Raw genomic sequence first — 57,671 nt, 5'->3', positions numbered from 1 at the left:
TTCGGCACGATAACGGTAGAGAGCGATCTGATCGCTGGAAAGCTGCTGTTTTTGGCCGCTGACTTCGCGCTGCATAAAGCTCAGCTCGCCATGGTCGTCAAAACGCACTTTCACGTGTTCGGGGGTCTTGCTGTAGACGTTCAGTTCAATCAGCGACAGGTCATCTCCCTGCCAGCGATATTCCGCAGTCGACGTATTGCCGTTATGCCACGGGCTGAAGGCAGAAAGCAGATGCACTTCGCCGCCGGAATCTTTGCGCCAGATCCTCACAGCACCCTGGTTGTCCGCGTAGCCGCTGGCGGTAAACGGCGGCAGGGAGGTGTCGTGGCTGCAGGCTGACAGCAGCAGCATGCCTGCCAGCGCGAGCGTTCCACGCCAGAAAGACAAAAGGGGCGTTGCCGCCCCTTCGCTAAAACTGTTCACTGCCACGCGTCTTACTTAACAGCGTCTTTCAGTGCTTTACCAGAAACAAATGCCGGCACGTTAGCTGCGGCGATTTTGATTTCTTTACCGGTCTGCGGGTTGCGGCCAGTACGCTCAGCGCGGTGGTTCACTTTGAAGGTACCGAAACCAACCAGTTGCACAGCATCGCCTTCTTTCAGAGACTCAGTAATAGCAGCCAGGGTAGATTCCAGAGCAGCTTTAGCCTGCACTTTAGACAGATCAGCCTTGTCCGCAATTACATCAATCAGTTGAGTCTTGTTCATAAGTTATCCTTTCAATGTGTTTATCGCTTGCTAAGCATCGAGTGCGACGAAAATGCCAAAAAAGCACTCTCCTGCATACACGCACCGATAGCCACTTTTTTTCGCCCCCCAAATGTAGACCAGACAAGGGGCGAAAGGGAAGAGTCGAGGAGCGACAAAACGGGCGTTATCTCAAGATTTATTGTCTCATTGGTTAAAAATTATACCAATATTGCTCTCCGCAGCCTCTCGTAAGTCCGCGCGCAGCCCTTTTATCAGCTCAATATCGCGTTCTTCACACTCTGCCAGCAGGCGGAAAATTTCCCACTGAATGTCCCATTCTTGCTCAACCGCCGGGTTTGCACGCAGCTCTTCGTCGGTCATCTCGCGACCTTCCTGGGTCATTTCCAGCATCGCGACGGTCGTAATCGATGCCTTACTGACTTCAATTGCGTGCTCCAGCGTTTCACCGCTCAGACGGGAGTGAAGCAGTTCGCTTAACGCCACGCAGGCATCAATCGCCGGGTAGACACCGTACAGGTCAAAATCATCCGCAGCCGGAATAGCCTCTTCCAGCTTTTCCAGCTGGGAGTCGAAGTTCACCTTCGCGTCTTTTACCGTCAGCGTTTCCCAGATCAGATCCAGAATGCGGCGGTAGATATGGCCATCACCAAAGCCCGTCTCCTTACAGAACGCGGCATAGTTGGGATACATGCGCTCGCACAGGCAAGCCATAAACGTCACGTGCTGCCAGCTTTCAAGTTTCTCAAGGCGCAGGTGAATCGGGTTTTGTAGCATGATGATCTCTCGAATCGAAAATTAGGCGCAGTTTACCTGAATCATCGCTGAATTTCCTGCCAACGAACAAAAGCCGGACGCGAAGAGGCCACGGCATCTGCCCAGCGCGTCGGCTCCGGCAAGCGGTAGCCCTTCATGCAGCGCTGCACCCACGCCAGGGCGCTGTCCATGCTCACCCGGTGCCCCGTGGCGATAAAGAGCGGGTTACAGCGCGCCTTGCTGCGCCAGACCCACGCTAGCTGCTCACCTTTATGGATAAGCGGCGCCAGCGCGCCCGGCTCGGCAGAAAGAGGTTCAAATGCGCCGCACAGGCGTTTCTTGGCAACGCCAATGGTCGGCACATCCACCAGCAGACCAAAATGGCTGGCAACGCCTAAACGGCGCGGGTGTGAGATACCGTGTCCATCGACAAACAGCAGGTCAGGTTTTTGCGAGAGTTGCTCCCACGCTGCCAGCAGCGCGGGATATTCGCGGAAGGAGAGAAAGCCCGGAATGTACGGCATGGTGGTCGCGATACGCGCTACCTTGTACTCCACCAGCTCAAGCGAAGGATATTTCAGTACCACCATCGCCGCTCGCGTCACTTCCCCACCCTGCTCGAATCCGACGTCTGCTCCGCCAATGTACTGCGGAGGATCTTTATCCAGACGATCCTCGCGGATCACCGATGAGGCCAGTTCGATTTGTTGAGCGCGTAGCGACGCGAGATCCATAACCACTCCTTACTTGTGATACTGGGCAGAAAGCCGATGCACCGCCTCCACAAATACGCCTGCGTGTTCTGGCGGCACATCCTGATGAATGCCGTGGCCGAGGTTAAAGACGTGGCCTTCACCCTGGCCGAAACCAGACAGTATAGTCGACACTTCTTCTTCAATGCGCGCTGGCGGCGCATAGAGCATGGACGGGTCCATATTGCCCTGCAGCGCCACTTTGTCGCCCACGCGACGGCGCGCATCGGCGATATCGGTGGTCCAGTCGAGGCCCAGCGCGTCGCAGCCGGTTGCCGCCATCGCTTCCAGCCACTGACCGCCACCTTTGGTGAACAGCGTCACCGGCACGCGGCGGCCTTCGTTTTCACGCAGCAGGCCGTCGACGATTTTGTGCATGTAGTACAGGGAGAACTGCTGATAATCGCGCCCGGTCAGCACGCCGCCCCAGGTATCGAAAATCATCACCGACTGCGCACCCGCCTTAATCTGCGCGTTCAGGTAGAGGGTGACGCTCTTCGCCAGCTTATCGAGCAGCGCATGCAGGGCCAGCGGCTCGGCGTACATCATCTTTTTAATCATGGTGAAGGCTTTGCTGCTGCCTCCTTCAACCATATAGGTCGCCAGCGTCCACGGGCTGCCGGAGAAGCCAATCAGCGGCACTTCACCTTTCAGCTCGCGGCGAATGGTGCGCACGGCGTTCATCACGTAGCCCAGCTCGCCTTCCGGATCGGGGATCGGCAGCTTATCCACGTCGGCTTTGCTTTTGATTGGGGAGGTGAAACGCGGACCTTCACCGGTTTCGAAGTACAGGCCAAGGCCCATTGCATCCGGAATGGTCAGAATATCCGAGAAGAGGATCGCAGCATCCAGCGGGAAGCGGCGCAGCGGCTGGAGCGTCACTTCGCAGGCCAGCTCGGCGTTTTTGCACAGCGACATAAAATCGCCCGCCTGCGCGCGCGTGGCTTTGTACTCCGGGAGATAGCGTCCCGCCTGGCGCATCATCCACACCGGGGTGACATCAACGGGCTGGCGCAGCAGCGCACGCAGATAACGATCGTTCTTCAGTTCGGTCATTTTTGCAGTTCCTTAAGCGTCATGGCCTCAGTGTAACACTACTCATACTCGGCCCGACACATCGCCACGGTATCTTCTATCAGGCGACGTGCCACGGTGCCCGGCGGAGGTAACAGCGGTAGATCGTCGTAGCGATACCAGTTTGCTTCCAGCAGCTCTTTCTGGTCGATAACGATCTCGCCGCTGTCGTATTCGGCCATAAATGCCGTCATCAGAGACTGCGGGAACGGCCACGGCTGGGAGGTAACGTAGCGCAGGTTCTTCACTTTGATCCCGCTCTCCTCCATCACCTCGCGCGCTACCGCCTGCTCCAGCGTTTCGCCCACCTCGACGAAGCCGGCCAGCACGGTGTGAATGCCGTTGCGATGGCGGGTATGCTGCGCCAGCAGGATGGAATCCTCCCGGCGGATAGCGACGATAATGCACGGCGCTATCTGCGGATAGTAGCGTTCGCGGCAGTGGCTGCAGAGCATCGCCCACTCGGTTTTGCTCGGGCGCATGGTATGACCGCAATAGCCGCAGTATTTATGCGAGCGGTAAAATTCAGAAAGCTGCACGCCGCGCCCCGCCAGCTGGAACAGCCCCACGTCCAGATCCAGCACCTGGCGCACCGATCCCATATCCTGGCGGCGGGACTGTTGGATCAACCACACCGGCTCACCCTGCCACTCGCCGATCTTCAGCGCAGGCTGGCCGACGAGATCGAACGCCTCAGCTGCACCGTAGGGGATTTCCCCGGCAGGAAGCCATAATTTTTGTTCGTGACTGACGATCCACCAACCAAGATCTGATTTTTCAATAATACGATCCATATCTATTGCACTACCTTCGCTTCACTGACATGTTGTTAGCATTGTGGTTACATTCTGGATAAGCAGATTCAATCCTACATTTTGCGGAGTCGACCATGTTAAACCAGCTGCAAAGCCTGACTGAGCGCGTTAGAGGAAATAACAAACTGGTGGATCGCTGGCTACATGTACGCAAGCATCTACTCGTGGCTTATTACAATCTGGTCGGTATTAAGCCTGGCAAAGAATCGTTTATGCGACTGAATGAAAAAGCGCTGGATGATTTTTGTCAGGGCCTGGTCGACTATCTGTCCGACGGCCATTTCAATATTTATGAACGCATTATCCGCGAAATGGAAGGGACAACACCCTATTTAGCGGCCAGCAAGCTCTATCCCCTTCTGGAAGCCAACACCCAGCAGATCATGGATTACTATGATTCCGCGCTCGAGAACGCTATCGACCACGATAACTATCTTGAGTTTCAGCAGGCGCTATCCGACCTCGGCGAAGCGCTGGAAGAGCGATTCACGCTGGAAGATAAGCTGATCGCCCTCGTGCTGGACAATGATTTGAACATCAGTAACGAAGAGAACGTCGCGCGCCCTGCTTGAGTTCTTCACCGTTAACGAGTAATTTACAACCATTCGCCCCTCTCACGAGGGGGATTTTTCTTGTCGGAGTGCCCAGCGCCTGAAAGCGCGGGCTGAGACCGTTAATTCGGGATCCGCGGAACCTGATCAGGCTAATACCTGCGAAGGGAACAAGAGTCACACTGCTGTTGTATCGCCTGAGGGCGATCCTCTCTTGCTTCATCCGTCGTCTGACAAGCCATGTCCTTCACTTTTGGAATGAGCTATGTCTACTGCAAAACTGACCCGCCGCGAACAGCGCGCACAGGCCCAACACTTCATCGACACGCTGGAAGGCACCGCTTTCCCGAACTCGAAACGCATCTACATTTCCGGCTCGCAGGCCGATATCCGCGTCCCAATGCGCGAAATTCAGCTTAGCCCGACGCTTATCGGCGGCAGCAAAGATAACCCGCAGTATGAAGACAACGAAGCCGTGCCGGTATATGACACCTCCGGTCCGTACGGCGATCCTGATGTTGCCATCAACGTCCAGCAGGGTCTGGCTAAGCTGCGCCAGCCGTGGATTGACGCGCGTAACGACTGCGAAGAGCTGAGCGTCCTGAGTTCTGCGTATACCAAAGAGCGCCTGGCCGACGACGGTCTGGACGAGCTGCGCTTTACCGGCCTGCTGACGCCAAAACGCGCTAAAGCGGGCAAATGCGTGACCCAGCTGCACTACGCGCGCCGGGGCATCGTCACGCCGGAGATGGAGTTCATCGCCATTCGCGAAAACATGGGTCGCGAGCGCATCCGTAGCGAAGTGCTGCGCTATCAGCATCCGGGTGAAGGCTTTGGCGCTCGCCTGCCGGAGAACATCACGCCGGAATTTGTGCGTGACGAAGTGGCCGCAGGCCGCGCGATTATCCCTGCTAATATCAACCACCCGGAATCCGAGCCGATGATTATCGGCCGCAACTTCCTGGTGAAGGTCAACGCTAACATCGGTAACTCGGCCGTCACCTCCTCCATCGAAGAAGAGGTGGAGAAGCTGGTCTGGTCCACGCGCTGGGGCGCGGACACGGTAATGGATCTCTCCACTGGCCGCTATATTCACGAAACCCGCGAATGGATCCTGCGTAACAGCCCGGTACCGATTGGCACCGTCCCGATTTATCAGGCGCTGGAGAAGGTCAACGGCATCGCCGAAGACCTCACCTGGGAAGCGTTCCGCGACACGCTGCTGGAGCAGGCCGAACAGGGCGTGGACTACTTCACCATTCACGCGGGCGTGCTGCTGCGCTACGTGCCGATGACGGCAAAGCGTCTGACCGGCATCGTCTCGCGCGGCGGTTCCATCATGGCGAAGTGGTGCCTGTCACATCATCAGGAAAACTTCCTCTACGAACACTTCCGCGAGATCTGCGAAATCTGCGCCGCGTACGATGTCTCTCTGTCGCTGGGCGACGGCCTGCGTCCGGGCTCTATTCGCGACGCGAACGACGAAGCGCAGTTTGCCGAGCTGCACACGCTGGGCGAACTGACCAAAATCGCCTGGGAGTATGACGTGCAGGTGATGATTGAAGGCCCGGGCCACGTGCCGATGCAGATGATCCGCCGCAACATGACCGAGGAGCTGGAGCACTGCCACGAAGCGCCGTTCTACACCCTGGGGCCGTTGACCACCGATATTGCGCCGGGCTATGACCACTTCACGTCGGGCATTGGCGCGGCGATGATCGGCTGGTTCGGCTGCGCGATGCTCTGCTACGTGACGCCAAAAGAGCACCTCGGCCTGCCAAACAAAGAGGACGTGAAGCAGGGGCTGATTACCTACAAAATTGCCGCCCACGCCGCGGATCTGGCCAAAGGCCATCCGGGCGCGCAAATCCGCGATAACGCCATGTCGAAGGCACGCTTTGAATTCCGCTGGGAAGACCAGTTCAACCTGGCGCTGGACCCGTTCACCGCCCGCGCCTATCACGACGAGACACTCCCGCAGGAATCAGGCAAAGTCGCGCACTTCTGCTCTATGTGCGGGCCGAAGTTCTGCTCGATGAAAATCAGCCAGGAGGTGCGCGACTACGCCGCCGCGCAGACCATTGAAGTGGGTATGGCGGACATGTCTGAAACCTTCCGTGCCAAAGGCGGCGAAATCTACCTCAAAAAAGAGGAGGCGTAATGTATAAGCCCGATTTCCCGCCCGTCCCCTACCGTTTAGGGCTCTATCCGGTGGTGGACAGCGTGGAGTGGATAGAGCGCCTGCTGGAGACAGGCGTTCGAACGATCCAGCTGCGCATCAAGGATAAACGCGATGACGAGGTGGAAGCCGATGTGGCTGCCGCCATCGCGCTTGGCCGTCGGCATAACGCCCGTCTGTTTATCAACGATTACTGGCGGCTGGCCGTTAAGCACCAGGCGTACGGCGTGCACCTGGGTCAGGAGGACCTGGAAACAACGGATCTGAGCGCTATCCGCGAAGCCGGGTTGCGTCTTGGCGTTTCAACGCACGATGACATGGAGATCGACGTGGCGCTGGCGGCCCGTCCCTCTTACATCGCGCTGGGTCACGTCTTCCCGACGCAAACCAAGCAGATGCCCTCCGCACCGCAGGGTCTGACGCAGCTGGCGAGTCACGTTAAACGCCTTGCCGATTACCCTACCGTCGCCATTGGCGGAATCAGCCTTGAACGCGCCCCGGCGGTGCTGGAGACCGGCGTCGGCAGTATCGCCGTCGTCAGCGCCATCACCCAGGCCGCAGACTGGCGGTTCGCCACCGAACAGCTGTTACAGCTGGCAGGAGCGGGTGATGAACGATCGTGATTTTATGCGCTACAGCCGTCAGATCCTGCTGGAAGATATCGCCATCGACGGACAGCAAAAGCTGCTCGCCAGCCGGGTGCTGATTGTCGGTCTGGGCGGGTTAGGCGCGCCCGCCGCGCTTTATCTGGCTGGTGCAGGTATCGGTACGCTGGTGCTGGCCGACGACGACGAGGTTCACCTCAGCAACCTGCAGCGACAAATCCTCTTCACCACCGAGGATATCAACCAGCCAAAAGCGCAAATTACCCGGCAGCGCCTGAACCAGCTCAACCCGGATATCGCGCTGATTGCCCTGCAGGATCGGCTCAGCGGTGACAACCTCAGCCGTGAGGTCGCCCTTGCCGACGTGGTGCTGGACTGCACCGACAACATGGCGACGCGCCAGGCGATTAACGCCGCCTGCGTGGCAAATAATACGCCGCTTATCACCGCCAGCGCGGTGGGGTTCGGCGGGCAGATGATGGTCCTGACCCCGCCGTGGTCGCAGGGCTGCTATCGCTGTCTGTGGCCGGATGATGCAGAGCCGGCGCGCAACTGCCGTACGGCGGGCATTCTGGGTCCGGTGGTCGGCGTAATGGGCACAATGCAGGCGCTGGAGGCCATCAAGCTGCTCAGCGGCATGGAGACGGAACGCAATACGCTGCGGCTGTTTGATGCCCGCTCCAGCGGCTGGCGCCATCTGGCGTTACACCGCGCCAGCCGCTGCCCGGTATGCGGAGGCCGCGATGCGCATTCTGTTTAACGATGAGCCGATGAAATGCGACGACGGGCTCACCGTTGCGGCACTGCTCGACAAGCTGCGCCAGCTCAAGCCGGGAACGGCGCTGGCGCTCAATCAACAGATCCTGCCGCGCGAGCAGTGGGAACACCAGCAGGTCAATGACGGCGACCAGATCCTGCTGTTTCAGGTTATCGCAGGGGGCTGAGATGTTACGTATTGCCGATAAAGTCTTTGATTCACATCTGTTTACCGGAACCGGAAAATTCGCCTCACCGCAGCTGATGGTGGATGCCATTCGCGAAAGCGGCAGCCAGCTGGTGACGCTGGCGCTCAAGCGCGTGGATCTGCGTCATCACAGCGATGCTATTCTGGCGCCTTTACTGGAGGCTGGCGTCACGCTGCTGCCCAACACCTCCGGTGCCAAAACGGCCGAAGAGGCGATTTTCGCCGCGCAGCTGGCCCGCGAGGCGCTCGGCACCCGCTGGCTGAAGCTGGAAATTCATCCTGACGCCCGCTGGCTGCTCCCCGACCCCATCGAAACGCTGAAAGCGGCTGAAAAGCTGGTGCAGCAAGGGTTTACCGTCCTGCCTTACTGCGGCGCCGATCCTGTTCTGTGCAAACGGCTGGAAGAGGTCGGCTGCGCCGCCGTCATGCCGCTGGGCGCCCCCATTGGCTCCAACCAGGGGCTTGAAACCCGTGCGATGCTGGAAATCATTATTGAGCAGGCTACCGTGCCGGTGGTGGTTGATGCGGGCATTGGCGTGCCCAGCCATGCCGCGCAGGCGCTGGAGATGGGCGCCGACGCGGTGCTGGTCAACACGGCCATCGCGGTTGCCGACGATCCGGTCATGATGGCGCGTGCGTTCCGCATGGCCGTAGAGGCTGGCCTGCTGGCAAGGGAGTCCGGCCCCGGCTCGCGCAGTTTCCAGGCACAGGCCACCAGCCCGCTGACCGGTTTTCTGGAGGCGATCTCATGAGCACGTTTACCGAGCGCTGGCGGCAGCTTAGCTGGGACGACATTGCCCTGCGCATTAACAGCAAAACGGCGGCTGACGTGGAGCGCGCGCTGCATGCCCGCCATCTGACCCGCGAGGATCTGATGGCCCTGCTCTCCCCGGCGGCCAGCGCGTACCTCGAGCCGATGGCCCAGCGAGCGCAGCGGCTCACCCGCCAGCGTTTTGGCAACACGGTGAGCTTCTACGTGCCGCTCTATCTCTCAAACCTGTGCGCCAATGACTGCACCTACTGCGGTTTTTCCATGAGCAACCGCATCAAGCGTAAAACGCTCGATGAAGGTGAGATCGCCCGCGAGTGCGCGGCCATTCGTGAAATGGGCTTTGAACATCTTCTGCTGGTCACGGGCGAACATCAGGGAAAAGTGGGAATGGACTATTTCCGTCAGCACCTTCCCGCCATTCGTCGTCAGTTTGCGTCGCTGCAGATGGAAGTACAGCCCCTGGCGCAGGAGGAGTACGCGGAGCTCAAAACCCTTGGACTGGACGGGGTCATGGTCTACCAGGAAACCTATCACGAGGCGACGTACGCCCGGCATCACCTGAAGGGCAAGAAACAGGATTTCTTTTTCCGGCTGGAAACGCCGGACAGGCTGGGTCGCGCGGGGATCGACAAAATCGGTCTGGGAGCGCTGATCGGGCTCTCTGACAGCTGGCGGGTGGATTGTTACATGGTGGCGGAACATTTGCTGTGGCTTCAGCAGCACTACTGGCAGAGCCGTTATTCCATCTCCTTCCCGCGCCTGAGACCTTGCGCGGGCGGGATTGAACCGGCTTCGCTGATGGATGAACGCCAGCTGGTGCAGGCCATCTGTGCGTTTCGCCTGCTCGCCCCGGAAGTGGAATTATCGCTCTCAACGCGTGAATCCCCGGCGTTTCGCGATCGCGTTATCCCGCTTGCGATTAACAACGTCAGCGCGTTTTCCAAAACGCAGCCTGGCGGCTACGCCGACGATCGTCCGGAGCTGGAGCAATTTGTGCCTCATGACGGACGACGTCCGGAAGCGGTCGCCGCAGCCCTGACGGCTCAGGGTCTTCAGCCTGTCTGGAAAGACTGGGACAGTTGGCTGGGAAGAACCTCGCAATGACGCTGAAACGCGCTGCAACACCATAAAAAATTGTCGAGGCGCGACGAAAAGGCAAAACCGGGTGGTTGTCAGCGATCGTCCGGTTTTTTATTGTCACACGGTCAGCAACGGATGCTGACCAGGGCGAAAAGCTTCTTCCTCGTTTCGCCCTGCCTCTGGTTCATTGCGCACACGGCCGCCAGCAGGTTGAATAAGTATTTTCTTAATGGTTCTTAAGATAAATCATCCCGCCAGAAATCGTGTGTCGTATAATTCACCGCTAACCGCAGGACAGCGACTATGCTGAGAGGATATCGGCAGACGAAAAGTATTCACCATCAGGAACGATGTACAGCTCATGGCACTTCACAGCAAAAAGCTCTCTTTTACCCGACCAATCATGCTCAGCTTCGCGGGGATCCTATGCAGTTTTGCGGTGATCGCGATCGCGGTGACGCTTTCGCAACGAAAGGATTTTCTTGAGGATTATCATAAGATAAACAGCAATTTCACGCACAACCTGGCGGTGAACTACACCGAATCTATCCTGCGTGAAAACGACTATATCCTGGGCCGTTCCGCGATGTACTTTGCCCGCGACGACAGGCTAAACGAGACGCTCAACGTCAACCCGACGCAGGGGCTGCAGATGATGATGCATTTGCAAAACCTGATGCCGACCGTGTCCTCCATCTCGCTGGCGGACACGCAGGGGCATTATCTCCGCGCGCCGGAAGTGCTCCCCACGCAGAAGAGTAAAACCTTCGATCCCCGGACGCGGCCGTGGTTTATCGCTCAGGCCGAAGCCAGTATCTTCAGCCACTATACTCGCCCGTACATGGACTACTTCACCGGCCATCCGACGGTCACACTTTATAAGCCCTTGATTTCACCCGAAGGCAGACTGAAGGGAACGATCGCGTTTCATCTCGATTTGACGTCAATGGGCTTCACCCTGCGTCAGATGGTGGCGCCCGTCCAGGGAGAATTCTTCGTCGTTGAACGCGACGGCGCCGTTGTGCTTCACCCGGATACAGGCGCGCTCTTCAAACAATACGTGAGCGAAGCGCTAATGGACAAAATGACCAGCGGCGAAGGCCACCTTTACGATAAGAAAAGCAACGCCTGGTACTACTACTACTCGTTTACCAATCCGGACTGGTTTGTCATCTACCGGGTCTCTGGCGAGACGCTCACCGATATCACCCGCCACGAAACGACGATTGTTGGCTGGGGGTTTGCGCTGGCGGCAATCATCATCATCCTCTTCGGCTTATACCTCCGTCACGCCTCGCGTACCGTGCTGATGCACATTATCAATGCCATCAAAACCGGCGACGTCAGCGAAGCGCCGCGCCTGGAAGCGATGCTCAGCCACACTATCCAGTCCAATAAAGAGCGTGAGATGGCCTATGTGCGCCAGGCCACTCACGATGCGCTGACGGGCTGTAAAAACCGCCGCGCGTTCGATAGCGATATCGCGGAGCTGCTGAATGCCCAGCAGCCTTTCGCGCTGGCGCTGGTGGACATCGATAACTTCAAGTCGATTAACGACACGCTGGGCCACCTGACCGGTGATATCGTTCTGCGCAACGTGGCCCGCGAAGGGATCCAGATTATGCAGCCACATCACGTCTCGATTTACCGGTACGGTGGAGAAGAGTTCGCGGTAATCTTCCAGGCTGAGCAGATGACGTCTGCGCTCTCATTGCTGGAAGCCTGGCGTACCGCAGTTGAAAAACGCGTCTGGCGAGAAGAAAACCTGCGGGTTACGTTCAGCGGCGGTCTTGGGGAGTGGCATTTTGAACCGCTGGAGCAATTTGTCGGAAGCGTTGATAGCGCCCTCTACAGCGCCAAACAGCAGGGCAAAAACCACATCAATCGAACGTCCATCAGCTAATCCTCCCTCTTTCACCCTGCCCGTTTCAACGGGCCGGGTACCCGACAATGCAAAATTGTAACCGGTTTCAGAAAATCGCCGGTTTCTTTGTGATGCCTGACACACAATCGCGGTAAACCGGTTGTTGAAGCGCTCTGCACGGGATAATTATCAATAAACACATGTAGATCGAGGCTGATTATGAAGAACATCGTTTTATGCTGTGCAGCGGGAATGTCAACCAGCATGCTGGTTCAACGTATGAAAGACGCCGCGCAGAAAAAAGGGGTTGAAGTCACCATTAAAGCCGTTCCGGTTGCGGAGTTTAAAGACAACATCGCGACGGCCGACATCGTATTGCTGGGGCCACAGGTTAAATACGAGCAGGCTAAACTTCAGGCGCAGGCCGAGCCGCTGGGTAAAAAGGTCGCGGTGATCGACATGATGGATTACGGCATGATGAAAGGCGATGCCGTCCTGGAAAAAGCGCTCAAACTTCTGGAGTCATAATGGAAGACTTAGAAACCACGATTATGGAACTGCTGGTCAACGCAGGCGCGGCGCGCAGTGCGGCCCTGACGGCGCTACAGATGGCGCGTAAAGGTGAGTTTGACGAAGCAGAAAAAGCGATGGAAGAGTCGCGCGAATATGTGAAGCATGCGCACACGATCCAGACGCAGCTTATCGGGCTTGACGAAGGGACCGGGAAGCTTCCGGTTAACCTGATCACCGTCCACTCTCAGGATCACCTGATGAACGCGATGGTCATTCAGGATCTGGCGGGCGATATGATTGAGCTTTATCGTCGGATCCCGTTGGTGAACTGATAACCTACAGATGTAAAAAAACCCGCCGAGGCGGGTTTTTTATTGTCGGGTGGCACTGAGCTTACCCGACCTACGAGGCACATGCCCGGTAATGCTCATCACCGGGCATCAACGATTACTCGTTGTCGGAACCGCCCAGACCTGCGTTCAGCAGTTCTGCCAGGCTCGCGGATGCATCTTCAGCAGTTACCTGCGGTGCAGCTGGCAGTTCGCCCGCAGCACGACGACGCATACGATCCTGGTGGTACGCATAACCGGTACCCGCCGGGATCAGACGACCCACGATGACGTTCTCTTTCAGACCGCGCAGTTCATCACGTTTACCTGCAACAGCGGCTTCGGTCAGGACACGAGTCGTTTCCTGGAACGATGCTGCAGAGATGAAGGACTCGGTTGCCAGAGACGCTTTGGTGATACCCAGCAGATCGCGCGAGAAGGTCGCACCGATTTTGCCGTTCGCTTCCAGTTCGCGGTTAGCGATCTTGACGCGTGAGTATTCAACCTGCTCGCCTTCCAGGAACTCGGAGCTGCCTGCGTTTTCGATGGTTGCTTTACGCAGCATCTGACGAACGATAACTTCGATGTGCTTATCGTTAATCTTAACGCCCTGCAGACGGTAAACGTCCTGTACTTCGTTGGTGATGTAACGCGTTACCGCGTGGACGCCACGAAGACGCAGAATGTCGTGCGGAGCTTCTGGACCATCGGAAACCACGTCACCACGTTCTACACGTTCACCTTCGAACACGTTGAGCTGACGCCACTTAGGAATCATCTCTTCGTACGGTTCGCTGCCATCTACTGGAGTGATAACCAGACGGCGTTTCCCTTTGGTCTCTTTACCGAAGGAGATGATACCGCTGATTTCAGCCAGGATTGCAGGCTCTTTCGGACGACGTGCTTCGAACAGGTCCGCAACGCGTGGCAGACCACCGGTGATATCCTTGGTACCGCTGGATTCCTGTGGAATACGTGCCAGAGCATCACCCGCACCGATCTGAATGCCATCTTCCAGCTGAACGATCGCTTTACCCGGCAGGAAGTACTGCGCAGGCATGTCGGTACCCGGGATCAGAACGTCGTTACCCTGAGCATCAACGATTTTCAGTGCAGGACGCAGATCTTTACCACCGGTAGTACGTTCAGCAGAATCCAGAACCACCAGAGAAGACAGACCGGTCAGCTCGTCGGTCTGACGAGTAATGGTCTGGCCGTCGATCATGTCAGTGAAGCGGATGAAACCACTTACTTCGGTGATAACCGGCATGGTGTGTGGATCCCAGTTTGCAACGGTTTCACCGCCAGCAACCTGCTCGCCATCACCTTTCGCCATAACCGCACCGTAAGGCACTTTATAGCTCTCTTTGGTACGACCGAATTCGTCGATCAGCTTCAGCTCGGTGTTACGAGAGGTCACAACCAGCTTGCCTGCGGAGTTAACAACAGACTTCGCGTTGCTGAGCTTGATGCTACCTTTGTTTTTCACCTGGATGCTGGATTCAGCAGCCGCACGAGATGCCGCACCACCGATGTGGAACGTACGCATCGTCAGCTGTGTACCCGGCTCACCGATGGACTGTGCCGCGATAACGCCGATTGCTTCACCTTTGTTGATGATGTGGCCACGCGCCAGGTCACGACCGTAGCAGTGCGCACATACACCAAAGTCGGTGTCACAGGATACAACGGAACGTACTTTCACGGAGTCAACAGAGTTCGCTTCCAGCAGGTCACACCAGTGCTCGTGCAGCAGCGTGTTGCGTGGAACCAGAATGTCTGCAGTACCCGGCTTCAGAATGTCTTCCGCGGTTACACGACCCAGAACGCGATCGCGCAGTGGCTCTTTAACATCACCACCCTCGATAACCGGGGTCATGGTGATACCTTCGAGGGTGCCACAATCGTCTTCGGTCACAACCAGATCCTGAGCAACGTCAACCAGACGACGCGTCAGATAACCGGAGTTCGCTGTTTTCAGTGCGGTATCCGCCAGACCCTTACGAGCACCGTGGGTGGAGATGAAGTACTGGAGTACGTTCAGACCTTCACGGAAGTTCGCGGTGATTGGCGTTTCGATGATGGAGCCATCTGGCTTCGCCATCAGACCACGCATACCTGCCAGCTGACGAATCTGTGCTGCGGAACCACGCGCACCGGAGTCGGCCATCATGTAGATGCTGTTGAAGGAAACCTGCTGCTCTTCTACGCCGTCACGGTTAATCACGGTTTCGGTCTGCAGGTTATCCATCATCGCTTTGGATACACGATCGTTCGCCGCTGCCCAGATATCGATAACTTTGTTATAGCGTTCGCCCGCGGTAACCAGACCAGACTGGAACTGCTCCTGGATCTCAGCAACTTCGGCTTCCGCTTCAGAGATGATCTCGTGTTTCTTCTCTGGGATGACCATGTCATCGATACCAACAGATGCACCTGAACGCGCTGCATAAGCAAAGCCGGTATACATTGTCTGGTCAGCGAAGATAACGGTCGGCTTCAGACCCAGAATGCGGTAACAGGTGTTCAGCATTTTGGAGATCGCTTTCTTGCCCAGCGCCTGGTTGACGATGGAGAAAGGCAGACCTTTCGGTACGATCATCCACAGAATGGCACGGCCAACGGTCGTGTCTTTCAGGCTGGTTTTCGCAACGAATTCGCCGTTTTCATCTTTTTCATATTCGGTGATACGCACTTTAACGCGCGCATGCAGAGAGGCCAGGCCAGCGCGATAAATACGCTCAGCTTCTTTCGGGCCAGTCAGCACCATGCCTTCGCCTTTGGCGTTAACACAGTCACGGGTCATGTAGTACAGACCCAATACAACGTCCTGAGAAGGAACGATGATAGGTTCACCGTTCGCTGGGGACAGGATGTTGTTGGTAGACATCATCAGCGCACGAGCTTCGAGCTGGGCTTCCAGCGTCAGCGGTACGTGAACAGCCATCTGGTCACCATCGAAGTCGGCGTTATATGCCGCACAAACCAGCGGGTGCAGCTGGATAGCTTTACCTTCGATCAGGACTGGCTCAAATGCCTGGATACCCAAACGGTGCAGAGTTGGTGCACGGTTCAGCAGTACCGGGTGTTCGCGGATAACTTCGTCCAGGATATCCCAAACGACAGCTTCTTCACGCTCAACCATTTTCTTAGCGGCTTTGATGGTGGTGGCCAGGCCACGCAGTTCCAGCTTGCCGTAGATGAACGGTTTGAACAGCTCCAGTGCCATTTTCTTCGGCAGACCGCACTGATGCAGACGCAGGTATGGACCTACGGTGATTACAGAACGACCGGAGTAGTCAACACGCTTACCGAGCAGGTTCTGACGGAAACGACCCTGTTTACCTTTGATCATGTCGGCCAAAGATTTCAGAGGACGTTTGTTAGAACCGGTGATCGCACGACCGCGACGGCCGTTATCCAGCAGGGCGTCAACCGCTTCCTGCAGCATACGTTTTTCGTTGCGTACGATGATGTCCGGCGCAGCCAGATCCAGCAGACGTTTCAGACGGTTGTTACGGTTGATAACGCGACGATACAGATCGTTCAGATCGGACGTTGCGAAACGACCACCATCCAGCGGAACCAGTGGACGCAGATCTGGCGGCAGAACCGGCAGAACGGTCAGGATCATCCACTCTGGTTTGTTACCAGACTGAACGAACGCTTCCAGCAGTTTGATACGCTTGGTCAGCTTTTTACGTTTGGTTTCGGAGTTGGTTTCGTTCAGCTCTTCACGCAGCTGCTCGCACTCTTGCTCCAGATCCATGCTCTTCAGCAGGGCCTGAATAGCTTCCGCACCCATCTTCGCGTCGAATTCGTCACCGAACTCTTCCAGCGCGTCCAGATACTGCTCTTCAGTCAGGATCTGATGACGTTCCAGGTTCGTCATCCCGCCTTCGATAACCACATAAGATTCGAAGTACAGAACGCGTTCGATATCGCGCAGCGGCATATCCAGCAGCAGACCGATACGGGACGGCAGAGATTTCAGGAACCAGATGTGAGCGGTCGGAGACGCCAGCTCGATGTGGCCCATGCGCTCACGACGCACTTTGGTCTGGGTCACTTCAACGCCGCACTTCTCACAGATCACACCACGGTGTTTCAGGCGCTTGTACTTACCGCACAGGCACTCGTAATCTTTTACTGGCCCGAAAATACGCGCACAGAAAAGGCCGTCACGCTCAGGTTTGAACGTACGGTAGTTGATGGTTTCCGGCTTTTTAACTTCACCGAAAGACCATGAACGGATCATGTCTGGCGAAGCCAGAGCAATTTTGATCGCATCAAACTCTTCGGTTTTAGTCTGCGCTTTCAGAAACTTTAATAAATCTTTCACGGATTTGCTCCCGTCGGAGTTAGCACAATCTGGTGCCGGGGGTTAACCCGGCACCAGTGACCTGTTTGAGCGAGAATTACTCGTCTTCCAGTTCGATGTTGATACCCAGCGAACGAATCTCTTTCAACAGTACGTTGAAGGATTCTGGCATGCCCGGCTCCATCTGATGGTTGCCGTCCACGATGTTTTTATACATCTTGGTACGACCGTTCACGTCATCAGACTTAACGGTGAGCATTTCCTGCAGGGTGTATGCCGCGCCGTATGCTTCCAGCGCCCACACTTCCATCTCCCCGAAGCGCTGACCACCGAACTGTGCCTTACCACCCAGCGGCTGCTGAGTAACCAGGCTGTAAGAACCGGTAGAACGAGCGTGCATCTTGTCGTCGACCAGGTGGTTCAGTTTCAGCATGTACATGTAACCTACGGTTACCGGACGCTCGAACTGTTCACCGGTACGGCCGTCAAACAGCGTAATCTGACCAGACGTTGGCAGACCACCCAGTTGCAGCAGCTCTTTAATTTCAGCTTCTTTCGCACCATCGAAGACCGGCGTTGCGATTGGCATACCTTTTTTCAGGTTCTCAGCCAGGCGCAGCACTTCTTCATCGCTGAAGGTATTCAGGTCGACTTTCTGACGCACGTCGGTACCCAGATCGTAGGCACGCTGGATGAATTCGCGCAGTTTCGCGACTTCTTCCTGCTGCTTCAGCATGGCGTTAATCTTGTCGCCAATACCTTTCGCAGCCATACCCAGGTGAGTTTCCAGGATCTGACCGATGTTCATACGAGACGGTACGCCCAGCGGGTTCAGTACGATATCTACCGGCGTACCGTTAGCATCGTGCGGCATATCTTCGATCGGGTTGATCTTAGAGATAACACCCTTGTTACCGTGACGACCTGCCATCTTATCACCAGGCTGGATCTGACGTTTAACGGCCAGATACACCTTAACAATCTTCAGCACGCCTGGTGCCAGATCGTCGCCCTGAGTGATTTTGCGGCGTTTCGCTTCGAGTTTTTTCTCGAACTCGTGTTTCAGTTCGTCATACTGCTCAGCCAGCTGTTCCAGCTGATTTTGTTTCTCTTCGTCGGTCAGGCCCAGTTCCAGCCAGCGATCGCGTGGCAGTTTGTCGAGCTTCTCAGCTTCAACGCCACCGGCAACCAGCACAGCATAGATACGGCTGAACAGACCCGCTTCGAGGATCTGCAGTTCTTCAGACAGGTCTTTCTTAGCCTGTTTGAGCTGCATCTCTTCGATTTCCAGCGCACGCTTATCTTTCTCAACGCCGTCACGGGTGAAGACCTGAACGTCGATAACCGTACCGGAAACACCGTTTGGTACGCGCAGAGAAGAGTCTTTAACGTCAGACGCTTTCTCACCGAAGATTGCACGCAGCAGTTTCTCTTCTGGCGTCAGCTGGGTTTCACCTTTAGGCGTAACCTTACCAACCAGAATGTCGCCGCCGGTCACTTCCGCACCGATGTAAACGATACCGGATTCATCCAGTTTGGAGAGCGCAGCTTCACCCACGTTAGGGATGTCAGCGGTGATCTCTTCTGGCCCCAGCTTGGTGTCACGGGACACACATGCCAGTTCCTGAATGTGGATGGTGGTGAAACGATCTTCCTGAACCACACGCTCGGAGACGAGGATGGAGTCTTCGAAGTTGTAACCGTTCCACGGCATGAACGCTACGCGCATGTTCTGACCGAGCGCCAGTTCACCGAGGTCGGTGGACGGACCGTCTGCCAGCACGTCGCCGCGCTCAACTGGCTCACCCAGAGATACGCAAGGCATCTGGTTGATACAGGTGTTCTGGTTAGAACGGGTGTATTTGGTCAGGTTATAAATGTCGATACCAGCTTCGCCCGGATACATCTCGTCTTCGTTAACTTTGATAACGATACGGGATGCATCGACGTACTGAACAGTACCGCCACGTTTAGCAACTGCAGTAACACCGGAGTCAACGGCAACAGCACGTTCCATACCAGTACCAACCAGCGGCTTATCAGCGCGCAGAGTTGGAACGGCCTGACGTTGCATGTTCGCACCCATCAATGCACGGTTGGCGTCATCGTGTTCCAGGAACGGGATCAGGGACGCACCGACGGATACCACCTGCTGGGTGGATACGTCCATGTAGTCAACCTGGTCGCGGCTGAACAAGCTGGATTCGCCTTTGCTACGGCAGGTAACCAGATCTTCTACAAAGTGGCCTTCGTCATCCAGGTTGGAGTTCGCCTGAGCGATAACGTAGTTGCCTTCTTCGATAGCAGACAGGTAGTGAATTTCGTCGGTTACAACACCGTCGGTCACTTTACGGTACGGGGTCTCGAGGAAACCGTATTCGTTAGTCTGTGCGTACACGGACAGGGAGTTGATCAGACCGATGTTTGGACCTTCAGGCGTTTCGATTGGACATACGCGACCGTAGTGCGTCGGGTGTACGTCTCGAACTTCAAAGCCTGCGCGTTCACGGGTCAGACCGCCTGGGCCGAGTGCAGAGATACGACGTTTGTGCGTAATCTCAGACAGCGGGTTGTTCTGGTCCATGAACTGAGACAGCTGGCTGGAACCGAAGAACTCTTTCACTGCTGCAGAAATCGGCTTGGCGTTGATCATATCCTGAGGCATCAGGGTATCCAGATCGCCCAGAGACAGACGCTCTTTCACCGCACGCTCTACACGTACCAGGCCAACGCGGAATTGGTTTTCCGCCATTTCGCCTACGGAACGGATACGACGGTTGCCGAGGTGGTCGATATCGTCCACTTCGCCTTTACCGTTACGGATATCGATGAGCTTCTTCATCACTTCGATGATGTCGTCTTTGCTCAGGATACCGGAACCTTCGATTTCGTCGCGCAGCAGAGAACGGTTGAACTTCATACGACCAACCGCGGACAGATCGTAGCGGTCTTCGGAGAAGAACAGGTTCTCGAACAGGCTTTCCGCCGCTTCGCGAGTTGGTGGCTCACCAGGACGCATCATGCGGTAGATTTCTACCAGCGCGCTCAGACGATCGGTGGTTGGGTCGACGCGAATAGTTTCAGAAATATACGCGCCGTGGTCCAGATCGTTGGTGAACAGCGTTTCGATACGTTTGTGACCAGACTGGCTCAGCTTAGCCAGCAGATCCAGGCTCAGCTCCATGTTCGCTGGGCAGATCAGCTCACCCGTTGACTCATCAACGTAATCTTTCGCGGCTACTTTTCCTGCAATGTACTCAACCGGAACTTCGATGAGTTTGATATCATCTTTTTCCAGCTGGCGGATGTGGCGCGCGGTGATACGGCGACCTTTTTCCACATACACTTTGCCGTCGGCTTCGATGTCGAACGACGCGGTCTCGCCACGCAGACGTTCCGGCACCAGCTCCATCTGCAGCTTGTTGTCGCGGATTTCAAAGATCACTTTCTCAAAGAACAGGTCCAGGATCTGTTCAGTGGTGTATTGCAGCGCACGCAGAATGATGGTTGCAGGCAGCTTACGACGACGGTCGATACGGACAAACAGGTTGTCTTTCGGATCGAACTCGAAGTCCAGCCATGAACCACGGTAAGGAATGATGCGTGCGTTATACAGTACTTTACCGGAAGAGTGTGTTTTACCTTTATCGCTGTCGAAGAAGACGCCCGGGCTACGGTGCAGCTGGGAAACGATAACACGCTCAGTACCGTTGATAACGAAAGTACCGTTGTCTGTCATGAGTGGAATTTCACCCATGTAGACTTCTTGTTCTTTAATGTCTTTTACGGTGCCTTCCGGCGCTTCGCGCTCGTAGATCACCAGACGCAGTTTTACGCGCAGCGGTGCGGAATAGGTCACGCCACGGATCTGACATTCCTGAACGTCAAACACCGGTTCGCCAAGGCGGTAGCTGACGTACTGCAGCTCGGAGTTACCGCTGTAGCTCTGAATCGGGAACACGGAGCGGAAGGCTGCTTCCAGACCGTACTGCCCTTCAGGATCTTGCTCGATAAACTTCTGGAACGAGTCAAGCTGGATAGAAAGGAGATATGGAATGTCCAGAACTTGTGGACGTTTACCAAAATCCTTACGAATACGTTTTTTCTCGGTATAGGAGTAAACCATAGGGTTCCTCAGCTCGCTGACAAGTCGACCCATCTGTCCGACGAAGGGACAGTTTGTGCAACACCATTTTGTGGACCGGAAAATTGAATACTTTCCGCAATACCTGTTGCTATCACGCTTAAATCATTTCGTCGCGATTTACACAGAGCGAGCACCCTGTCGCAATATATTAAGTCGTCGATAGAAACATGCATTGTCAGGACAATCAGCAGTCAAACAGTGTGAAATGCTACTGATGCCTTACAGCGCAAAAAGGCTGGTGACTAAAAAGTCACCAGCCATCAGCCTAATTACTCAGGCTGCAACCAGAAAAGTTGGCTTATTTAACTTCAACTTCAGCGCCAGCTTCTTCCAGAGATTTTTTCAGTGCTTCTGCGTCGTCTTTGCTCACGCCTTCTTTCAGCGCAGCTGGAGCAGATTCTACCAGGTCTTTAGCTTCTTTCAGACCCAGGCCAGTTGCGCCACGTACTGCTTTGATAACAGCAACTTTGTTAGCGCCAGCAGCTTTCAGAATTACGTCGAATTCAGTTTTTTCTTCAGCAGCTTCAGCCGGGCCCGCAGCTACAGCTACAGCAGCAGCAGCAGAAACACCGAATTTTTCTTCCATTGCAGAAATCAGTTCTACAACGTCCATTACGGACATAGCTGCAACTGCTTCAATGATTTGATCTTTAGTGATAGACATTTAAATTGTTCCTGAAAATCAGAATAAGTTTATACGTAAGCAAATGCTTTATAAAGATAACTGCGATTAAGCAGCTTCTTTCGCATCGCGAACAGCAGCCAGAGTGCGAACCAGTTTGCCAGCCGAAGCTTCTTTCATGGTTGCCATCAGGCGTGCAATTGCTTCTTCGTAGGTCGGCAGGGTTGCCAGGCGATCGATTTGCGATGCCGGGATCAACTCACCTTCAAAGGCTGCAGCTTTGACCTCAAATTTTGCATTCGCTTTCGCGAACTCTTTGAACAGACGAGCAGCAGCGCCCGGGTGTTCCATAGAGTATGCAATCAGGGTCGGACCAACAAACGTGTCTTTCAGGCACTCGAACTGAGTACCTTCAACTACGCGACGCAGCAGGGTGTTACGAACAACACGCATGTATACGCCAGCTTCACGACCTGCTTTACGCAGTTCAGTCATTTTGTCTACAGTAACGCCACGGGAATCCGCAACTACTGCAGACAGCGCGCCTTTGGCTACTTCGCTGACTTCAGCAACAATCGCTTGTTTGTCTTGAAGATTTAAAGCCATTAGCTTTGCTCCTGGATGTTTGCCGGAACTCATGTTCCGGAACTCACTTCACTCTCCCAAACGGAAGAGCGTCTTAATACGGTGAGCAGAAACAAGCCAGAGTATCCAAAAATAATCTTAGCGTTCTGTCACCGTCTACGCAGGGGATTAAGTCTCTTGCGAAACACCTGCGGTCTTCGACGGAGGCCTGGATTAGGCCAGGCTCCAACGAACAAATCTTTTAGCCGCTAACTTTCGTTAGCAAACGTGGGGGTAAGATTGTAGACAAAATCACCGCCCACGTAAAGGCATTAGTTTGCAGCAGCGCTCAGGCCAGCCTGGTCAACTGCAACACCTGCACCCATGGTGGTGGAGATGCTAACTTTCTTGATGTACACGCCTTTCGCCTGAGTTGGTTTTGCTTTTTTCAGCGCAACCAGCAGAGCTTCCAGGTTTTCTTTCAGTTTGTCAGCGTCAAAGTCCACTTTACCGATGGTGGTGTGGATGATGCCGTTTTTGTCGTTACGATAACGAACCTGACCTGCTTTAGCGTTCTTAACCGCTTCAGCAACGTTAGGAGTTACAGTACCGACTTTCGGGTTAGGCATCAGGCCGCGTGGACCCAGAACCTGGCCCAGCTGGCCAACAACGCGCATTGCATCTGGAGAAGCAATAACAACGTCAAAGTTCATTTCGCCTTTCTTGATCTGATCAGCCAGATCTTCCATACCTACCAGTTCAGCGCCGGCAGCTTTAGCAGCTTCAGCGTTTGCACCCTGAGCAAATACAGCTACGCGAACGGAACGGCCAGTACCGTGTGGCAGTACAGTTGCGCCACGAACGTTCTGATCGGATTTACGCGCGTCGATGCCGAGGTTAACGGCAACGTCAACGCTTTCAACGAACTTAGCAGTTGCCAGTTCTTTCAGCAGAGCGATAGCTTCGTTGATGTCGTACTGTTTGGTCGCATCAACTTTGTCACGGATCACGGACATGCGCTTGGTCAGTTTAGCCATTTCTTAGTCCTCCACTACCAGGCCCATGGAACGTGCAGTACCTTCGATTGAGCGAGTCATCGCTTCAATGTCGGCACCAGTCATGTCGGCAGCTTTGGTCTGCGCGATTTCCTGCAGCTGAGCGCGGGAAATTTTACCCACTTTGTCTTTGTTCGGTTTACCGGAACCAGACTTGATACCAGCCGCTTTCTTCAGCAGAACTGCTGCTGGAGGGGTTTTGGTAACGAAAGTGAAAGAACGGTCAGCGTAAACAGTGATTACGACTGGGATTGGCAGACCTTTTTCCAGGGATTCGGTTTTGGCGTTGAACGCTTTACAGAATTCCATGATGTTCACACCCTGCTGACCCAGAGCTGGACCAACTGGTGGACTTGGGTTCGCCATACCAGCTGCAACCTGCAGCTTGACGTAGGCTTGTACTTTCTTAGCCATTCTAAAATCCTCTGATTGGGTGATAGCGCCTCAGGGAGGCTCCCCGTGAATAAAATTCGTTTTACGGGCCGGGCCCATAAAAACAAAAGGCGCGAAATTGTATTCCAATCTCGCGCCCTGTGCAACGATTAAATCGCCGCTTTTTTGATCGCTGCTTAGGCTTTTTCGACCTGCGCAAAGTCCAGTTCTACCGGGGTCGCACGACCGAAGATAGAAACAGAAACTTTCAGGCGGGACTTCTCGTAGTCCACTTCTTCAACCACACCGTTAAAGTCAGCAAACGGACCGTCGCTAACACGAACCATTTCACCCGGTTCAAACAGCGTTTTCGGACGCGGCTTATCACCCACCTGCTGCAGGCGGTTCATAATCGCATCAACTTCTTTGTCGCTGATTGGCGCCGGACGGTCAGACGTGCCGCCGATAAAGCCCATCACGCGCGGTACGCTGCGCACCAGGTGCCAGCTCGCGTCGTTCATCACCATCTGAACCAGCACGTAACCCGGGAAGAATTTACGCTCGCTTTTGCGACGTTGGCCGCCACGGATCTCAACCACTTCTTCGGTCGGAACCATAACTTCGCCAAATAACTCTTCCATGTTGTGTAATTTGATATGCTCACGCAGCGACGTTGCTACGCGGCCTTCAAAACCGGAAAACGCCTGAACGACGTACCAACGCTTTTTAGGGGCTTCAGACATCTTAGAACCTCAGGCCAGTAATAAAGGAAACCAGGCGAACCAGAATACCATCCAGTCCCCACAGGATCAGTGACATTACCGCAGTCACTGCAGCCACGATCAGCGTGGTGTGCAATGTTTCCTGGCGAGTCGGCCAAATGACCTTGCGGACTTCGGTACGTGCTTCGCGAGCGAAAGCAACGGTTGCTTTACCCTTAGTCGTCAACAGCGCGACACCGCCCGCTGCAGCAATCAGAATCACCACTGCCAGCGCGCGGAGCGGCAGCATCATGTCACGATAAAGATAGTTGCCAACGATTGCCACAATCAGCAGCACGGCAACAGCGACCCACTTCATCGCTTCCAGGCCGCGCCCGCTCCCTTGAGCTTCGGTATTCGCACTCATAAACCAACCTGTCAGAAGAATTCTACAAATAATTTCACCCCGCGATTGCGAGGCGAGCCAAATCGAAACGCTAATCCCTTTATGGATTATACGCTCTCTGCAGAGCCTGTCTCAGCAATGATTATGACAAAAATAATCACTGATGAGCCAGGTTCTGATGTGAAAGCGTGCAAAAAGGGCATCAAATGATGCCCTTTTCATGCGCATTGCGTCAAATGTTATCAGCGATTAGCCGAGAACTTTAGCAACCACGCCCGCGCCAACGGTACGGCCACCTTCACGGATTGCGAAACGCAGACCGTCGTCCATCGCGATTGGGTGGATCAGAGTCACAACCATCTTGATGTTGTCGCCTGGCATTACCATCTCAACGCCTTCTGGCAGTTCGATGGTACCGGTCACGTCAGTTGTACGGAAGTAGAACTGTGGACGGTAGCCTTTGAAGAACGGAGTATGACGGCCGCCTTCGTCTTTGGACAGGATGTACACTTCAGATTCGAACTTGGTGTGTGGCTTGATTGAGCCTGGCTTCGCCAGAACCTGACCACGTTCGATTTCTTCACGTTTGATACCACGCAGCAGAACACCAACGTTCTCACCAGCACGGCCTTCGTCCAGCAGTTTGCGGAACATTTCAACGCCAGTACAGGTAGACTTCGCAGTCTCTTTGATACCAACGATTTCAACTTCTTCACCAACTTTGATGATACCGCGCTCTACACGACCGGTAACAACGGTACCACGACCGGAGATGGAGAATACGTCTTCGATTGGCAACAGGAATGGCTTGTCAATCGCACGCTCTGGTTCTGGGATGTAAGAATCCAGGAAGCCAGCCAGTTCGATGATTTTCGCTTCCCACTCTGCGTCGCCTTCCAGCGCTTTCAGAGCAGAACCACGAACGATTGGGGTATCGTCGCCCGGGAAATCGTACTGAGACAGCAGTTCACGAACTTCCATCTCTACCAGTTCCAGCAGCTCTTCGTCATCAACCATGTCGCATTTGTTCAGGAACACGATGATGAAAGGAACGCCTACCTGACGACCCAGCAGGATGTGCTCACGAGTCTGAGGCATTGGGCCGTCAGTCGCAGCAACAACCAGGATCGCGCCGTCCATCTGCGCAGCACCGGTGATCATGTTTTTAACATAGTCGGCGTGGCCTGGGCAGTCTACGTGTGCGTAGTGGCGAGTCGGGGTGTCGTACTCAACGTGAGAGGTGTTGATGGTGATACCACGAGCTTTTTCTTCTGGTGCGTTATCGATCTGGTCGAATGCACGAGCAGAACCACCGTAGGTTTTTGCCAGAACGGTAGTGATTGCAGCGGTCAGCGTTGTTTTACCATGGTCAACGTGGCCGATAGTACCGACGTTAACGTGCGGTTTTGTACGTTCAAACTTTTCTTTAGACATCGATTGTCCCTCTAAGACACGGATAAATCGGTGATATCACCACATCAACCAGGCGAAATGCCTGAATTGTTGAATACAGTAAAATTGAAACAGAGAGAAACGGGAAGGAGAAGTGAAGTGGTGCTGATACCCAGAGTCGAACTGGGGACCTCACCCTTACCAAGGGTGCGCTCTACCAACTGAGCCATATCAGCACGTATTGGAGCGGGCAGCGGGAATCGAACCCGCATCATCAGCTTGGAAGGCTGAGGTAATAGCCATTATACGATGCCCGCATCCTGAAACTCGGCTACCCAGTTCTTTCTGTAACAAAAAAAGAGATTTCTCTCTTTTTCAGTTTGAGCTGGCTAATTTTTCCAACCAGCTCCGGCGGCATTTACGCTGCCAGAAAGTGGTGGTGGGGGAAGGATTCGAACCTTCGAAGTCTGTGACGGCAGATTTACAGTCTGCTCCCTTTGGCCGCTCGGGAACCCCACCGGACTTGATGGTGCCGACTACCGGAATCGAACTGGTGACCTACTGATTACAAGTCAGTTGCTCTACCTACTGAGCTAAGTCGGCATCAAGTAGCGCGCATTCTATGGATACCTGCGCGGTCATGCAACTAAAAATTTGCATAAAACGTTCTTTCGCTCACATTTTATGCGAACAGCGTATCGGACGCTGTAAAAGTAGTCATTTGAGGTCAAATATTCAACATATCATCGTGATTTGCACCGTATTCACCGTAGCGTGACGGCTTCCGCGTAACGCAGCGCTTTCCATCTTTTTTCTTATTATTCCCGTCATCTGGTGTTAACCTCCTGCCCATTGTCCAAAATTAACTGTGTGATGAGCCACGATCCGGCAGTGTGATGCTGGCTCACTGAAGCATGCTTATGAGCAAAAAAGAGCAAACGTTAATGACGCCTTATCTTCACTTTAACCGCAGCCAGTGGGCTGCCCTGCGTGATTCCGTCCCTATGACGCTGACGGAAGGTGAAATCGCACGGTTAAAAGGGATAAACGAAGATCTGTCCCTGGAAGAGGTGGCAGAAATTTATCTCCCCCTCTCTCGCTTGCTTAACTTCTATATCAGCTCGAACCTGCGTCGTCAGGCCGTGCTGGAGCAGTTTCTCGGGACGAACGGTCAACGCATTCCTTATATCATTAGTATCGCAGGCAGCGTGGCCGTGGGTAAAAGTACCACCGCGCGCGTCCTGCAGGCGCTGTTGAGCCGCTGGCCGGAACACCGCAGCGTGGAGCTGATCACGACAGACGGCTTCCTGCACCCGAACGAGGTGTTAAAAGAACGTGGGCTGATGAAGAAGAAAGGTTTCCCGCTTTCTTATGATATGCACCGTCTGGTGAAATTTGTCTCTGACCTGAAATCCGGCGTGCCGCACGTGACTGCGCCAGTCTATTCGCACCTGATCTACGATCGCATCCCGGGTGGGGATAAAACCGTGGTCCAGCCGGACATCCTGATTCTGGAAGGTCTGAACGTGCTGCAAAGCGGGATGGACTATCCTCACGACCCGCATCACGTATTCGTCTCGGATTTCGTCGATTTCTCTATTTATGTCGATGCGCCGGAAGACCTGCTGCAAAACTGGTACATCAACCGCTTCCTGAAGTTCCGCGAGGGGGCGTTCACTGACCCGGATTCCTATTTCCACCACTATGCTCAGCTTTCTGAAGAGGAAGCGATCGGCGTGGCGACGGGGCTGTGGAATGAGATCAACTACGTGAACCTCAAAGAGAACATCCTGCCGACGCGCGAGCGCGCGAGCCTGATCCTCACCAAGAGCGAAAAGCACGCCGTCGACCAGATTCGCCTGCGGAAATAATCAAGCAGACATAAAAAAACCGGCTTATCGCCGGTTTTTTTCGTTATGCCTGTGGCTTCTCGCCATTTTCATCCTGATCGACCGCGAAGCAGGCAACCAGCTGGCCGCCATAATCCTTCAGCTGCGGCTGGAGCTGGGTACATGGGCCAAAGCGGCGACTGCAGCGGGCGTTGAATGCACATCCCGGAGGCGGATTCAGCGGGCTTGGCAGTTCCCCCGTCAGCTTAATACGCTCACGACGATCGTCCGGGTTCAGACGCGGCGTCGCAGACAGCAGCGCCTGGGTATACGGGTGACGAGGGTTATTAAAGATCTGGTCTTTAGTCCCCTTCTCCACGCAGCGCCCCAGGTACATCACCATCACTTCATCGGCAATATGCTCCACCACCGACAGGTCGTGGGAGATGAACACGTAAGAGAGCCCCAGCTCCTGCTGGAGATCCATCATCAGGTTCAGCACCTGCGCACGCACGGATACGTCGAGCGCGGAGACCGGCTCATCGGCAATCACCACGTCCGGATCGAGCATCAGCCCGCGGGCGATCGCAATACGCTGACGCTGGCCGCCGGAGAACATGTGCGGATAGCGATCGTAATGCTCGGTTTTGAGACCGACCTTCGCCATCATCGCCAGCGCTTTTTCACGGCGCTGCTCTTTGCTCAGATTACTGTTGATGAGCAGCGGCTCTTCCAGAATCTGCCCGACTTTTTTACGCGGGTTCAAAGAACCATACGGGTTCTGGAACACAATCTGGATTTTCTGGCGACGCAGCTTCTGCGCCTGCGGATCGTGCTTGAGCAGATCCTGCCCCTGATAATAGAGCTCCCCGCCGGTCGGCACTTCAATCATCGTCAGCAGACGGCCCAGCGTGGATTTGCCGCAGCCTGACTCCCCCACCACCGCCAGCGTTTTACCGCGTTCGAGGTTAAAGGAGACGCCGTCCAGCGCTTTCACCAGGCGTTCAGGGGCAAACAGCCCCTTCTTCACCGGGTAGTATTTTTTCAGATCGATGGCCTGCAACAACGGTTGTTGCGTGGTGGCCTGTTGCGTACTCATAGTGTTGGCCTCCCGGCATCATCGAGTGGGTAGTGGCATTTCGACTGACGGCCGTCAGCAAGCTGGTTCAGCTCTGGCTCTTCTGCCCGGCATTTGTCCGTTGCATACGGGCAGCGCGGATTGAGCAGACAGCCCTGCGGACGGTCATATTTACCCGGTACCACACCCGGCAGCGATGCCAGACGCGCTTTGTCCTGAGCAAACTCCGGCAGCGCGCGTAAAAGCGCCTGGGTATACGGATGACGCGGCGCGCGGAAAATATCGTGTGAATTCCCGGTCTCGACCACCTGGCCGGCATACATCACGATGATTTTGTGCGCGGCTTCGGCCACCAACGCCAGATCGTGCGTAATCAGCACCAGCGCCATATTCTCTTTCTGCTGCAGCTCCAGCAGCAGTTCGATGATTTGCGCCTGAATGGTCACATCCAGCGCCGTCGTCGGTTCATCCGCAATCAGCAGTTTTGGTCGACAGGCAATCGCCATCGCGATCATCACGCGCTGGCTCATCCCACCGGAGAGCTGGTGCGGGTAAACGTCCAGACGTGATGCCGGGTCAGGAATCCCCACCTGGTTCAGCAGGTCGATCGCGCGCTGACGACGGGTTTTCTTATTCCCGCCCTGATGCACCTTAATCGCTTCCATAATCTGGAAACCAACGGTGTAGCAAGGGTTCAGGCTGGTCATGGGATCCTGGAAAATCATCGCCACTTCGGCGCCCACCAGCTGGCGGCGCTGTTTTTCAGAAATGCGCTTCAGATCCTGACCGTTGAACTGCAGGTTTTCCGCCATCACGCGGCCCGGGTAATCAATCAGCCCCATGATCGCCAGTGAGCTCACTGACTTACCGGAACCGGACTCCCCGACAATGCCAACCACTTCGCCCTGATTTACGCTGTAGCTGATGCGGTCCACGGCGCGAAACGGGGTGCCTTCGTCGCCGAAGTGCACCGATAATTTATCTACATTTAATAACGCCATCTCGTGCCTCTTACTGCTTCAGTTTGGGATCAAGCGCATCACGCAGGCCATCACCCATCAGGTTAAATGCCAGCACCGTCAGCAGAATTGCCAGACCCGGGAAGGTGACAACCCACCAGGCGCTTTGTGCGAACTGCAACACGTCGGAGAGCATGGTGCCCCACTCCGGTGTTGGCGGCTGCGCACCCATGCCCAGGAAGCCAAGAGCGGCCATATCAAGAATGGCGTTAGAGAAACCGAGCGACGCCTGAACAATCAGCGGCGCAAGGCAGTTTGGGAAGATATTCACGAACATCTGACGCATCGCACCGGCACCCGCCACGCGAGAGGCGGTGACGTAATCGCGGTTCACTTCCACCAGCACCGCCGCACGGGTTAAACGCACGTAGTGAGGGAGCGCCACGAAGGTCAACGCCAGCGCGGCATTGCCTATCGACGGGCCGAAGATCGCCACCAGCACCAGCGCCAGCAGCAGGCTTGGCAGCGCCAGCATGATGTCGACGATACGCATGATGATGTTATCAACGATGCCGCCGAAGTAACCGGCAACCAGGCCGAGTACAACGCCCATGATCAGCGACAGCACAACAACGAGACAGCCGACCAGCAGCGACAGGCGCGCGCCGTACATCAGACGCGACAGCACGTCGCGGCCCACGTCATCGGTACCCAGCAGGTGCGCCAGGCTGCCGCCGTCCTGCCACGCAGGCGGGGCGAGCAGCGCATCGCGGAACTGGTCCGCCGGGTTATACGGTGCGAGGAAGTTCGCAAACACCGCGATCAGGATCATGATTACGACATACACCAGCCCTACCACCGCGCCTTTATTGCGCTTGAAGTAGTGCCAGAACTCCTGCAGCGGCGTCATAGGAACCGGTGCAGCGACCACTTTATTTTGAGTGACTTGTGACATGATGGTCCCTTACTTCTTATGACGAATACGCGGGTTCACCACGCCGTACAGCAAATCGACCAGCAGGTTGACGAGGATAATCATCGTCGCGACCAGCAGTACACCGCCCTGCACAACCGGATAGTCACGGCGTTGCAGCGCGTCAATCAGCCAGCGTCCAAGGCCCGGCCAGGAGAAGATGGTTTCGGTCAGGATCGCCCCCGCCAGCAACGTCCCCACCTGAAGGCCGATAACGGTCACCACCGGCAGCATGGCATTACGCAGCGCATGGACGATGATGACGCGCATACGCGTCAGGCCCTTGGCGCGCGCGGTGCGGATATAATCCTCACCCAGCACTTCCAGCATCGATGAACGGGTCATTCGCACGATCACCGCCAGAGGAATGGTGCCCAGCACCATGGCAGGCAGGATCATGTGCGCCACGGCATCAATGAAGTTGCCCTCTTCGCCCCAGATAGCCGTATCGATCAGCATAAATCCGGTGAGCGGGTTGGAGTCATCAAGGAAGACCATATCACTGACGCGCCCGGAGACCGGTGTCAGGTTAAGCTGCACCGATACCAGCATGATCAGCATCATGCCCCACCAGAAGATAGGCATGGAGTAGCCGGTCAGCGCCAGGCCCACGGCGGTGTGGTCAAAAATAGAGCCACGCTTGACGGCAGCCAGTACCCCAACAGGAATACCCACCGCAGTGGCGAAAATCATGGCGCAGACGCCAAGCTCCAGCGTCGCTTTAAAACGCGGCACGAACTCGTCCCACACCGGAAGACGGCTTTTCAGCGAAATCCCTAAATCACCGTGCAATACGCCCCAGATATAGTGGAGGTACTGCTGCCACATCGGCTTATCGAGACCGAGTTCCGCCAGCAGCTGTGCATGGCGCTCAGGGGAAATACCACGCTCGCCCGCCATAATCATTACCGGGTCGCCGGGGATCATATGGACGAAGGCAAAAGTGAGAAGGGTGATACCGATAAACGTGGGGATAACAAGTCCCAGACGTCGGAGGATGAACTGCAACATAACCCGGATTCTCTCTGATGACGCACGACCAGTGGCGTGACGTCTGTATTGCTCACAAATGTAAATTCCCTCTCCTGGCGGGAGAGGGTTAGGGTGAAGGGCGTGCATGCATCCCCTCACCCCTGCCCTCTCCCAGAGGGAGAGGGAGAACACCCTACTTATTATTCAACAGATACGTTTTCGAAGTGGTGTTTGCCCAGTGGATCAACCACGTAGCCCTTCACTTCTTTACGCACTGGCTCGTACACGGTGGAGTGAGCAACAATCAGCGCCGGAGCCTGATCGTGCATAACAACCTGAGCCTGCTTGTACAGTTCAATACGTTTGTTGTGATCGTCGGTCGCACGCGCCGGCTGGATCAGGTCTTCAAACGGCTTGTAGCACCAGCGAGAGTAGTTAGAACCGTCTTTCGCTGCCGCGCAGCTGAACAGGGTGGCGAAGAAGTTGTCCGGATCCCCGTTATCACCGGTCCAGCCCATCATTACCGCCTGGTGCTCACCCGCTTTGGCGCGCTTCAGGTACTCGCCCCACTCGTAGGTCACAATCTTGGCCTGAACGCCAACCTTAGCCCAGTCAGCCTGAACCATTTCCGCCATACGGCGTGCGTTCGGGTTGTATGGACGCTGTACCGGCATCGCCCACAGCTCAACGGTAAAGCCTTTATCCTGGCCCGCTTCTTTCAGCAGCGCTTTCGCTTTCTCAGGATCGTAGGTGTAGTCTTTAACGTCGTCGTTATAACCCCACATGGTTGGTGGGATCAGGTTTTTGGCAGCAACGCCAGCGCCCTGGTAAACCGCCTTGATAATCGCTTCTTTGTTCACCGCGTAGGTCAGCGCCTGACGCACTTTCACGTCATCAAACGGTTTCTTCTCGGTGTTAAAGGAGAGATAGCCCACGTTCAGGCCAGCCTGCTCCAGCAGGTTGATGTTCTTGTCCTGCTTCATGCGGGCGATATCAGCCGGGTTCGGGTACGGCATTACCTGGCATTCGTTTTTCTGCAGTTTTGCATAACGCACTGACGCATCAGGCGTGATGGAGAAGACCAGACGGTCGATCTGCGGCTTGGTTCCCCAGAAGCCTTCGAACGCTTTGTACAGAATGCGGGAGTCTTTCTGGTACTGCAGCAGCTGGAATGGACCGGTGCCGATTGGGTTCAGGTCAACTTTCTCCGGCGTACCGGCTTTCAGCATGTTGTCCGCGTACTCTTTGGAAAGAATTGAAGCGAAGTCCATGGCCAGGTCAGCTAGGAATGGCGCTTCCGGACGCGTCAGCACGAACTGAACCGTTTTATCATCCACTTTTTTCACTTCAGCGATCAGGTCTGGCAGACCCATCCCTTCGAAGTATTCATAGCTGCCGCCAGACACTTTGTGGTACGGGTTCTGAGCGTTTTTCTGACGGTCGAAGGAGAACACAACGTCGTCGGCGTTAAAGTCGCGCGTTGGTTTGAATTCTTTGCTGTCCTGCCACTTCACGCCCTGGCGCAGGTGGAAGGTATAGGTTTTACCGTCTTCGCTGACGTCCCACTTCTCGGCCAGACCCGGAATCACTTCCGTGGTACCGGTTTTGAATTCAACCAGACGGTTATAGATCGGTACAGAGCTTGCGTCGTAAGTCGTACCAGAGGTAAAGAGCTGTGGGTTAAAGCCTTCCGGCGAGCCTTCAGAACAGTAAACCAGGGTTTTTGCCTGTACGCTTGCTGCCACGGTCATAGCCACCAGGCTCAGACCAAGCTTCAGCATCCCTGACTTCTTCAAGGAAATACTCATTATTCTGCTCCAATGTGATGTTTTGCTTTGTTGTGTTACGCCGCCAGACCTTTATTTATTTTTTACCCGGTCCGGTCGGTGATGCCCGAAGGCTTTAAAGGGATGGAGAATCCTTTCAGAAGAGCGTTTGAGTTGCAGCGCAGATCGTCCCTGAAATGCCCCTCATGCCCTACAATCTGTCAACAGAATGTGAAAACGTCAATACAGGTGACGGGGATTTACGCTGAGTGTGAGAAACCGCAAACAAAGATTAAAAAAACTATGTATGCCAGTTTTCAGCAGGGAAATTTATGCTACTCGCTATCTTGCAGCACAAGTCTCTTCATATTTCGCAACAATCAGTGATTAACTTTTATTCAGAATGGGTAAATTTTCTTGCAGAATGGTGATTATCTGAGCACTAAATACCGCGAACGTTAAAACGCACAGCGAAAAATGCTGAGGTTATCCATAAGCAACGCGAAAAAAGATCAATCTATATATAAAAAAATACAATGGATTATGTCACAAAATCGTTAACAGGCAGGGAGAAGCAGGCCTAAGGGGCGTTTTGGATACTCTGACGGGATAAGATCATAATGCAAAAAGGGCTAACCTTGCGGTTAGCCCTTTTCAGAATGTGGTCGGCGAGAGAGGATTCGAACCTCCGACCCACTGGTCCCAAACCAGTTGCGCTACCAAGCTGCGCTACTCGCCGAATGCGGAGCGCATCTTACTGCTGAGGTGCGCCCCCGTCAATCCCTTATTTTCAAAAAGCCATTCAACTGGCGATATTCTCGCCAGGGCAGCTACTGCGCGGCTTTTACGCTGTTATCAGGGAGTTTACACCAGTTGTTGTTTTCGTTAATCCCACCATTCGGTGAGGTATAACCGAGACAACCCATAATGGTGTCGTACAGCTCAACGTGACGACGCGGCACCTTCATCTCCGCCTCTTTTTTCAGCTGAGCAAACATCTTCGCCTTCTCCGGATTTTCAAGATACTTATCCGACATCCACATGATCATCGGCACGCGGAACTGCTCCGGCGGTGCCAGCTTGCGCGGCGTACCGTGCAGGTGCTCTTTCTCGTTGATGGATTCACCGTGGTCTGCCGCGTAAATCACAATCGCTTTTTTATCGCGCAGCTGGTCGATCACCCGACTCAGGAAGGTATCCACGTACAGCACCGAGTTGTCGTAGGCGTTGATCAGCTCCTGCTTGCTGCAGTCTTTATTAATGCCCACGCACTCGGGCTGCCACTTCGCAAAATCACGGGTGTAGCGCTGGTAGTAGCTGTAATGCGACCCTTTGGTATGCAGAATAACCAGATGCTTACCCTGCGGATGGTTCTTGAGGGATTGCGACATCTCTTCCAGCAACAGCATGTCGTCGACGTTTTTGCCGCGGTTACGCGGCTCTGCGCCAATCTGCTCGCGGTACGCAATGTTATCTGCCAGCGTGTTGGTGTAGAACCACATCTCACTTTGCATAGCGAACAGGTCTGAGCTAAACCCAAGCTGCTTCAGCACGGCAAACACGTTCTGCTCTTTCAGCGTGCGTTGCGGGTTATCGCTTGCACCGCCTTCACGCACAAACATGCAGCGCAGCGAGAGCTTGGTTGCGGTATCGCAGGAGTAGCCACGGTAAGCCACCAGGTTTTTCTCCTGCGCCAGCTTTGGCGTGGTGTCCCGGTTATAGCCGAGAATACCCATATGATCCCAGCGCGTCGTTTCGCCGATGACGAAGACGACGTACGTATCATCAATCCCGTCGGCTGGCGGCTGGTAGGTGAATTTTTTCGTTGGATTGATCAGCGATTTCACATCACTGGATTCGTCCGCCTGCGCCCAGGCATACAGACCTAACGCTGACAGCCAGTTAGACGGCAAATACGAGTTTGCCACCACGCCGCCATAGCTTGGCATATCCACGCCCGTCGCTTTTTCAACGCGTTTTTGCTGCGTTTCCATCAGGCGGATTGGCGCCCATACCAGCAGACCAGCCAGCAGGACAACGACGATATTGCGGATCCGCTGTCCACGGGTGCGCAGCTGGCGTAGCAGCGTATAGCGGCACGTATTGTTCCAGATAAAGAACAGCGGTATCAGACAGGTTAAAACTGTCCAGACGATAAAGCCTTTCCCTACCACCTCTTTCGAGAGATCGATATCCGTGGTCATCACCGAGGCAACGATACCGTACCCAATGACCACGTTCATAAAGGTCATGTAATAGCTTGCGGCGGCGGAAATAATCACCACCAGCGAGGCCAAAATTTGCCAGGTACGTCGGCCAAAAAGGGACAGCAGACGTAAGAGGAAGAAGGTAGCGAGGACGGAGCCGAACACTTCAATGGCGGCAAAAATACCATTACTCACGGTAAGGTGTTCAAAATAACCTTCCACTCTTCTGAACAGTACCGCGCCATTCAGAAATAATCCGATATAGACAGCCAGCATCAGACACAATCTTTGCTGGGTAAGAGACCTAATGTATTTCATGCAAACAACCCTGGGGGAAGGGGTATAAAAACCCGACGAATCTCAAAGAGAAAGCGGACAGAGTACGTAAATGCGTAAGGAAGCGTTATTAGAAACGTCTACAAGCGCGATAAGTAGACCACAGCGGGAGAGAAAAGTGGCAGCAGAGAGTGTGATCGGTATAAATTTTTACAAAATATCGAGACGGGAAGCGTCTCGCATAAAGAAAAAAGAGGCCACAGAGGCCTCTTTCATACTGCTTACGCGTGCGCTTCTTTGAATACTTCACGCTGCGGCTGGCGAATCGTGGTCGAGAGCGCCAGCGAGATAATCAGCAGGGCAAATATGACGCAGAAGGTCACGTAGAACCCGCCGAACAGAGAGGCTATCAGCGAGCCGCAGATGCTGCCGATCCCGAAGCCAAGATAGATAACGCCGTAGTTTTTCGCCAGATTGTTCAGGCCAAAGAACTCGCTTACCAGTGACGGGAAGACGGTAATCGTGCCGCCGAAGTTAAAGGCCACGCAGGCAATCGCCGCAAAGAAGGTGGCTTCATTCAGCGGAGCGAACAGCAGCGCCGCCATGCCGACCAGCGAAACCACCTGCCCAATCGTAATCACACGGATGCGGGCAATTTTGTCAGACAGAATACCGAGCACCAGACGACCGGAAAGGTTGGCAATGGAGATGACCGTCACCGCATTCGCCGCCGTAGCCGCATCCAGCTTCACCATCCCCTGCGCGATATCCTTCGCCACACCGATGACATAAAGTCCGCTCATGCAGGCCGTCAGGAACATCACCGCCAGCATCCAGTACTGCGGTTTACGCATGGACTGCGCGAGGGTGAAGTCGTTCTCCACCACGCCGTTAACGGATTTGACCTCCTGCTGCGGCGCATCGGTCATCAGCGTGGCGCCGAACAGAATCATCACCAGCACGATTGCGCCCCAGATCATAAAGGTGTTTTCGAGGCCAACGGACGCCAGCAGATGGGAGTCGATAAATTTGAATCCGAGGCTGCCCAGGCCATAGGAGCCGATGGCGAATGCGGAGATGAGGCCTTTACGCTCCGGGAACCACTTCACGCAGTTCGACAGGGTCAGCAGGTAACCTGCGCCATCGGCCAGACCCACCAGCACGCCGGCGCTCAGCCACAGCATCATCAGGTTGCTGGAATGCGCCGTCAGGAAAAAGCCCAAACCCAGCAGAATGCCGGACGCCATGGTCACACGCTTCACCCCAAAACGCTCCTGCAGCTTGCCCGCGACGGAAGACGAAATCGCCAGCCCCAGGCTCAGCAGACCAAAGGAGAACGCAACCTGGCTGACCGGCGCGCCGAGTTTGTCGGAAAGCGCGCTGTTAAACAGGCTCCAGGTATAGACCGACCCCAGCGCAAACTGGGTGACGATGGTGCCAAAGAGCGTGAGCCAGCGCGTGCGGTTATAAGTTGATGTGTTCATGGCAGTCGTCCTGCAAGAGAAATTAAGGAAGTTCGCTGAGGACAACGATAAACAAAACCTTAATACGCCTGGGGTAAAACGGCATGAAATGCAGGCGGAACGGAATGAAATGCCTGGAAACGGGAATGAATGGCCTGGCCCGGGAATAAAGCGACAGCGTGTTAGTATCCGCTATCGCTGTAAAGCCCGTGGTTGTTGTATTCGAGATGTTATCGTAACGTTTAAAAAAGTAACAACTCTAGAAATTTGCGCTAACGCCGAGGGTGTATAAAAACTCCTCACCGGTGGTGGTGTGCTCCCCCTGAGCCAGCGACGCATAGGCCGCGACGTGCGTATTAAAAGGAATATCCGTTCCCACGGTGACGTCCATCCAGCTACCGTTTTGGGCAGGGGCTGGCGTTTGCGGCATGCCAAACTGCGATTTCCACTGGTTTTCACCAAACTGCTGGTTATAGCTAATCTGCGCCCACGGACGAAGATCGCCGTACTGGGTATTCACGCGCCACCCCAGCGTGCTGACGCTGGCATGCCAGAGCGGGTCGGTGATTGCCTGCGTCGACGCGCTATCACCAAACTCGTTGATCATCATGGGAGCCGTGCCGTCGTATCGCCACGCCACCACCGGACCGGTGGTGATACGCGCTGAAACCGGAAAATTCCAGCCCACGCTCATCGCCCCCTCCGGCGTGCTGCCAGACGGTATATTCAGGGCAAGACCCGGCGCGTTTTGCGAAGACTGAATACGCTCAGCCAGAATATCCTCATAACGCGGTTGGTGATCCGCGTCCCATGTATAGCGTTCCGCCGTATTATTTTGGGCGTCTGAAACGATATATTCCTGTTGCCAGGCAGAAGCTGTATTACAAAAAAACAGGCAGGCTGAAATCCCCACCAGGCCAGAAGCAGCATGGCGACCACTGATTTTTTTTATCATCATCAACGCGACCCCAGAGAGAGCCGAATTCGGCGATATTTGTCGTTATTCAGGAAGAGCTTATAACCCTTGTATTAACTATTGTCTTTATAGTAAACACGTCAAGCCAGTCAGAATGAAAATTTTGCGAAATCAGTATCAATAAGGGAGATGACGGATGGAACGTTGCGGTTGGGTGAGCCAGGATCAGCTTTATATCGACTATCACGATCGGGAATGGGGCGTGCCGGAAACGGATGGCAAAAAACTCTTTGAGATGATCTGTCTGGAGGGCCAGCAGGCGGGGTTGTCATGGATTACGGTACTGAAGAAACGTGAAAACTACCGCAACGCCTTCCACCAGTTCGATCCTGTCGCCGTCGCCGCGATGACCGATGAAGACGTGGAACGCCTGGTGCAGGACGCCGGTATCATCCGTCATCGCGGTAAGATCCAGGCCATCATCGGTAACGCACGCGCTTACCTGGCAATGGAGCAAAACGGCGAATCATTTTCAGATTTTGTCTGGACGTTTGTGAACAACGATCCGCAGGTCACCCAAGCCGCCACGCTCGCGGAAATCCCGGCCTCTACCCCGGCCTCGGATGCGCTCTCGAAGGCCCTGAAAAAACGCGGCTTTAAGTTTGTCGGTTCCACCATCTGCTACGCCTTTATGCAGGCCTGTGGCCTGGTCAACGACCACGTTACCGGCTGCTTCTGTCATCCGGGAGGCCATCATGATCCGCAAATGGCAAAGTGAGAATACCGCGCCGCTTCTGAGCCTGTGGCTTGAAAGCACCACGGAAGCGCATCCGTTTATCGAGCCGGGTTACTGGAAAGAGAATGAAGCCATGGTGCGGGACGTTTACCTGCCGTCGGCGGAAACCTGGGTCTGGGAACAGGATGGCGAGCCATACGGATTTATCAGCGTGATGCAGTCTCAGTTTGTCGGCGCGCTGTTTGTCGCACCGTCATGCATCGGGAAAGGCATCGGGCGCGCGCTGCTGAACCATGTTCAGCAGCGCTTCCCGCACTTAACGCTGGAGGTATATCAGAAAAATGTGCGGGCGGTGAATTTCTACCATGCTCAGGGCTTTCGCATTGAAGACAGCGCCTGGCAGGATGACACTCAGCACCCGACGTGGATCATGAGCTGGCAGGCGGATCAAACGCCGTTAAGGTAAGCTCGGGTCCCTGATATTTTTCTACCCAGGCCAGCGCCGTGTTCCCTGCGCAGCCATTCCCCAGCTTCGAGCTGGGGAGATCTTTGGTCAGCACGTTAACCGCCCCGTTTTTACAGATCCCTCCCTCGGAAGGCTCAAGGTCGGGCCATGCGCCCTGATGAATGCAGATCACGCCCGGTTTAATCCCGTCGCTCACCACCGCCCCTGCCAGCACCTGCCCGCGCGAGTTCCAGACGCGCACCACGTCGCCGTCCGCAATCCCCCGGGCTTTCGCATCAAGGGAATTCAGCGTGACCGGCTCTCGCCCGGCGACCGCATACTGCTCGCGCAGAGACGTATAGTTAAGCTGGCTGTGCAGACGGTGCGCGGGATGCGCAGACAACACCTGCAGCTGTTCCGGCTGGGCGTTGCCGTGCCACTCGTCCGGCTCGAGCCACATAGGGTGTGGCGGGCAGTCGGCATAGCCAAAGCTGGCGATGCGCTCGCTGTGGATCACGATCTTTCCGCTCTCGGTTTTCAGCGGGTGGCTCTCGGGGTCGCGTCGGAAATCGACAAAACGGACAAACTTCGCGTTCTGTTCGCTCTCCGGCATCTCAACGATCTGGTTCGCCTCCCAGAATTCAGCAAATGGCGGAAGCGTCACGCCCTGCGCTGCGCCGCGCTGGCCGGCAATCTGGTAGAAGCTCTCCAGCCATTGCAGATCGCTTTTCCCTTCGGTAAAACGCTCGCGACCGCCCGCTTCCCACAGCTCGCTCAGTTCAGCAAACACGTCAAAATCATCACGCGCTTCGTCTCGCGGGGCCACTACGCGCTTCATCGGGACCATATGCTGGTTGCTGTAGTCGCCGGTCATAGTGAGATCGTTACGCTCAAACGAGGTGGTCGCTGGCAGGACAATATCTGCATGCTTAGCCGAGCCGGTCCAGAAGCACTCGGAAATCACCACCAGCTCCGGCTTTTGCCAGGCGCGGATCAGGCGGTTGGTATCCTGATGGTGCGTGAAGTTCGACCCGCCCGCCCACCATACAAATTTAATGTCCGGGAAGTGGCGGTCCAGACCGTTGTGCTGATAGAAACCGCCCGGGTTTTCCAGGGCTTCAACAATACGCGCCACCGGGATTTTATCCACGGCATCGACGCCGCCCTGCACCGAGCCTTGCAGAGACGCCAGCACCGCCGCTTTACGCGTCGGGTTACCGCCGTTTGCAAAGTGATAGGAGAGACCAAAACCCCCGCCCGGCGTGCCGATTTGCCCAAGCATTGCGGCAAGCGTTACCAGCATCCAGTGTTTTTGCTCGCCAAACTGCTGACGCTGCATTCCCCAGCCGGACATTAACATCGTGGTATTTTTATGGAACAACGCCGCCAGTTCGCGGATTTTCTCCGCAGGAACGCCGCAAATCTCTGCCGCCCACTCTGCCGTTTTCGCCACCCCATCGGATTGACCCGTCAGGTAGTCGGCAAATTTATCGAAGCCGGTGGTACAGCGCGTCAGGAATTCATCATCGTGCCAGCCGTTTTCTACCAGCGTATGGGCGATCCCCAGCATCATCGCCACGTCGGTGCCCATATGGGGAGCAATCCACTCGGCGGTGTCGCCGAAGAAATCCATGGTTTCAGAGCGCATCGGGTCAATGCAGATGATGCGCTTGCCGCTTTTGCGCAGCGCGTCGAAATACCCAATGCCCTGCTCGTCGCTGGCATTCCAGGCAATTTTCAGCGTGTTGAGGGGGTTAGCGCTCCAGAGCACCACCACGTCGGTATGCGCCAGCACCAGCGGCCAGCTGGTCTGCTGCTGGTACACTTCGTTCCCCCCAACGACGTACGGCATGATCGCCTGCGCCGCGCCGGTGGAGTAATCCCCGAGATGGCCGGTATAGCCTCCCGCCAGGCTCATGTAGCGCTGCAGCAGCGTCGAGGCCTTGTGCAGCACGCCGTTCGAACGCCAGCCGTAAGATCCGGCAAAAATGGACGACGGACCGTAAGTGTCGCGAATGCGCTTATGCTGGGCGTGGATCAGCGCCAGCGCGTCATCCCAGCTCACGCGAACAAACTCATCCTGACCGCGGATCCCCTGCGGTTTATCCGGCGAGGCCAGAAAACCTTTACGCACCATCGGCCAGCGCACGCGCGTTTTGCTGTGCACCTGATCTCGAACGACGGTCTGTAACGAGTTGGGATATTGGGTTGGCAGTGCCCCGCGGGACGACAGAACATTTTCGCCATCGGTTTCGACCAGCATCGGCCCCCAGTGGGCGGCGGTCAGAATGGTTTTCGTTGAGGTGCTCAAGCGTGCGCTCCTGGTTGCGTGCAGGTTTACGGCCTTCTTTCTGAGGCAGTTTATGGTTTGTCACAAATTTCAGAGTTATACCCGGAATTTTCTCCGTATCTGGACGTCATAATCAACTGCCACGCTCGCCGTGGCAAAGAATAAAAAGGATTAAGGAAAGAAGATGAAAAAACGCGTACTCGTTATTGCCGCTCTGGTGAGCGGTGCACTGGCTGTTTCTGGCTGCACAACTAACCCTTACACCGGTGAGCGTGAAGCGGGTAAATCCGGCATTGGCGCGGGTATCGGCTCGCTGGTCGGCGCAGGCGTGGGGGCGCTCTCCTCCTCCAAGAAAGACCGCGGTAAAGGCGCGCTGATTGGCGCAGCGGCGGGCGCGGCGCTGGGTGGCGGCGTCGGCTATTACATGGACGTGCAGGAAGCGAAGCTGCGCGACAAAATGAAGGGAACCGGCGTGAGCGTGACGCGCAGCGGCGATAACATCATCCTGAATATGCCGAACAACGTGACCTTCGACAGCAGCAGCGCAACGCTGAAACCCGCGGGCGCGAACACGCCCACCGGCGTGGCGATGGTGCTGAAAGAGTACAACAAGACCGCCGTGAACGTGATGGGCTACACCGACAGCACCGGCAGCCAGGATCTGAACATGCGTCTGTCCCAGCAGCGCGCCGATGCCGTAGCCAGCTCGCTGATTACCCAGGGCGTTGAAGCCAACCGCATCCGCACAAGCGGCATGGGCCCTGCCAACCCTATCGCCAGCAACAGCACGGCGGAAGGCAAAGCGCAGAACCGCCGCGTTGAGATTACGTTAAGCCCAATTCAGTAGGTAAAAGCAAAACGGCAACGCTCGTTGCCGTTTTTAGTGGTTGCACCCTCTCCCGTGGGAGAGGGTTGGGGTGAGGGCACCAGACCGCACCCTCCGGTAAGCGCAGCGCCACCGGGCAAATTACTTGATTCGTCTGATTTTCCCGTTAAGGTATTCTCACTAAATTCAGGGAAATCAGCGATGAGCAAACCAGCCCGGGCCACCATTAGCGACGTGGCGAAAGCCGCCAAAACCGGTAAAACCAGCATTTCGCGCTACCTTAACGGCGAGAAACACCTGCTGTCCGACGCATTGCTGGCGCGCATTGAGCAGGCCATTGCCGATCTCGACTACCGTCCCAGCCTCATGGCGCGCGGGCTCAAACGCGGCCGCACCCGCCTTATCGGGCTTATCATCGCCGATATCACCAACCCCTATTCCGTTAACGTCCTCAGCGGTATTGAAGCCGCCTGTCGCGAGAAGGGCTTCACGCCGCTGGTCTGTAATACCAACAACGAAGTCGACCAGGAGCTGCATTACCTCGATCTGCTGCGCAGCTATCAGGTCGAAGGGATTGTGGTTAACGCGGTGGGCATGCGGGAAGAGGGTTTAAATCGCCTGCAGCAATCCTCCCTGCCCATGGTCCTCATCGACCGTAAAATCCCGGAATTTGCCTGCGATGTGGTCGGGCTGGATAACACCCAGGCCGCCACGACCGCCACCGAACATCTGATCGAACAGGGCTTCGAGGCCATTCTGTTTCTGAGCGAACCGTTAGGGATGGTCAATACCCGTCGCGAGCGCCTGAGCGCATTTCGCACCACGCTGGAGCGATATCCCGGCGTGATCGCCGAAAATGCCGAAACGCCGCTTCACGAAGCCGACCAACTTGATAACACCCTGCGCCAGTTCCACACGCGCCATCGCGGGATGCGCAAAGCCGTTATCTCCGCAAACGGGGCGCTGACGCTTCAGGTCGCCCGCTCGCTCAAGCGCATTGGCCTGCACTGGGGCAGCGATATCGGTCTGCTGGGGTTTGATGAACTGGAGTGGGCGGAGCTGGCGGGCGTCGGCATTACGACCCTCAAACAGCCCACCTGGCAGATTGGCTATGCTGCTGTTCAACAAGTGGTTCGCCGCATTGAAGGCACCAGCGATGCCGTTCGCGAGCAGGTCTTCTCCGGCGAGCTGATCGTTCGCGGCTCCACGGCGCGTTAATTTTCCCTTGTGATACCGATCATAAATTCAACATCCTGACCTTTTCTTTGGAACCGGTTCCATCTAGCGTAATAGTATTGATATGTTGCGATGGAGTCCGAAGATGGGCAGGAAAATTATGGTGGTCACCGCCGCGTACGGTGCGGAACAGGTGCGACAGGCAGGCGGTCAGCGGGCGATGCTTCCCGTTATTGCAGGCGCAGGGGCAGACGGCGTGGAGATCCGCCGGGAACTGTTCAGCAGCGAAGAGCTGCTGACGCTGCCTGCGCTGGGAGAATCGATTGAGCTGCTCGGCCTGCTGGCGTGCTACTCCGCCCCCGCCGCCCTGTTTATGCCCGACGGCACCCTCAACCCGGACCTGACCCGCTATCTCTCTGAGGCTAGCACCCTGAACGCCCTGTGGCTGAAGGTTTCCCTGGGCCATTTCCGCGACGCGCAGCCTCTCGACGCCCTGCGTACCCTGCTGAACGCAAGCGGCATGGCGCTGGTCGTGGAGAACGATCAGACCGACTGCGGACAGCTCGCGCCGATGCAGCGCTTCCAGGCCGCCTGTCGGGAAATGGCCTTACCCGTCACGCTGACCTTCGACATGGGCAACTGGCTGTGGGTCGGTGATTCCCCCGAAGAGGCCGCGCGTAATCTGGCCCCTGCGGTGAGCTATATCCACGTGAAAGCCGCCGTGCCGCATAAAGATAACTTCCGCGCCGTGGCGCCGGACCACGCTGATGCGCGCTGGCTGGATCTGCTTGGCCAGCTGCCTGCCGATGCCCCGCGCGGTATCGAGTTCCCGCTGGAAGGGACGGATTTAACCGCCGTTACCCGCCATTACGTCAACCTGCTGCGCGAGGAGTAAGCCATGCACAAGACGCTGGATGTCATCACGATCGGCGAGGCCATGGCGATGTTTGTCGCCACCGAAACGGGCGAGCTGAGCGCGGTAGAGCACTTTATCAAACGCGTGGCGGGCGCAGAGCTGAACGTCGCAACCGGCCTGGCGCGTCTCGGCCTGAACGTGGGCTGGGTCAGCCGCGTGGGGGACGATAGCTTTGGCCATTTCGTTCTCGACTCGCTGAAAAAAGAGGGGATTGATGCCGCGGGCGTCACCCTTGATGCACGCTTCCCTACCGGCTTTCAGCTTAAATCAAAGGTCGAAAATGGAACCGATCCCATCGTTGAGTATTTCCGTAAGGGATCGGCCGCAAGCCACCTCTCAGTGGCGGATTACCACGCCGACTATTTCGCCTCCGCGCGCCATCTGCACCTCAGCGGCGTGGCGGCAGCGCTGTCTGCCAGCTCGTATGAACTGCTGGATCACGCGGCAGCCACTCTGAAAGCCCAGGGAAAAACGATCTCTTTCGATCCGAACCTGCGCCCGGTGCTGTGGAAAAGCGAAGCGGAAATGGTCGAGAAGCTCAACCGTCTGGCGTTCAGAGCGGACTGGGTTCTGCCGGGCCTGAAAGAAGGGATGATCCTGACCGGCGAAAGCACACCGGAGGGCATTGCCGATTTCTACCTGAATAAAGGAGTAAAAGCGGTGGTGCTGAAGACCGGCGCCGATGGCGCATGGTTTAAGACGGCCGACGGCGAACAGGGCGCGGTCGCGGCGGTCAAGGTTGAGAACGTGGTCGACACCGTCGGCGCGGGCGACGGTTTTGCCGTGGGCGTGATTAGCGCCCTGCTGGAAGGCAAAACGCTGCCGCAGTCCGTGGAGCGAGGCAACAAGATTGGCTCGCTGGCCATTCAGGTGCAGGGCGACAGCGAAGGATTACCCACGCGAGCAGAGCTTAACGAATAAACATCCCCCTCACCCTAACCCTCTCCCCAGAGGGGAGAGGGAATGACTTGCTCCCTCTCCCCTCTGGGGAGAGGGCCGGGGTGAGGGGCATAAATCGCACTCAGCAAAACAAGCCACCGTGTACCCTACAGACAACGGCGGTAACAACCTCAACAACAGAGGCAAGCCTATGAACAGTTCGACCAATGCAGTAAAACGCTGGTGGTACATCATGCCAATCGTGTTTATCACGTACAGCCTGGCGTACCTTGACCGTGCCAACTTCAGCTTCGCGTCCGCGGCGGGGATCACAGAGGACCTTGGCATCACCAAAGGTATCTCCTCCCTGCTGGGTGCCCTTTTCTTCCTGGGCTACTTCTTCTTCCAGATCCCCGGCGCGATTTACGCGGAACGCCGCAGCGTGCGTAAGCTGATCTTCGTCTGTCTGATCCTGTGGGGCGCCTGCGCGTCACTGACCGGCGTGGTGAACAATATTCCTGCCCTGGCCGCCATTCGCTTTATCCTCGGCGTCGTTGAGGCGGCGGTCATGCCGGCGATGCTGATCTACATCAGCAACTGGTTTACCAAATCTGAACGCTCGCGCGCGAATACCTTCCTGATCCTCGGTAACCCGGTGACGGTGCTGTGGATGTCGGTGGTGTCTGGCTACCTGATACAGTCCTTCGGCTGGCGCGAGATGTTTATTATCGAAGGGGTCCCGGCAGTGATCTGGGCATTCTGCTGGTGGGTGCTGGTAAAAGATAAACCTGCCCAGGCGAAATGGCTTTCCGAAGATGAAAAAGCGGCGCTGCAGGCGCAGCTGGATAAAGAACAGCAAGGCCTGAAGGCGGTACGCAACTACGGTGAAGCCTTCCGCTCGCGTAACGTGATCCTGCTCTGCGCGCAGTACTTTACCTGGAGCATTGGCGTGTACGGCTTTGTGCTGTGGCTGCCGTCGATTATCCGCAGCGGCGGCGAAAACCTCGGCATGGTAGAAGTGGGCTGGCTCTCTTCCGTACCGTATCTGGCCGCGACCATCGCCATGATCGTCGTCTCATGGGCGTCGGACAAGCTGCAGAACCGAAAAATGTTTGTCTGGCCGCTGCTGCTGATCGCTGCTTTTGCCTTCATCGGCTCGTGGGCCGTGGGTGCAAATCACTTCTGGGCCTCTTATACCCTGCTGGTGGTCGCCGGTGCCGCCATGTATGCCCCGTACGGTCCGTTCTTTGCCATCATCCCGGAAATGCTGCCGCGTAACGTCGCGGGTGGCGCGATGGCGCTGATTAACAGTATGGGTGCGCTGGGGTCGTTCTGCGGCTCCTGGTTCGTCGGCTACCTGAACGGTGCCACCGGCAGCCCGTCCGCATCGTACATCTTTATGGGGGTGGCGCTTTTCGCCTCCGTGTGGCTTACTCTGATTGTTAAGCCTGCTAATAATCAACAGCATCCTGTCGGCGCACGCCACGCCTGAATCCTTAAAAATCAACGGAGATTAGCATGAAGCCGTCCGTCATTTTGTACAAAGCACTGCCGGAAGATCTGCAGAAACGCCTTGAAGAACACTTCACCGTCACGCTGGTGAAGAACCTGAGCCCGGAAACCGTGGCGCAGCACGCCGAAGCGTTCGCCAGCGCCGAAGGCCTGCTGGGTTCAAGCGAGAAAGTGGATGTCGCCCTGCTGGAGAAAATGCCGAAGCTTCGTGCTACCTCTACCGTTTCCGTGGGTTACGACAATTTCGATGTGGATGCCCTGAACGCCCGCAAGATCCTGCTGATGCACACCCCCCATGCCCTGACGGAAACCGTGGCCGATACGCTGATGGCGCTGGTACTCACCACGGCCCGTCGCGTGGTGGAAGTGGCCGAGCGCGTGAAAGCGGGCGAATGGACAAAAAGCATTGGACCGGACTGGTTCGGCGTGGACGTTAACGGCAAAACGCTGGGCATTGTTGGCATGGGGCGCATTGGGCTGGCACTGGCGCAGCGCGCGCATTTTGGTTTTAACATGCCGATTCTGTATAACGCGCGTCGCCATCACGGTGAAGCCGAAGAACGCTTCAACGCCCGTTACTGCGAGCTGGATACTCTGCTGCAGGAAGCCGATTTTGTTTGTCTGGTTCTGCCGCTGACGGACGAAACGCGTCATCTGATTGGCAAATCCGCATTTGAAAAAATGAAGAAATCCGCCATTTTCATCAACGCGGGTCGTGGCCCGGTGGTAGATGAGAAGGCGCTGATTGAAGCCCTGCAGAACGGTGAGATCCATGCCGCAGGTCTGGACGTGTTTGAACAGGAGCCGCTGCCGGTGGACTCCCCGCTGCTGACAATGCCAAACGTCGTCGCCCTGCCCCACATCGGCTCAGCCACCCATGAGACGCGCTACAACATGGCGGCCACTGCGGTCGATAACCTTATCGCCGCCCTAAGCGGAAAGGTGGAGATAAACTGCGTGAACCCGCAGGTGCAACAATAGAAATGAAAAAACCCGCCAGAAGGCGGGTTTTTGAATTTTGTGCTACTGGGTTGGAAGCTTACAGGCTTACAACGTTACCAGCTGCTGGGCCTTTAGCGCCGCTTTCGATGGTGAAGGAAACTTTCTGACCTTCATCCAGAGATTTGTAGCCATCGTTCTGGATAGCAGAGAAGTGTACGAACACGTCTTTAGAGCCATCGTCAGGAGTGATGAAGCCGAAACCTTTATCAGCGTTGAACCATTTTACCAGACCAGTCATTTTAGCAGACATAGAAATTACCTTATTAACAAATATATTGAGCCTTCCGGCTTGATGGATTGCGTTACAGATTTTTAAGCGATGAAGGAAGGGTCACAACGAAGGGTATCTATGGATAACAATCTGGACTGCTTTACTAAACTGCTTTAGGTCTGTGTAACAAACCGACGGGGATAGTTATACCGATGTGGTAGAAGAATGACAAGCGTTATTTTCGATAAGCATAAAAAAACCCCGCCAGGCGCGGGGTTTTTTCGGTTTATTCTGTGGCCGTGACTGCGGCACTCCAGGCCTGGCTAAAGGCCTGATGCTGTGAGGCCAGCGGCCCAATCAGCGTATTGTACTGGCTTGCCTGCTGCGAGGTCGGGAACTGAATGCCGTTGGCAACAAAGCTCACCTGAGTATCCTGCTGGGCAATAAAGTCGCCCACCTGAACCAGCTGCTGCGTGAAGATTTGCGCGGCCGGAATCAGCGGTTGCAGCGCTTCAGACGGTTTCGTCACCACTTTCTCATACACTTTGTCGAAGACAGGTTTGAGATCGTCACCCTGCTTCAGCGCAGAACGTGACGCGTCAGCCTGCATTTTCGCATTCTGCAACTGCTGGCTCAGTACGCCAAGCGCACCGTTGGACTGGCGAAGCGGTTCACGCTGCGTCATATAATCCTGCGGAACGCGAATGGCGTTCACGCTATCCACTACCGGACGGATACCGGAATCCATCGCCTGGCTCACCTGCTGTGAATAACCATAAAGAATGGCGTAATCGGACACGAAGGGGCCAAACTGTTTTTTCTGATCCGCAGTCAGCGTCGGCAACCGCTCGCCGCTGCGCATCACTGTATTCTGCAGAAAATCGATAAACGCTTTGCGCTGATCGCCTTCTTTATCAAAACACCCACTCAGGCTAACAACCATCAACAACGCCGCAATAGGCGCAAACCAGCGAGAGCAGGACTTTCCTGTCGCCATTTTATTACTCCTTTCACCCAAAAAAGCGCACACCGGCACACGCGTGCCCGACGCTGACAAGGATAGTCCAGGTCAGCCTTGCAAGATACTCTTTTCATGCAAAACGGCTATTGCCGATTTATTTCTTACCATTTACAAAAAAATACCTGCCGAAGCCGACATATGACTAATCAGGTAATTAGCATAACTATCCATATCGCTGAATCGGGTAAAGCGATAGTTACCGCACGATTAATCACACCCGTGACGATCCTGAGTTCGTATTAGGGACTATTCTTAACTGGCTCTCTGATGTTCTTGATCACGATGTGAGATTTAAGAGGAGTCCTCAATGGAATATAAAGATCCTGAGTTTGAACTGCTGAGCAGTCTGGAACAGATCATTTTTAAAGACGTACCGCAGGCGATTACCCTGCAACAAAAATCCAATCCCTTTACAGAATATGAGCAATTGCGCAAAGGGACAGGACTGAAAACAGAAGAATTCGCCAGAGCGATGGGTGTCAGCGTGGCTATGGTGCAGGAGTGGGAGTCAAAACGTGAGAAACCCACCCCAACCGAGTTAAGGCTGATGCGCCTGATTCAGGCCAACCCTGCACTCAGCAAACAGATAGCGTAGTGAAGATTGAATGCCCCCGCCTTTGCGGGGGCTTGTGTTTTAAAGGCTCTCGCAACGCCAGCCCGCCTCTTCCCACACCCATTCATGCGTTAACGTTAAGCCTCTTAGAAAAGCCTCATCGTGTGATACCACCAGCAAAGCCCCAGGGAAACCGGCCAGCGCCGCTTCAATGGCCTGGACCGAGGCCAAATCCAGATGGTTGGTCGGTTCATCCAGCAGCAGAAGCTGCGTAGCCTCCGCGCGCCACAGCACGCAGGCCAGAGCGGCCTTAAGACGCTCGCCGCCGCTCAGCTCCGCAAGCGGGAGCGTCACTTTGTCGGCACCCAGTTGAAGCTGCGCCAGACGGGTTCGCAATACCCCCTCTTCCAGAGGCGTATGACTCAGGTTGAGATGCGTCATGACCGACTGCGAAAGATCGAGCCGGGAAAGATGCTGGTCGAGATAAGCGCAGCTGACGGAAACCTTACAGGTACCCGAACGGGGGGCTATCTCGCCGAGGAGGGTTTTTAACAGCGTCGATTTTCCGCAGCCGTTCGGTCCCTTTAACGCCACGCGCATCGGTCCGTCCATCCGCAAGTTGAGCGGAGGAACAGGCACATGCGGCAGCACCAGATCCTCCAGCACCAGTACCTGCTTCCCGTCCGGGATCTGACTCCCCGGCAGGGTGAACATTACCGGGTTATCTTCTTCAACGCGTTCACGCGCCTTTTTTACCGCGGCGTTGAGGGCTTCATTTTGCTCGCTGTGCTGTTTTTTCCAGGAGCCGATCCGCTCCTTTGCCGCGCCTTTATATTTGACCCGCTCGAACGACGCGATATTCAGGGTATCAACGGTGCGCAATGTCTTTGCCGAACGCCGCTGGCTGTCATCATGCTCTTTTTGCATGCGTGCCCGAGTGCGTTTGCGCTCGGTTGCAGCATGTTCCAGCGACGCGCGGGCCGCCTGCTGTTCGGCATCGCGCTGGGTTTGATAATCCGCATAATTCCCGCCGTAGCTGCGCAGGTCCGAGGCGCTCAGTTCAAGGATACGCGGCACCTGGGCCAGCAACTCACGGTCATGGGAAGCCACCAGCACGCCGCCCTGAAAACGGCTGAGCTGGTCGTAGAACCACGCCCGGCCCTGTCGGTCCAGATGGTTAGTGGGCTCGTCCAGCAGCATGAAATCGGCTTCAGCCGTAAACGCCCCGCACAGCAGGGCGCAAATGCGCTCGCCGCCGCTGAGCTCACCGGCGGGTTTATCCGGGTCAAACGGCGGGAGATTCGCATTGATAAACGCTTCGCTCAGACGCTCGGCGACATCCCAGCGGCCGTCGAGCGTGTCCAGATCGTCAGGCTGGTAATTGCCGCTGTCGATGCGCTTACGCGCCGCAAAAATAGCGTCATACCCGAGCAGTTCAGCAAGCGTCGTCTGCGGCGAAATGACGTGCTGCTGCGCCACCCAGGCATGCGAGCCAAAGCGTTCAATATGACCGGAAGCCGGTTCGTCCAGCCCCGCCAGCAGACGCAGCAGACGCGTTTTCCCGCTGCCGTTGCGGCCAACCAGCGCGCACAGGGCGGGTTCCAGCGTGAGATTCAGCGGACCAAAAAGGGTATCGCCAGTCGGAAACTGACAGGTGACCTGATGCAAAATAAAAGAAGGGGACTGCGCAAAATGAGCCATAAGCACTCCTGAATGAAATCAAAACATCCCCTGCCGACGCGGTGGCGTTTAGCAAGGATCGAAATTCATCAGTCGTGTTTGTTCATTTTTGGGGGGCGCTCCAGCGCGAGAAAGTTAACGCGTTAAGGATAGCGGTAATGTGTTGAAGGTTTCAAGGTTAAATTTTGATCGACTTATACTCCCTCCCCCTTTGGGCTGAGGGATCCCCACCAAATATTGCCTGCACAGACGGCCCCCTCTCCCTTGAGGGAGAGGGCTGGGGTGAGGGGGAACATACGGCTGTGGGGGTTGTTCCTTGCTACTCTGTAACGACATGGCCTGTGAACGTGCCAGGGCGGCTCAATCGCCACCGCCATGGCGTCGCTGTAAAACCTCTACCCGCAGTATGCTTCTCATTACGGTAATTTTGCGAGCCTCTTTCCAGAAATGGTAATATCCTCAGCGACATAGCTCAAAACTGTTGCCGCCTGTTTTGATGAGCAGTAAGTTCTCTTCGCACCTGCAAAATCAGGTGCCGGGATTGGAACCCTGAATCACTTCACTGGCGACACAGGCTCTGTGTCGTACGGCCTGTTGCATCTCAATGGCGGGCCGGACAGGGGCGCTGCAAAGCGCGCTGGTGTCAGTGAGGCCAGTCGTTCCAACCTTGTTCGGTTCCGCCACCAGCGAGCCTGGAACCTCCCGTGGCGGAAGATATACCACTCACTGAGGTTATTTTATGTCATTGATTAACTCTTTAATCACCCTGCCCTTCAACCACGCCACCGACTTCACCGAACTGGCGGATAACTGCGAACGTTTTACCGACGCACTGGTCGATTGCGAAGAACCCGCCCCAAAAATGGCCCTTTACGGCAGACTTTATGCCTGTCTGAATCTTCTGCAACCCACGCTTCTGGATCCTGTTCCGGACGCTTTAAAAGCCAGCCTGACCGTGAAGGAACTCCCGTCATGCGTTCCGGCTTTCGAACCCGAATGCGATCAGCTGGGGCGCTACTGTCAGGAGATAACGCAGATGCTGATGAACGGCTCACTGCCGCGACAATCTGAAATCGTGATGGAAGATTTGCTGTGCGAACTGGTCAGCTACTTTGCCGATAAGCTGAAGGCACCGCGCTGGCTGCAGACGGACGAAGGCACAATCGCGATCGGCTAAACCTGCCGGATGACGCTCCGCTTATCCTGCTCAGAAAAGCCCCATAAAAAAACCCGCCGAAGCGGGTTTTTAGCATGTGTAACAACGGCACATCACTGCAGCAGCGAAATATCCGCTACGCGCAGGAACAGCTCGCGAAGTTTCTCGAGCATGGAGAGACGGTTAATACGCAGTTCTTTATCTTCTACGTTCACCATCACTTTCTCGAAGAAGGCGTCGATCACGTCACGCAGCTCGGCCAGCTCCACCAGCGCTTCCTGGTAGCGACCTTCCGCGAAGTACGGCTCGAGCTTGTCGCGCAGCACCACAACCTGCATCGCCAGAGCGATCTCTTCCGGCTCTTTCAGGGTTGCGGCGTTCACGCGCTCGTTCAGCGTCTCGTCGGATTTCGCCAGAATGTTGGATACGCGCTTGTTGGCCGCGGCCAGGGCAGATGCCGCTTCCAGGGTACGGAAGTGGGAAACCGCCTTCATACGCGCATCGAAATCAGCCGGACGGGTCGGACGACGCGCCAGCACCGCCTGAATAGTGTCAACGGTGTAGCCTTCGTCCTGATACCACGCGCGGAAACGACCGAGCATAAAGTCGATCACATCATCCACAACGTTCGCGTTAGTCAGCTTGTCGCCGTACAGACGCACCGCTTCTTCGGTCAGGGTCTGCAGATCGAGGTTCAGGTTCTTCTCAACGATGATACGCAGCACGCCCAGCGCGGCACGACGCAGCGCAAACGGATCTTTGTCGCCTTTCGGATGCTGACCGATACCAAAGATACCCGCCAGGGTGTCCATCTTATCGGCAATTGCGACGGCACATGCAACCGGGTTGGACGGCAGTTCGTCACCCGCAAAGCGCGGCTGATACTGCTCGTTCAGGGCGACGGCCACGTCTTCCGCTTCGCCATCGTGACGCGCGTAGTGCATGCCCATCACGCCCTGGGTGTCGGTAAATTCGAACACCATGTTAGTCATCAGGTCGCACTTGGACAGCAGGCCTGCACGCGTCGCGTGGTTGACGTCTGCACCGATTTCACGGGCAATCCAGCCGGACAGCTCCGCAATGCGGTCGGTCTTGTCGCGCAGCGTACCCAGCTGCTGCTGGAACAGCACGGTCTGCAGGCGCGGGAGATGATCTTCCAGACGCTTTTTACGGTCGGTATTGAAGAAGAACTCCGCATCTGCCAGACGTGGACGCACCACTTTCTCGTTACCGGAGATAATCTGGATCGGATCTTTCGATTCGATGTTCGCCACGAAGATGAAGTTTGGCAGCAGCTTGCCGTCGTTGGCATAGACCGGGAAGTACTTCTGGTCACCCTTCATGGTGTATACCAGCGCTTCAGCCGGAACGGCCAGGAATTTCTCTTCGAACTTCGCCGTCAGCACAACTGGCCATTCAACCAGAGAGGTGACTTCTTCCAGCAGGCTGTCGCTCAGGTCTGCGTTACCGCCAATCTTGCGCGCCGCGTCTTCCGCGTCCGCTTTGATTTTGGCTTTACGCTGCTCGTAGTCGGCAATGACCTTACCGCGCTCCAGCAGGATCTGCGGATACTGGTCGGCATTGTCGATGGTGAACTCTGGCTCGCCCATAAAGCGATGGCCGCGGATCACGCGATCGGACGCCACGCCCAGAATGGTCGCCGGGATAACGGTATCGCCCAGCAGCAGGGTCACGGTGTGCACCGGACGCACGAAGTGCACGTCAGACGCGCCCCAGCGCATCAGCTTAGGAATCGGCAGCTTCGCCAGAGACGTGGCAATCATGTCCGGCAGCAGCGCTTCAGCACTTTCGCCTTTCACGTGCGCACGATACAGCAGCCACTCGCCTTTATCCGTGGTCAGACGCTCGGCCTGATCAACGGTGATGCCGCAACCGCGCGCCCAGCCTTCAGCCGCTTTGCTCGGCTTGCCTTCCGCGTCAAACGCCTGGGCAATCGCCGGGCCACGTTTTTCGACTTCGCGATCCGGCTGAGACGCCGCCAGATTTGCCACTTTCAGCGCCAGACGGCGCGGTGCAGCAAACCACTCAATTTTACCGTGTGCCAGGCCAGCGTTATCCAGCTCGGCGGTCACGTTCGCAGCGAAAGATTCAGCCAGGCTGCGCAGGGCTTTTGGTGGCAGCTCTTCGGTGCCGATTTCCACCAGGAAAGTTTTCTCAGACATGGCCGCCTCTTATTTGTTTCGGTTGCACATCGGGAAGCCAAGGGCTTCACGGGACGCATAGTAAGCTTCTGCAACGGCTTTGGTCAGGGTACGAATACGCAGAATGTAGCGCTGACGTTCAGTCACGGAGATGGCTTTGCGGGCGTCCAGCAGGTTGAAGCTGTGGGCGGCCTTCAGAATACGCTCGTAGGCAGGCAGCGGCAGCGGTGTTTCCAGCGCCAGCAGCTGCTGCGCTTCTTTCTCATACTGCTCGAAGCAGGTGAACAGGAAGTCCACGTCCGCGTATTCGAAGTTATAGGTGGATTGCTCCACTTCGTTCTGATGGAACACGTCGCCGTAGGTGGTTTTACCCAGCGGCCCGTCGCTCCAGACCAGGTCGTAAACGCTGTCTACGCCCTGAATGTACATCGCCAGACGTTCCAGACCGTAGGTGATTTCACCGGTGATCGGCTTACATTCCAGACCGCCAACCTGCTGGAAGTAAGTGAACTGGGTCACTTCCATGCCGTTCAGCCACACTTCCCAACCCAGACCCCAGGCACCCAGCGTTGGGTTTTCCCAGTTATCTTCCACGAAACGAATGTCGTGAATGGTTGGATCCATACCCAGCTCTTTCAGCGACCCGAGGTACAGTTCCTGAATGTTGTCTGGTGATGGCTTAATCACCACCTGGAACTGATAGTAATGCTGCAGACGGTTCGGGTTCTCACCGTAACGACCATCGGTCGGACGACGGGAAGGCTGCACATACGCGGTCGCCATTGGCTCTGGCCCCAACGCGCGCAGGCTGGTCATCGGGTGTGAAGTGCCGGCGCCGACTTCCATGTCCAAAGGTTGAACAATGGTACAGCCCTGACGAGCCCAGTAATCCTGTAAGGTCAGGATCAGGCCCTGGAAGGTCTTGGTATCAAACTTTTGCATAGTATTTCGTGCTGGATACGTGTGGTTTTAAATGGAAGGGACCAGTATACCCGCTGGCTGCAAGATATACAGTACGAAACGGGGTTGTTTAGGGAAAATTGGGGAAATAAGCCTTCCGGCCAGAACGCTGACGGCGTCTGGCTGTTGATTATACGAGCAGGCTAGCGCATGGAGAGGTGTAAAAACTGACCGTCCGCATCAAACGAGCAGACAAAGCCCTCTTTGCGCGACGTATGTCCCCGCAGCTCATAGCTTCCCTGAAAACGCTCAAACCCGGTGACATCAATTTTCTGTACGTCCGAGTTATAGCGGCGAGCGGCCCGATCTTTACAGAGCGCTTCCATATTCAGTGAACGTTCCGGGCTCATTTTACCCTGCTGCGCTTTCTGCACAGGTGCTTCTTGCGGCGCGCTGCATCCCGCCAGGCTCAACAGCAGAAAGAGTGACGCCACACGCTTCATCATCATTTTTATTACCGCCCTGGTCAGTGGCTGTTATTTTTAGTATCAAAGCTTTTATAGATTACGGTCCGGCATTCTGCGAATCTCGCGGCCTCCCTACAAGCCTGCTGAATAAAACTCAGACTTTTCCAAGCGAAGACTTTTGGACAATGGCAGTCACACTCAATTTACAGGGAATACGAGGAACTGATGCAGTCAAAAATTAACTGGATTGATAACCTGCGAGGAATAGCGTGTCTGATGGTGCTCATGATCCACACGACGACCTGGTACGTCACGAATGCCCACAGCATCAGCCCCGTTAACTGGGATATCGCCAATATTCTCAACTCTGCGTCACGCGTCAGCGTGCCGCTGTTCTTTATGATTTCCGGCTTTCTCTTTTTTGGCGAGCGTAGCGCGCAGCCGCGGCACTTCATCCGCATCGCGGCCTGCCTGGGGTTCTACAGCGCCGTTGCCCTGCTCTATATCACGCTGTTCACCTCCATTAACGCCGGGCTATCGCTGAAATACGTGCTGCAAAAACCGGTGTTCTATCACCTGTGGTTCTTCTTCGCCATTATCGTTATCTATCTGGTCTCCCCGCTCATCCAGGTAAAAAACGTCAGCGGTAAAATGCTGCTGGCCCTGATGGTGGTTATCGGCATTGTCGCCAACCCGAATACGCTCTCACAGAAAATCGACGGATTTGAGTGGCTGCCGGTCAATCTCTATATCAACGGC

The 57,671-nt window shown here is 55.6% G+C and carries 52 protein-coding genes, 5 tRNA genes and 1 riboswitch (2 of these 58 cut by a window edge); of the genes, 22 read left to right on the top strand and 35 right to left on the bottom strand.

The window, feature by feature from the left end:
- The 6 genes from HCH49_RS19375 to nudC all read right to left on the bottom strand — a co-directional run.
- Positions 1-423 carry the 5' portion of a DUF1481 domain-containing protein gene (locus HCH49_RS19375; RefSeq protein ID WP_221703246.1) on the bottom strand. Its footprint begins 270 nt before the window's first position, so only the first 423 of its 693 coding nucleotides appear in the window; the start codon lies at positions 421-423; its stop codon lies off the left edge, out of view.
- An 11-nt stretch (positions 424-434) separates the two neighbouring features.
- Complete coding sequence (hupA, locus tag HCH49_RS19370) at positions 435-707, bottom strand: nucleoid-associated protein HU-alpha (RefSeq protein WP_002445246.1); 273 nt, start codon at positions 705-707, stop codon at positions 435-437.
- Positions 708-893: 186 nt separating this feature from the next.
- Complete coding sequence (locus HCH49_RS19365) at positions 894-1,484, bottom strand: YjaG family protein (protein ID WP_033146983.1); 591 nt, start codon at positions 1,482-1,484, stop codon at positions 894-896.
- Between the two features lie 41 nt (positions 1,485-1,525).
- Entirely contained in the window at positions 1,526-2,197 is a 672-nt protein-coding gene (gene nfi / locus HCH49_RS19360) for a deoxyribonuclease V (protein WP_023309979.1), read from the bottom strand.
- Positions 2,198-2,206: 9 nt separating this feature from the next.
- On the bottom strand, positions 2,207-3,271 hold the full coding sequence (hemE, locus tag HCH49_RS19355) for a uroporphyrinogen decarboxylase (RefSeq protein ID WP_029742041.1): 1,065 nt from the start codon (positions 3,269-3,271) through the stop codon (positions 2,207-2,209).
- 38 nt (positions 3,272-3,309) lie between these two features.
- Entirely contained in the window at positions 3,310-4,083 is a 774-nt protein-coding gene (gene nudC, locus HCH49_RS19350; RefSeq protein WP_033146985.1) for an NAD(+) diphosphatase, read from the bottom strand.
- Between the two features lie 95 nt (positions 4,084-4,178).
- Here nudC and HCH49_RS19345 point away from each other — a divergent pair, with 95 nt between their 5' ends.
- The 10 genes from HCH49_RS19345 to HCH49_RS19300 all read left to right on the top strand — a co-directional run bounded on the left by HCH49_RS19345 (position 4,179) and on the right by HCH49_RS19300 (position 12,964).
- A complete protein-coding gene (locus HCH49_RS19345; protein WP_023309976.1) occupies positions 4,179-4,676 on the top strand; it encodes an Rsd/AlgQ family anti-sigma factor in 498 nt (165 codons plus the stop codon).
- Between the two features lie 54 nt (positions 4,677-4,730).
- A riboswitch (TPP riboswitch) is annotated at positions 4,731-4,842 on the top strand.
- A gap of 78 nt (positions 4,843-4,920) precedes the next feature.
- Positions 4,921-6,816 (top strand): phosphomethylpyrimidine synthase ThiC, encoded by a 1,896-nt coding sequence (thiC, locus tag HCH49_RS19340; protein WP_023309975.1) that lies wholly within the window; start codon positions 4,921-4,923, stop codon positions 6,814-6,816.
- Positions 6,816-7,457, top strand: a complete 642-nt coding sequence (gene thiE / locus HCH49_RS19335; RefSeq protein ID WP_064673103.1) for a thiamine phosphate synthase — start codon at positions 6,816-6,818, stop codon at positions 7,455-7,457. The genes thiC and thiE overlap by 1 nt, the downstream gene beginning before the upstream one ends.
- Positions 7,444-8,199: a HesA/MoeB/ThiF family protein gene (locus HCH49_RS19330; protein ID WP_182931417.1), complete on the top strand. Its 756-nt coding sequence runs from the start codon at positions 7,444-7,446 to the stop codon at positions 8,197-8,199. Before thiE ends, HCH49_RS19330 begins: the two co-directional genes overlap by 14 nt.
- Entirely contained in the window at positions 8,183-8,383 is a 201-nt protein-coding gene (thiS, locus tag HCH49_RS19325; protein ID WP_033146989.1) for a sulfur carrier protein ThiS, read from the top strand. The genes HCH49_RS19330 and thiS overlap by 17 nt, the downstream gene beginning before the upstream one ends.
- 1 nt (position 8,384) lies before the next feature.
- Positions 8,385-9,155, top strand: coding sequence for a thiazole synthase (gene thiG / locus HCH49_RS19320; RefSeq protein ID WP_023334103.1), 771 nt, complete (start codon positions 8,385-8,387; stop codon positions 9,153-9,155).
- Positions 9,152-10,279 (top strand): 2-iminoacetate synthase ThiH, encoded by a 1,128-nt coding sequence (gene thiH / locus HCH49_RS19315; RefSeq protein ID WP_033146990.1) that lies wholly within the window; start codon positions 9,152-9,154, stop codon positions 10,277-10,279. The genes thiG and thiH overlap by 4 nt, the downstream gene beginning before the upstream one ends.
- A gap of 337 nt (positions 10,280-10,616) precedes the next feature.
- On the top strand, positions 10,617-12,158 hold the full coding sequence (locus tag HCH49_RS19310) for a sensor domain-containing diguanylate cyclase (protein ID WP_221703243.1): 1,542 nt from the start codon (positions 10,617-10,619) through the stop codon (positions 12,156-12,158).
- 180 nt (positions 12,159-12,338) lie between these two features.
- Complete coding sequence (locus HCH49_RS19305) at positions 12,339-12,647, top strand: PTS sugar transporter subunit IIB (protein WP_023334100.1); 309 nt, start codon at positions 12,339-12,341, stop codon at positions 12,645-12,647.
- A complete protein-coding gene (locus HCH49_RS19300; protein WP_008503455.1) occupies positions 12,647-12,964 on the top strand; it encodes a PTS lactose/cellobiose transporter subunit IIA in 318 nt (105 codons plus the stop codon). The genes HCH49_RS19305 and HCH49_RS19300 overlap by 1 nt, the downstream gene beginning before the upstream one ends.
- A 115-nt stretch (positions 12,965-13,079) precedes the next feature.
- Here HCH49_RS19300 and rpoC read toward each other — a convergent pair whose 3' ends face one another.
- The 13 genes from rpoC to HCH49_RS19235 form a co-directional block, all read right to left on the bottom strand.
- Positions 13,080-17,303: a DNA-directed RNA polymerase subunit beta' gene (gene rpoC / locus HCH49_RS19295; RefSeq protein WP_023309968.1), complete on the bottom strand. Its 4,224-nt coding sequence runs from the start codon at positions 17,301-17,303 to the stop codon at positions 13,080-13,082.
- Positions 17,304-17,379: 76 nt separating this feature from the next.
- Positions 17,380-21,408, bottom strand: a complete 4,029-nt coding sequence (rpoB, locus tag HCH49_RS19290) for a DNA-directed RNA polymerase subunit beta (RefSeq protein WP_023334099.1) — start codon at positions 21,406-21,408, stop codon at positions 17,380-17,382.
- 319 nt (positions 21,409-21,727) lie between these two features.
- Entirely contained in the window at positions 21,728-22,093 is a 366-nt protein-coding gene (gene rplL, locus HCH49_RS19285) for a 50S ribosomal protein L7/L12 (protein WP_006176746.1), read from the bottom strand.
- Between the two features lie 66 nt (positions 22,094-22,159).
- The gene (gene rplJ, locus HCH49_RS19280) at positions 22,160-22,657 is read right to left on the bottom strand and encodes a 50S ribosomal protein L10 (RefSeq protein ID WP_001207203.1); all 498 of its coding nucleotides are present in this window, start codon (positions 22,655-22,657) and stop codon (positions 22,160-22,162) included.
- Between the two features lie 290 nt (positions 22,658-22,947).
- Complete coding sequence (gene rplA / locus HCH49_RS19275; protein WP_006810530.1) at positions 22,948-23,652, bottom strand: 50S ribosomal protein L1; 705 nt, start codon at positions 23,650-23,652, stop codon at positions 22,948-22,950.
- Between the two features lie 3 nt (positions 23,653-23,655).
- Entirely contained in the window at positions 23,656-24,084 is a 429-nt protein-coding gene (rplK, locus tag HCH49_RS19270) for a 50S ribosomal protein L11 (protein WP_008503452.1), read from the bottom strand.
- A gap of 155 nt (positions 24,085-24,239) precedes the next feature.
- Complete coding sequence (gene nusG, locus HCH49_RS19265) at positions 24,240-24,785, bottom strand: transcription termination/antitermination protein NusG (protein ID WP_002438628.1); 546 nt, start codon at positions 24,783-24,785, stop codon at positions 24,240-24,242.
- Between the two features lies 1 nt (position 24,786).
- Positions 24,787-25,170 carry a preprotein translocase subunit SecE gene (gene secE / locus HCH49_RS19260; protein WP_014068449.1) on the bottom strand — a complete coding sequence of 128 codons (384 nt, stop codon included), beginning with the start codon at positions 25,168-25,170 and terminating at the stop codon, positions 24,787-24,789.
- Between the two features lie 228 nt (positions 25,171-25,398).
- Entirely contained in the window at positions 25,399-26,583 is a 1,185-nt protein-coding gene (gene tuf, locus HCH49_RS19255) for an elongation factor Tu (protein ID WP_023309456.1), read from the bottom strand.
- Between the two features lie 118 nt (positions 26,584-26,701).
- Positions 26,702-26,777: transfer RNA gene (locus HCH49_RS19250), tRNA-Thr, on the bottom strand.
- Between the two features lie 6 nt (positions 26,778-26,783).
- Positions 26,784-26,858 (bottom strand) — tRNA-Gly (locus tag HCH49_RS19245).
- Between the two features lie 117 nt (positions 26,859-26,975).
- Positions 26,976-27,060 (bottom strand) — tRNA-Tyr (locus tag HCH49_RS19240).
- Between the two features lie 8 nt (positions 27,061-27,068).
- Positions 27,069-27,144 (bottom strand) — tRNA-Thr (locus HCH49_RS19235).
- Positions 27,145-27,461: 317 nt separating this feature from the next.
- On the opposite strand from HCH49_RS19235, the gene coaA reads away from it, so the two are divergent.
- Complete coding sequence (gene coaA, locus HCH49_RS19230; RefSeq protein WP_032668002.1) at positions 27,462-28,412, top strand: type I pantothenate kinase; 951 nt, start codon at positions 27,462-27,464, stop codon at positions 28,410-28,412.
- A 43-nt stretch (positions 28,413-28,455) separates the two neighbouring features.
- On the opposite strand, the gene dppF is transcribed toward coaA, so the two are convergent.
- The 9 genes from dppF to HCH49_RS19185 form a co-directional block, all read right to left on the bottom strand.
- Positions 28,456-29,469, bottom strand: a complete 1,014-nt coding sequence (dppF, locus tag HCH49_RS19225) for a dipeptide ABC transporter ATP-binding subunit DppF (protein WP_023309965.1) — start codon at positions 29,467-29,469, stop codon at positions 28,456-28,458.
- Positions 29,466-30,449, bottom strand: coding sequence for a dipeptide ABC transporter ATP-binding protein (gene dppD / locus HCH49_RS19220; RefSeq protein WP_008502772.1), 984 nt, complete (start codon positions 30,447-30,449; stop codon positions 29,466-29,468). Before dppD ends, dppF begins: the two co-directional genes overlap by 4 nt.
- 10 nt (positions 30,450-30,459) lie before the next feature.
- Positions 30,460-31,362, bottom strand: a complete 903-nt coding sequence (gene dppC, locus HCH49_RS19215; protein WP_023309963.1) for a dipeptide ABC transporter permease DppC — start codon at positions 31,360-31,362, stop codon at positions 30,460-30,462.
- Positions 31,363-31,371: 9 nt separating this feature from the next.
- The gene (dppB, locus tag HCH49_RS19210) at positions 31,372-32,391 is read right to left on the bottom strand and encodes a dipeptide ABC transporter permease DppB (RefSeq protein ID WP_023334097.1); all 1,020 of its coding nucleotides are present in this window, start codon (positions 32,389-32,391) and stop codon (positions 31,372-31,374) included.
- Between the two features lie 161 nt (positions 32,392-32,552).
- On the bottom strand, positions 32,553-34,160 hold the full coding sequence (dppA, locus tag HCH49_RS19205) for a dipeptide ABC transporter periplasmic-binding protein DppA (RefSeq protein WP_039261188.1): 1,608 nt from the start codon (positions 34,158-34,160) through the stop codon (positions 32,553-32,555).
- 620 nt (positions 34,161-34,780) lie between these two features.
- Positions 34,781-34,857 (bottom strand) — tRNA-Pro (locus tag HCH49_RS19200).
- A gap of 91 nt (positions 34,858-34,948) precedes the next feature.
- A complete protein-coding gene (gene eptB, locus HCH49_RS19195) occupies positions 34,949-36,643 on the bottom strand; it encodes a kdo(2)-lipid A phosphoethanolamine 7''-transferase (RefSeq protein WP_039261186.1) in 1,695 nt (564 codons plus the stop codon).
- A gap of 239 nt (positions 36,644-36,882) precedes the next feature.
- A complete protein-coding gene (locus HCH49_RS19190; protein ID WP_033146995.1) occupies positions 36,883-38,085 on the bottom strand; it encodes an MFS transporter in 1,203 nt (400 codons plus the stop codon).
- A gap of 238 nt (positions 38,086-38,323) precedes the next feature.
- Positions 38,324-39,022, bottom strand: a complete 699-nt coding sequence (locus tag HCH49_RS19185) for an autotransporter domain-containing protein (protein WP_033146996.1) — start codon at positions 39,020-39,022, stop codon at positions 38,324-38,326.
- 154 nt (positions 39,023-39,176) lie between these two features.
- On the opposite strand from HCH49_RS19185, the gene tag reads away from it, so the two are divergent.
- Positions 39,177-39,758, top strand: a complete 582-nt coding sequence (gene tag, locus HCH49_RS19180; protein ID WP_024909083.1) for a DNA-3-methyladenine glycosylase I — start codon at positions 39,177-39,179, stop codon at positions 39,756-39,758.
- Positions 39,736-40,182 carry an N-acetyltransferase gene (locus tag HCH49_RS19175; protein WP_032661790.1) on the top strand — a complete coding sequence of 149 codons (447 nt, stop codon included), beginning with the start codon at positions 39,736-39,738 and terminating at the stop codon, positions 40,180-40,182. The genes tag and HCH49_RS19175 overlap by 23 nt, the downstream gene beginning before the upstream one ends.
- Here HCH49_RS19175 and HCH49_RS19170 read toward each other — a convergent pair.
- Entirely contained in the window at positions 40,145-42,424 is a 2,280-nt protein-coding gene (locus tag HCH49_RS19170; protein ID WP_260454164.1) for a molybdopterin guanine dinucleotide-containing S/N-oxide reductase, read from the bottom strand. The genes HCH49_RS19175 and HCH49_RS19170 overlap by 38 nt on opposite strands.
- Before the next feature lie 211 nt (positions 42,425-42,635).
- Here HCH49_RS19170 and HCH49_RS19165 point away from each other — a divergent pair, with 211 nt between their 5' ends.
- The 6 genes from HCH49_RS19165 (at position 42,636) to ghrB (ending at position 48,741) form a co-directional block, all read left to right on the top strand.
- Positions 42,636-43,298 carry an OmpA family lipoprotein gene (locus tag HCH49_RS19165; RefSeq protein ID WP_221703240.1) on the top strand — a complete coding sequence of 221 codons (663 nt, stop codon included), beginning with the start codon at positions 42,636-42,638 and terminating at the stop codon, positions 43,296-43,298.
- 180 nt (positions 43,299-43,478) lie between these two features.
- Entirely contained in the window at positions 43,479-44,495 is a 1,017-nt protein-coding gene (locus HCH49_RS19160; RefSeq protein ID WP_221703238.1) for a LacI family DNA-binding transcriptional regulator, read from the top strand.
- Positions 44,496-44,598: 103 nt separating this feature from the next.
- Positions 44,599-45,348, top strand: coding sequence for a sugar phosphate isomerase/epimerase family protein (locus HCH49_RS19155; RefSeq protein WP_096150896.1), 750 nt, complete (start codon positions 44,599-44,601; stop codon positions 45,346-45,348).
- A gap of 3 nt (positions 45,349-45,351) precedes the next feature.
- The gene (locus HCH49_RS19150; protein ID WP_064673784.1) at positions 45,352-46,290 is read left to right on the top strand and encodes a sugar kinase; all 939 of its coding nucleotides are present in this window, start codon (positions 45,352-45,354) and stop codon (positions 46,288-46,290) included.
- A 169-nt stretch (positions 46,291-46,459) separates the two neighbouring features.
- Entirely contained in the window at positions 46,460-47,740 is a 1,281-nt protein-coding gene (locus HCH49_RS19145; RefSeq protein ID WP_047059763.1) for an MFS transporter, read from the top strand.
- A gap of 26 nt (positions 47,741-47,766) precedes the next feature.
- Positions 47,767-48,741 (top strand): glyoxylate/hydroxypyruvate reductase GhrB, encoded by a 975-nt coding sequence (gene ghrB / locus HCH49_RS19140; RefSeq protein ID WP_167819042.1) that lies wholly within the window; start codon positions 47,767-47,769, stop codon positions 48,739-48,741.
- Positions 48,742-48,799: 58 nt separating this feature from the next.
- Here ghrB and cspA read toward each other — a convergent pair whose 3' ends face one another.
- Positions 48,800-49,012 carry an RNA chaperone/antiterminator CspA gene (gene cspA, locus HCH49_RS19135; protein WP_003860775.1) on the bottom strand — a complete coding sequence of 71 codons (213 nt, stop codon included), beginning with the start codon at positions 49,010-49,012 and terminating at the stop codon, positions 48,800-48,802.
- Between the two features lie 247 nt (positions 49,013-49,259).
- Positions 49,260-49,970, bottom strand: coding sequence for a DUF3053 domain-containing protein (locus HCH49_RS19130; protein WP_023309949.1), 711 nt, complete (start codon positions 49,968-49,970; stop codon positions 49,260-49,262).
- 331 nt (positions 49,971-50,301) lie between these two features.
- On the opposite strand from HCH49_RS19130, the gene HCH49_RS19125 reads away from it, so the two are divergent.
- On the top strand, positions 50,302-50,589 hold the full coding sequence (locus HCH49_RS19125; protein WP_029740975.1) for an HTH-type transcriptional regulator: 288 nt from the start codon (positions 50,302-50,304) through the stop codon (positions 50,587-50,589).
- Positions 50,590-50,628: 39 nt separating this feature from the next.
- Here HCH49_RS19125 and HCH49_RS19120 read toward each other — a convergent pair whose 3' ends face one another.
- On the bottom strand, positions 50,629-52,248 hold the full coding sequence (locus HCH49_RS19120; protein ID WP_167819041.1) for an ABC-F family ATP-binding cassette domain-containing protein: 1,620 nt from the start codon (positions 52,246-52,248) through the stop codon (positions 50,629-50,631).
- A 718-nt stretch (positions 52,249-52,966) separates the two neighbouring features.
- Between HCH49_RS19120 and HCH49_RS19115 the strand changes: the two genes are divergently transcribed.
- Positions 52,967-53,404 (top strand): hypothetical protein, encoded by a 438-nt coding sequence (locus tag HCH49_RS19115; protein WP_087823727.1) that lies wholly within the window; start codon positions 52,967-52,969, stop codon positions 53,402-53,404.
- A 92-nt stretch (positions 53,405-53,496) separates the two neighbouring features.
- Here HCH49_RS19115 and glyS read toward each other — a convergent pair whose 3' ends face one another.
- The 3 genes from glyS to HCH49_RS19100 all read right to left on the bottom strand — a co-directional run bounded on the left by glyS (position 53,497) and on the right by HCH49_RS19100 (position 56,954).
- On the bottom strand, positions 53,497-55,566 hold the full coding sequence (gene glyS, locus HCH49_RS19110) for a glycine--tRNA ligase subunit beta (protein ID WP_039261172.1): 2,070 nt from the start codon (positions 55,564-55,566) through the stop codon (positions 53,497-53,499).
- Positions 55,567-55,575: 9 nt separating this feature from the next.
- Positions 55,576-56,487 (bottom strand): glycine--tRNA ligase subunit alpha, encoded by a 912-nt coding sequence (glyQ, locus tag HCH49_RS19105; protein ID WP_003860141.1) that lies wholly within the window; start codon positions 56,485-56,487, stop codon positions 55,576-55,578.
- A 161-nt stretch (positions 56,488-56,648) separates the two neighbouring features.
- Positions 56,649-56,954, bottom strand: a complete 306-nt coding sequence (locus HCH49_RS19100; RefSeq protein ID WP_033147005.1) for a YsaB family lipoprotein — start codon at positions 56,952-56,954, stop codon at positions 56,649-56,651.
- Positions 56,955-57,137: 183 nt separating this feature from the next.
- Between HCH49_RS19100 and HCH49_RS19095 the strand changes: the two genes are divergently transcribed.
- Positions 57,138-57,671 carry the 5' portion of an acyltransferase gene (locus tag HCH49_RS19095; RefSeq protein WP_221703236.1) on the top strand. Its footprint extends 462 nt past the window's final position, so only the first 534 of its 996 coding nucleotides appear in the window; its start codon is at positions 57,138-57,140; the stop codon falls past the right edge of the window.

Origin of the sequence: Enterobacter sp. Y17 (genome assembly GCF_019730495.1) — a bacterium.
Lineage (GTDB): Bacteria > Pseudomonadota > Gammaproteobacteria > Enterobacterales > Enterobacteriaceae > Enterobacter > Enterobacter asburiae_B.
Note: the sequence above shows the minus strand (reverse complement) of the source record. Positions and strands in the feature narration are given on the sequence as shown.

Coding starts and splice junctions, on each gene's coding strand:
- thiC (WP_023309975.1), top strand. CDS start 4,921: ATGTCTACTGCAAAACTGACCCGCCGCGAACAGCGCGCACAGGCCCAA.
- HCH49_RS19120 (WP_167819041.1), bottom strand. CDS start 52,248: ATGGCTCATTTTGCGCAGTCCCCTTCTTTTATTTTGCATCAGGTCACC.
- HCH49_RS19115 (WP_087823727.1), top strand. CDS start 52,967: ATGTCATTGATTAACTCTTTAATCACCCTGCCCTTCAACCACGCCACC.
- HCH49_RS19345 (WP_023309976.1), top strand. CDS start 4,179: ATGTTAAACCAGCTGCAAAGCCTGACTGAGCGCGTTAGAGGAAATAAC.
- hupA (WP_002445246.1), bottom strand. CDS start 707: ATGAACAAGACTCAACTGATTGATGTAATTGCGGACAAGGCTGATCTG.
- HCH49_RS19100 (WP_033147005.1), bottom strand. CDS start 56,954: ATGATGATGAAGCGTGTGGCGTCACTCTTTCTGCTGTTGAGCCTGGCG.
- glyQ (WP_003860141.1), bottom strand. CDS start 56,487: ATGCAAAAGTTTGATACCAAGACCTTCCAGGGCCTGATCCTGACCTTA.
- glyS (WP_039261172.1), bottom strand. CDS start 55,566: ATGTCTGAGAAAACTTTCCTGGTGGAAATCGGCACCGAAGAGCTGCCA.
- HCH49_RS19145 (WP_047059763.1), top strand. CDS start 46,460: ATGAACAGTTCGACCAATGCAGTAAAACGCTGGTGGTACATCATGCCA.
- HCH49_RS19160 (WP_221703238.1), top strand. CDS start 43,479: ATGAGCAAACCAGCCCGGGCCACCATTAGCGACGTGGCGAAAGCCGCC.
- dppD (WP_008502772.1), bottom strand. CDS start 30,449: ATGGCGTTATTAAATGTAGATAAATTATCGGTGCACTTCGGCGACGAA.
- thiS (WP_033146989.1), top strand. CDS start 8,183: ATGCGCATTCTGTTTAACGATGAGCCGATGAAATGCGACGACGGGCTC.
- thiE (WP_064673103.1), top strand. CDS start 6,816: ATGTATAAGCCCGATTTCCCGCCCGTCCCCTACCGTTTAGGGCTCTAT.
- secE (WP_014068449.1), bottom strand. CDS start 25,170: ATGAGTGCGAATACCGAAGCTCAAGGGAGCGGGCGCGGCCTGGAAGCG.
- tuf (WP_023309456.1), bottom strand. CDS start 26,583: ATGTCTAAAGAAAAGTTTGAACGTACAAAACCGCACGTTAACGTCGGT.
- HCH49_RS19165 (WP_221703240.1), top strand. CDS start 42,636: ATGAAAAAACGCGTACTCGTTATTGCCGCTCTGGTGAGCGGTGCACTG.
- HCH49_RS19185 (WP_033146996.1), bottom strand. CDS start 39,022: ATGATGATAAAAAAAATCAGTGGTCGCCATGCTGCTTCTGGCCTGGTG.
- hemE (WP_029742041.1), bottom strand. CDS start 3,271: ATGACCGAACTGAAGAACGATCGTTATCTGCGTGCGCTGCTGCGCCAG.
- HCH49_RS19125 (WP_029740975.1), top strand. CDS start 50,302: ATGGAATATAAAGATCCTGAGTTTGAACTGCTGAGCAGTCTGGAACAG.
- nudC (WP_033146985.1), bottom strand. CDS start 4,083: ATGGATCGTATTATTGAAAAATCAGATCTTGGTTGGTGGATCGTCAGT.
- rpoB (WP_023334099.1), bottom strand. CDS start 21,408: ATGGTTTACTCCTATACCGAGAAAAAACGTATTCGTAAGGATTTTGGT.
- HCH49_RS19170 (WP_260454164.1), bottom strand. CDS start 42,424: ATGCTGGTCGAAACCGATGGCGAAAATGTTCTGTCGTCCCGCGGGGCA.
- HCH49_RS19300 (WP_008503455.1), top strand. CDS start 12,647: ATGGAAGACTTAGAAACCACGATTATGGAACTGCTGGTCAACGCAGGC.
- rplK (WP_008503452.1), bottom strand. CDS start 24,084: ATGGCTAAGAAAGTACAAGCCTACGTCAAGCTGCAGGTTGCAGCTGGT.
- ghrB (WP_167819042.1), top strand. CDS start 47,767: ATGAAGCCGTCCGTCATTTTGTACAAAGCACTGCCGGAAGATCTGCAG.
- rplJ (WP_001207203.1), bottom strand. CDS start 22,657: ATGGCTTTAAATCTTCAAGACAAACAAGCGATTGTTGCTGAAGTCAGC.
- HCH49_RS19310 (WP_221703243.1), top strand. CDS start 10,617: ATGGCACTTCACAGCAAAAAGCTCTCTTTTACCCGACCAATCATGCTC.
- thiH (WP_033146990.1), top strand. CDS start 9,152: ATGAGCACGTTTACCGAGCGCTGGCGGCAGCTTAGCTGGGACGACATT.
- cspA (WP_003860775.1), bottom strand. CDS start 49,012: ATGTCTGCTAAAATGACTGGTCTGGTAAAATGGTTCAACGCTGATAAA.
- dppF (WP_023309965.1), bottom strand. CDS start 29,469: ATGAGTACGCAACAGGCCACCACGCAACAACCGTTGTTGCAGGCCATC.
- HCH49_RS19155 (WP_096150896.1), top strand. CDS start 44,599: ATGGGCAGGAAAATTATGGTGGTCACCGCCGCGTACGGTGCGGAACAG.
- rplA (WP_006810530.1), bottom strand. CDS start 23,652: ATGGCTAAACTGACCAAGCGCATGTCCGTGATCCGTGACAAAGTTGAT.
- dppC (WP_023309963.1), bottom strand. CDS start 31,362: ATGTCACAAGTCACTCAAAATAAAGTGGTCGCTGCACCGGTTCCTATG.
- tag (WP_024909083.1), top strand. CDS start 39,177: ATGGAACGTTGCGGTTGGGTGAGCCAGGATCAGCTTTATATCGACTAT.
- HCH49_RS19330 (WP_182931417.1), top strand. CDS start 7,444: ATGAACGATCGTGATTTTATGCGCTACAGCCGTCAGATCCTGCTGGAA.
- HCH49_RS19130 (WP_023309949.1), bottom strand. CDS start 49,970: ATGGCGACAGGAAAGTCCTGCTCTCGCTGGTTTGCGCCTATTGCGGCG.
- nfi (WP_023309979.1), bottom strand. CDS start 2,197: ATGGATCTCGCGTCGCTACGCGCTCAACAAATCGAACTGGCCTCATCG.
- HCH49_RS19190 (WP_033146995.1), bottom strand. CDS start 38,085: ATGAACACATCAACTTATAACCGCACGCGCTGGCTCACGCTCTTTGGC.
- dppB (WP_023334097.1), bottom strand. CDS start 32,391: ATGTTGCAGTTCATCCTCCGACGTCTGGGACTTGTTATCCCCACGTTT.
- HCH49_RS19175 (WP_032661790.1), top strand. CDS start 39,736: ATGATCCGCAAATGGCAAAGTGAGAATACCGCGCCGCTTCTGAGCCTG.
- HCH49_RS19305 (WP_023334100.1), top strand. CDS start 12,339: ATGAAGAACATCGTTTTATGCTGTGCAGCGGGAATGTCAACCAGCATG.
- thiG (WP_023334103.1), top strand. CDS start 8,385: ATGTTACGTATTGCCGATAAAGTCTTTGATTCACATCTGTTTACCGGA.
- coaA (WP_032668002.1), top strand. CDS start 27,462: ATGAGCAAAAAAGAGCAAACGTTAATGACGCCTTATCTTCACTTTAAC.
- HCH49_RS19365 (WP_033146983.1), bottom strand. CDS start 1,484: ATGCTACAAAACCCGATTCACCTGCGCCTTGAGAAACTTGAAAGCTGG.
- rplL (WP_006176746.1), bottom strand. CDS start 22,093: ATGTCTATCACTAAAGATCAAATCATTGAAGCAGTTGCAGCTATGTCC.
- HCH49_RS19150 (WP_064673784.1), top strand. CDS start 45,352: ATGCACAAGACGCTGGATGTCATCACGATCGGCGAGGCCATGGCGATG.
- nusG (WP_002438628.1), bottom strand. CDS start 24,785: ATGTCTGAAGCCCCTAAAAAGCGTTGGTACGTCGTTCAGGCGTTTTCC.
- eptB (WP_039261186.1), bottom strand. CDS start 36,643: ATGAAATACATTAGGTCTCTTACCCAGCAAAGATTGTGTCTGATGCTG.
- dppA (WP_039261188.1), bottom strand. CDS start 34,160: ATGAGTATTTCCTTGAAGAAGTCAGGGATGCTGAAGCTTGGTCTGAGC.